The organism is Burkholderia sp. GW821-FHT14F03 (assembly GCF_058803765.1).
This window is the reverse complement of sequence record NZ_JBXAPG010000053.1, coordinates 1-48336: the sequence shown is the minus strand read 5'-3', so window position 1 is coordinate 48336 and position 48336 is coordinate 1. Positions and strand designations below refer to the sequence as shown.

Below are 48336 nucleotides of genomic sequence, written 5' to 3'. Positions count from 1 at the left end.
CGCCGCGCCGGCTCGCGCGCGCCGCGGCGCTGGCGCTGCTTGCCGCGACGGCGCTGGCCGCGCGGCCGGCGGGCGCCGTCTACGCGATCGCGCAGTACGGCGAGCCGAAATACCCGCCGGGCTTCACGCATTTCGACTACGTGAACCCCGATGCGCCCAAGGGCGGCACGCTGGTGCTCGCCAATCCGAACCGGCTCACCTCGTTCGACAAGTTCAATCCGTACACGATGCGCGGCAATCCGGCGCCCGGCATCGACATGCTGTTCGAGAGCCTCGTCACGGGCAGCAGCGACGAGCCCGCGAGCGCCTACGGATTGCTCGCCGACGACATCGCGATCGCGCCCGACGGGCTGTCCGTCACGTTCCACCTGAATCCGGCCGCGCGCTTCTCGAACGGCGACCCCGTCACGGCGGCGGACGTCGTGTATTCGTTCGACACGCTGAAGAGTCCGCAGGCCGCGCCGCAGTACCCGGCCTATCTGGCGGATCTGTCGCACGCGGTCGCGGTCGATGCGGCCACGGTGCGCTTCGCGTTCCGCCGCCGCGACCGCGAGCTGCCGCTGATCGCGGGCTCGCTGCCGGTGTTCTCGCGCAAGTGGGGGCTGCGGCCGGACGGCACGCGCGTGCCGTTCGACCAGCTCGCGTTCCAGCAGCCGATCGGCAGCGGGCCCTACGTGATCGACCAATACGACAGCGGCCGCACCATCCGCTACAAGCGCAGCCCGAACTACTGGGGCGCGCGGCTGCCGGTGCGGGTCGGCACCAACAACTTCGACCGGATCGTCTACAAGCTGTACGGCGATCCGGTCACGCGCCTCGAAGCCTTCAAGGCCGGCGAGTACGACGTGCTGGTCGAGAACATCGCGCGCAACTGGGTGCGGCGCGACGTCGGCAAGGCGTTCGACAGCGGCGAGCTGATCAAGCGCGAGTTCCGCCAGCACAACGGCGCGGGCATGCAGGGTTTCGTGATGAACCAGCGCCGGCCGATGTTCCGCGACGCGCGGGTGCGTCAGGCGCTCGATCTCGCGCTCGACTTCGAGTGGCTGAACCGGCAGCTGTTCTACGGCGGCTATACGCGCATCGACAGCTTCTTCGCCGACACCGACCTGCAGGCCACCGGCACGCCGGGGCCGGGCGAGCTGGCGATCCTGAATCCGCTGCGCGCGCAGCTGGATCCGGCCGTGTTCGGGCCGATGCCCGTGCAGCCGAACACCAACCCGCCCGGCTCGCTGCGCGCGAACCTGCTGAAGGCGCGCGCGCTGCTGGCGCAGGCCGGCTGGACCTATCGCGACGGCGCGCTGCGCAATGCGAAGGGCGAGCCGTTCGTGTTCGAGATCCTCGATGATTCGGGGTCCTCGGGGCCGGGCTCCACGATGGAAGCGGTGATCAACGCGTATATCCGCAATCTCGCGAAGCTCGGCATCGTCGCGAAGCTGCGGATCGCCGATTACGCGCTGCTGCAAAAGCGTTTCGACAGCTTCGATTTCGACATGACGACGCTGCGCTATCCGGCCGTGCAGGTGCCGGGCAGCGAACAGGCGCTGTATTTCGCGAGCCGCTACGCGGACCAGCCGGGGTCGAGCAACCTGATGGGCGTCAAGTCGCCCGCGCTCGACGCGATCGTGAAGACGCTGTTGCAGGCGCAGACGCGCGAGCAGCTGCTCGACGCGACGCATGCGCTCGACCGCGTGCTGATGCACGGCTATTACGTGGTGCCGCAGTGGTACAGCAACACCCACCGGATCGCTTACAAGCGCACGCTCGCCTATCCGGCGCGCCTGCCGCTGTACTATGCGGCGGAAGGCTGGGTGCCGTCGACCTGGTGGGCGCTGCCCGGCCGCTGATCCACCCGGCCCGTCGCGGGCCGACTATCTGGAACGCCTATGTGGAGCTACATCCTCAAACGCCTGTTGCTGATGATTCCGACGCTGCTCGGCGTGCTGACGATCACCTTCGTCGTGATCCAGTTCGTGCCGGGCGGGCCGGTCGAGCAGGCCGTGCAGGAATTGCGCAAGGGCGCGGAGCAGGGCGGCGCGCACTTCGGGATGCGCGCGTCGACGGGCGTCGACGCGCAGCAGGTCGCGCAGCTGAAGGCGCTCTACGGCTTCGACAAGCCGCCGCTCGAGCGCTACGGGCTGATGCTGTCGCGCTTCGCGCGCTTCGACCTCGGCCAGAGCTATTTCCATCACCAGAGCGTGTGGTCGCTCGTGGTGTCGAAGCTGCCGGTGTCGATCAGCATCGGCGTGTGGACCTTCCTGCTGACCTATCTGCTGTCGGTGCCGCTCGGCATCGCGAAGGCCGTGCGCAACGGTTCCACCTTCGATGTCGCGACGAGCCTCGTGGTGCTGGTCGGCTATGCGATCCCGGGCTTCGTGCTCGGCGTGCTGCTGCTCGTGCTGTTCGGCGGCGGCTCGTTCTGGCAGCTGTTCCCGCTGCGCGGGCTGACCTCGGACAACTTCGCGCAGCTGAGCCTGCTGGGCAAGGTCACCGATTATCTGTGGCACCTGGTGCTGCCGATCACCGCATCGGTGGTCGGCAGCTTCGCGGTGGTCACGATCCTGACCAAGAACGCGTTCCTCGACGAGATCCGCAAGCAATACGTGCTGACCGCGCGCGCGAAAGGGCTGCCCGAGCGCCGCGTGCTGTGGAAGCACGTGTTCCGCAACGCGCTGCTGCCCCTGATCGTCGGCTTTCCGGCCGCGTTCATCGGCGCGTTCTTCTCGGGCAGCCTGCTGATCGAGACGCTGTTCTCGCTCGACGGGCTCGGGCTGCTGTCGTATGAATCGGTGATCCGCCGCGACTATCCGGTCGTGCTGGGCACGCTGTATCTGTTTACGCTGATCGGGCTTGCCACCAAGCTGATTTCCGATCTCTGCTACGTGTGGGTCGACCCGCGCATTCAATTCGAACATCTGGAGCGTTGACTTGAACCGAGCCGCCGCCCCGTCCGCCCGCCTCGACGCCGCGCGCGCGCGGCTGTCGCCGTCGCCCGCCCGGCGCGTGTGGCTGCGTTTCACGCAGCAGCGCCTCGGCTACTGGAGCCTCGTGATCTTCGTCGTGGCGTTCGCGGCCAGCCTCGCCGCGCCGCTCTGGTCGAACGACAAGCCGCTCGTGGTCCGCTACGACGGCCACTATTATTTCCCGCTGCTCAAGGACTATCCGGAAACCGCATTCGGCGGCGATTTCCCGACGCCCGCCGACTATCTCGACCCCTATGTGCGGCGCAAGCTCGAGACGCCCGGCAACTTCGTGCTGTACCCGCCGAACCGCTACTACTACGACACGCTCAACTACTTCTCGACCGTGCCGAATCCGGCGCCGCCGTCGCGCGCCAATTGGCTCGGCACCGACGCGCAGGGCCGCGACCTGCTCGCGCGGCTCGTGTACGGGTTCCGCGTGTCGGTGCTGTTCGGGCTGGCGCTGACCTTCATCGGCACGCTGATCGGCATCGCGACGGGCGCGGTGCAGGGTTATTTCGGCGGCCGCATCGATATCGTCGGGCAGCGCCTGATCGAGATCTGGAGCGCGATGCCGGAGCTGTACCTGCTGATCATCTTCGCGTCGATCTTCGAGCCGAGCTTCCTGCTGCTGCTCGTGCTGCTGTCGCTGTTCGGCTGGATCGGGCTGTCCGACTACGTGCGCGCCGAATGCCTGCGCAACCGCGGCCAGGACTACGTGCGCGCCGCGCGCGCGCTGGGCCTGTCGAACTGGCAGATCATCTGGCGGCACGTGCTGCCGAACAGCATGACGCCCGTGATCACGTTCCTGCCGTTCCGCATGAGCGGCGCGATCCTCGCGCTGACGAGCCTCGATTTCCTCGGGCTCGGCGTGCCGCCGCCCACGCCGAGCCTCGGCGAGCTGCTCGCGCAGGGCAAGGGCAACCTCGACGCCTGGTGGATCTCGCTGTCGACCTTCTGCGTGCTGGTCGCGACGCTGCTGCTCCTGACCTTCATGGGCGACGCGCTGCGCAACGCGCTCGACACGCGCATCGCGGATTCGACGCGCGCGGCCGGAGGCGGGCGATGAGCGCGCGCGTGCGGGACGGCGACGCGACGCCGCTGCTGGCGCTCGAGCGGCTCAGCGTGCGCTTCGGCGACACGCTCGCGGTCGACGACGTGTCGCTCGCGATCGGGCGGGGCGAGCGGGTCGCGCTGGTCGGCGAGTCGGGCTCGGGCAAGAGCGTGACGGCGCTGTCGATCCTGCGGCTCGTGCGGGACGCGCAGACGAGCGGGACGATCCGCTTCGCGGGCGAGGATCTGGCGGACAAGAGCGAGCGGCAGATGCGCGGCCTGCGCGGCGCGGACGTCGCGATGATCTTCCAGGAGCCGATGAGCGCGCTCAATCCGCTGTTTACGATCGGCGAGCAGATCGGCGAGACGATCGAGCAGCACGACGGCGTGAGCCGCGTCGAGGCGCGGCGGCGCGCGGTCGCGCTGCTCGCGCGCACCGGCATCGCCGAGCCGGAGCGGCGCGTGGACAGCTATCCGCACCAGCTGTCGGGCGGCCAGCGCCAGCGCGCGATGATCGCGATGGCGCTCGCGTGCCGGCCGCGCCTCCTGCTCGCGGACGAGCCGACCACCGCGCTCGACGTGACGATCCGCGCGCAGATCGTCGAGCTGCTGCTCGACCTGCAGCGGGAGGCGGCCGAAGCGCGCGGCATGGCGATCCTGCTGATCACGCACGACCTGAACCTCGTGCGGCGCTTCGCGCAGCGGGTCGCGGTGATGGAGAAGGGCAAGCTGGTCGAGAGCGGGCCGGTCGACGCGATCTTCGACGCGCCCGAGCATCCCTATACGCGGCGCCTGCTCGCGAGCCGCCCGCAGCGCGCGGTGATGCCGGTGCTGCCGATCGCGCCGGTGATGCTCGACGCGCGCGAGGTGAGCGTGCGCTTCGCGCAGAAGCAGCCGGGCTTCGCCGGCTGGTTCCGCGCCGGGCGCTTCACGGCGGTCGACGGCGCGAGCGTGGCGGTGCGCCAGGGCGAGACGCTCGGCATCGTCGGCGAGTCGGGTTCCGGCAAGTCGACGCTCGCGATGGCGCTGCTCGGGTTGCAGGCGATCGCGCACGGCGAGATCGAATTCGAGGGGCGCGCGCTCGCGGCCTACCGGGGGCGCGAACAGACCGCGCTGCGGGCGGCGATGCAGGTGGTCTTTCAGGATCCATTCAGTTCGCTTTCGCCGCGACAGACGATCGAGCGGATCGTCGGCGAAGGGCTCGCGTTGCACCGCCCTGAATTGGATGCGGCGACGCGGCGCGAGCAGGTGATCGCGGTGCTGCGCGAAGTCGGGCTCGACCACACCGTGCTGACGCGCTATCCGCATGAGTTTTCGGGCGGCCAGCGGCAGCGCATCGCGATCGCGCGGGCCCTGGTGCTCAAGCCCCGCGTGCTGATCCTCGACGAGCCGACGAGCGCGCTCGACGTGTCGATCCAGCAGCAGGTGCTGAAGCTGCTGGCCGGGCTGCAGCAGAAATACAACCTCGGCTACGTGTTCATCAGCCATGACCTGGACGTGATCGGCGCGATGGCGCACCGGGTCGCGGTGATGCAGGGCGGGGTGATCGTGGAGGCCGGCGATGTGACACAAATATTCACAAAACCGTCGCATCCTTACACGCGAAAGCTGCTGAAAGCGGTGGCGCTCCCGCGGACGCCGCAGTGACGGGCGTGTCCCGGCTAAAAAAGTCCAAATGATTTTGACAAATCAATACTTTGTGGCTAGTATCGACCGAAATTTTCCGCCAATCAGCTGATTTTTAAGCGTAAATCCATCGACCAATGCAGCACCGATATCTGACCCAGGCTTGCACGCGCGTCGTCGCCGGGATGTTCATCGGCGTCCTGATCGCTGCAGCTCCCGGCGCGTTCGCCGACGATGTCAGCAGTTTTAGCCAGAATGCCGCATTCACGCCCCAGTCGGGCTCGGCTTCCTCTTCTTCCTCCCAGCAAAATGCCCAGGCCAGCGCGTCGTCGAGCGACGGCGGTGCGAAGTCGTTCCTGTCCGGCATGGCCGGCAAGGCCGGCGACGTGGTGGTCGGCGCGCTGAACATGATCGGCGTGCGCTACCGCTGGGGCGGCAATTCCCCGGATTCGGGGCTCGATTGCAGCGGCTTCGTGCGCTACGTGTTCCAGGACACGCTCGGCATGTCGCTGCCGCGTCGCGCGGAAGAGATGAGCCGCGTCGGCGAAAAGGTGCGGATGAGCGAGCTGAAGCCGGGCGACCTCGTGTTCTTCAACACGATGCGCCGCACCTTCTCGCACGTCGGCATCTATATCGGCGACAACAAGTTCGTGCACTCGCCGTCGACGGGCAGCACGATCCGCGTCGACGATCTCGACAGCACCTACTGGGAAAAGCGCTTCACGGGCGCGCGCCGGATCGAGACGCAGTTCTCGACCAAGCCCGAGGATCTGCGTCAGCGCGTGAGCGCGACGATCGGCGGCAACGGCGGCAACTGATACCGCCGTGCCCTGCGGTTAGCGCCGCGCTCGGCGCGCCGCTTCCTCGAACCCCGCCTCCGCAAGGACGCGGGGTTTTTGTTTGCGTGAAGCCGGCGCGCGCCTCAGACGCTCGCGCCGCGCGCGGCCGCGAGCTTGCGCTGCAGTTCCGGCATGATCCGGGCCACCGCCTCCTCGCCCGCGAGGATCGCCGCGTTGCGCTGGTTGAAGTCGCTGCCGCCCATCGCCGCGAGGTTCGGGCGGATCACGACGTCCGCATACTTGTCCAGCTCGTAGGTCTTGATCGTCTGGCCCATGATCGTGAAGGTCTGGAGCAGCATCTCGATCGGGTTCTGGGTGGGAGCACCCTCGGGGCGCGACGAGATGTCGACCGCGATCACGAAGTCGGCGCCCATCTTGCGCGCATACGACGCGGGCACCGGGCTCACGAGGCCGCCGTCGACATACTCGCGATCGCCGATCCGCACCGGTTCGAACACCGAGGGTACGCTGCACGACGCGCGCACCGCGAGCCCCGTGTTGCCGCGCTGGAACAGAATCGCCTGGCCGTTCTTGAGGTCGGTCGCGACGACGCCGAGCGGCTTGACCATCTTCTCGATCGGCCGGTTGTTGAGCGTCTTGTTCAGGAAATTCTGCAGCGCGACGCCTTGCAGCAGGCCGCGCGAACGGAACGGAGTGGCCCAGTCGCTGATCGACGATTCGTCCATCGTCAGCGCGAGCTTGTTGATCTGCAGCGCATTCATGCCCGATGCGTAGAGCGCGCCGACCACCGAGCCCGCGCTGGTGCCCGCCACGATCTCGACCGGGATGTTGCGGGCCTCGAGCGCCTTCAGCACGCCGATGTGCGCGAAGCCGCGCGCGGCGCCGCCGCCGAGCGCGATGCCGATCCGCAGCGGCTTCTCGCGCGGCTGCGCGGGCGGCGCGGACGCGGCGTTGTCCGCGGGGCGCTTGTCGCCGAACGAGGTGCAGGCGGCGAGGGTGGCGGACGCGCACGCAAGTGAGAAGGTGCGGCGGGACAGGCGAGGGGACGACATCGGGAAATCTCCGGCTACGCGGCGGGGCGCGGCCCCGCGTCAGGTGTGCGACGGCGCGCGAGGGCGCGGGCCAAGGCGCCGCGCCGGCGGTCGGCCGCGGCGCGCCCATCATAAAGCAAGCGGGCGGCCCCGCGCGAAACCCGCGACGCGTGCGCAACGGGGCCGGCAACGCGTGCGCGGCGGGTATAATTCGTCCTCTTTCCGTTCCGGCTTCGACGCGTGAGCCCGCCCGCACCGGCGGCTCGCGCGCCGATTCCGCGTCGTTTCATTTCACGCGCCGCCAAAAGGCCATCGAGTTACCAGTCATGACCCGTCCTGTACGCACCCGTTTCGCGCCGAGCCCGACCGGCTTCATCCATCTCGGCAACATCCGTTCCGCGCTGTATCCGTGGGCCTTCGCCCGCAAGATGAAGGGCGCCTTCGTGCTGCGGATCGAGGACACCGATCTCGAGCGTTCGAGCGAGGCGTCGGTCGACGCGATCCTCGAGGGCATGAAATGGCTCGAGCTCGATTTCGACGAAGGTCCGTTCTACCAGATGCAGCGGATGGACCGTTACCGCGCGGTGCTGGCCCAGATGCAGGAACAGGGGCTCGTCTATCCGTGCTACATGTCGACCGAGGAACTCGACGCGCTGCGCGAGCGCCAGCGCGAGGCGGGCGAGAAGCCGCGCTACGACGGCACCTGGCGGCCGGAGCCGGGCAAGGTGCTGCCGGCGCCGCCCGCGGGCGTGCAGCCCGTGCTGCGCTTCCGCAATCCGCTGACGGGCGCGGTCGCGTGGGACGACGCGGTGAAGGGGCATATCGAGATCTCCAACGAGGAACTTGACGATCTCGTGATCGCGCGCCCGGACGGCACGCCGACCTACAACTTCTGCGTCGTGGTCGACGACCTGGACATGGGCATCACGCACGTGATCCGCGGCGACGACCACGTGAACAACACGCCGCGCCAGATCAACATCCTGCGGGCGCTCGGCGGCGAGGTGCCGGTCTACGCGCATCTGCCGACCGTGCTGAACGAGCAGGGTGAGAAGATGAGCAAGCGGCACGGCGCGATGAGCGTGACGGGCTATCGCGACGACGGTTACCTGCCGGAAGCGGTGCTCAACTATCTCGCGCGGCTCGGCTGGTCGCACGGCGACGCGGAGATCTTCTCGCGCGAGCAGTTCGTGGAATGGTTCGATCTCGAGCATCTGGGCAAGTCGCCCGCGCAGTACGACCACAACAAGCTGAACTGGCTCAACAACCACTACATCAAGCAGGCCGACAACGGGCGGCTCGCGACGCTGGCGCAGCCGTTCCTCGCGGCGCTCGGCGTCGATGCGGCGACGGGCCCGGATCTCGTGGGCGTGGTCGGCTTGATGAAGGATCGCGCGTCGACGGTCAAGGAGATCGCGGAGGGCGCGGCGATGTTCTACCGCACGCCCGCGCCCGATGCGGAGGCGCTCGCGCAGCACGTGACGGACGCGGTGCGTCCGGCGCTGGCGGAGCTGGCCGGCGCGCTGAAGGGCGTCGAATGGACCAAGGAAGCGATCGCGGCCGCGTTGAAGGCGACGCTCGCCGCGCACGGGCTCAAGATGCCGCAGCTCGCGATGCCGGTGCGCCTGCTGGTGGCGGGCACCACGCATACGCCGTCGATCGACGCGGTGCTGATGCTGTTCGGCCGTGACGCGGTGGTCGCGCGTCTCGAGAACGGGGCCGCGTGAGTCCCGGATCCGGCGCCCGGAAGGGCGTCGGATCTTGCGTGAAACGAGCGCATGCAAAAAATGATGCTCGAATCACAAATAGGGTATTTACAAACCTCGAAACCGCCTCTACAATCTCGTTTCTGTTCTGCAAGGGGGTATAGCTCAGCTGGGAGAGCGCTTGCATGGCATGCAAGAGGTCAGCGGTTCGATCCCGCTTACCTCCACCACCAGAACAGAATGAAGTTTGCGAAGCAGAGTGTGAAAAATTGCTTCACAAATGATTTAAAAGAAGTTAGAATCTCGTTCTCTGCTGTTGACGAAAGTTAATGGCAAGAACCAAGCAGTAAGACAAATCTGTAAAGATTATGTCCCCTTCGTCTAGAGGCCTAGGACATCACCCTTTCACGGTGAGTACAGGGGTTCGAATCCCCTAGGGGACGCCAGGATACAGCGGCGTTTCATTCGAAGCGAAGCAAGCTTGCAGGAGCTTAACCAACGCCTGCGAGTAGTAGTAAAAAGCTGGAGCGGTAGTTCAGTTGGTTAGAATACCGGCCTGTCACGCCGGGGGTCGCGGGTTCGAGTCCCGTCCGCTCCGCCAGATCGAAGCCCGTTCAGGCTGCATATATGAACGGGCTTTTGCGTTAAAGGTGTAAGCAGTACGTTGTCCCCTTCGTCTAGAGGCCTAGGACATCACCCTTTCACGGTGAGTACAGGGGTTCGAATCCCCTAGGGGACGCCAGATACAGCGGCGTTTCGTCGGAAACGAAGCAAGCTTGCAGGAGCTTAACCAATGCCTGCGAGTAGTAGTGAAAAGCTGGAGCGGTAGTTCAGTTGGTTAGAATACCGGCCTGTCACGCCGGGGGTCGCGGGTTCGAGTCCCGTCCGCTCCGCCAGATCAAAGCCCGTTCAGGAATGCCTGAACGGGCTTTTTGTTTTTGCGGCGCGAAAAGCCCCTCCGTGCAAACCGGCATTGCATCGCGATCGGGCTGCGCTATCGTGGCGGTCATGATGTGTTTTCCGGCCTGTCATCCATGCTCGATCCGACCGATGTCCGCTTGTTGTATCAGCTGCGCCCCGCCGAGGCGGATGATTTTCCGTTTGCCGAGGCGCTCACGCACCGCAACATGGGCGCGTATTACCGGCGCCACGGTCTCGAATGGCGCACGGACCTCTTTTTCGCCAGTTGGCGCGATTCGGAGAATTTCATTCTCGAACTCGAGGGCGAGCGGATCGGGGTCCTGAGGGTGACCGAGGAGGGGGCGTCGCTGCATATCCGCGACGTGCAGATCGCGCAGGGCCACCGGCAGCACGGCGCGGGCACCTATCTGCTCGACGCCGCGCATCGCTGGGCGAAGGCGCGCGGGCTCAGCGAGACCCAGCTGCGGGTGTTCGTCGACAACCCGGCCGCGCGCCTCTATCTGCGCATGGGCTACCGGCTGGCCGGCTCGCGGCTCGCGCAGCTCGGCTCGATCCGCCACATGGTGCGGCCGGTCTAGGCGCGCGCGTCGCGCTCGACCTCGGCCTTGCCCGCGCGCGGATCGGCGCCGCGCTGCATGAAGGCGCGCGGGCTCGCTCCGAATGCGCGCCGGAACATCGCCGAGAACGCGCTCTGACTGCGATAGCCGAGTTCGCGCGCCACCTGCGACAGCGGGCGACCCTGGTTGAGCAGCGGAATCGCGCGCGCGAGCAGCGCCTGCTGGCGCCACTGCGAAAAGCTCACGCCCAACTCCTGACGGAACAGCCGCGCGATGGTGCGCGTGCTTGCGCCCACGCCGGCCGCCCAGTATTCGAGCGATTCGCCGTGCGCGGGCTGCGCGAGCACCGCCTCGCACAGCGCGCGCAGGCGTTTCTCGGTGGGCATCGGCACCGCGAGCGGCAGCGGTTCGGCCTGAGTCAGCTCGTCGAGCACGAGCGAAGACAGCAGCGTCTCGCGCGCGGCGCTCGCGGGCCGCGCCTCCAGCGCGCCGATCAACTCGCGCAGCAGCCCCGACACCTCGACCACCCGGCACGCATCGAGCCCGTCCGGCACCGCCGATTCGTCGATATAGAGCGTGCGCAGGTAGGCGTCCTCGACGATCACCACTTCGTGCGTGACGCGCGGCGGCACCCAGATCGCGCGCGAGGGCGGCACCATCCAGGTGGTGCTGGCCGTCGCGATCCGCAACACGCCGCGCGAGGCGTAGGCGACCTGCGCCCAGGCATGGGTATGCAGCGGAATGCGCACGCCCGCGGCCACCGGCCGCGCGCGTACGCACATCGGATGCGCAGGCGTGGGCGTGAACTCGGGAGGAATCTCGATGATGGTGGGCGCGGCGCTCGCGCGCGGGGGAACGGATGGGCTCATGGGCGATCGAAGTCGGTGCGGCATGCGACGGGTGTCTCACGCCTATTGTAGGGGCCCTGGACCTTGCGTTGCTGCGGGATTTTTTCGGCCGATAATGTCACGACCGGAATTGTTGACCCACCAGGACAGGAGACCCCGAGATGACGTTCGCCACCACCGATCTCTGCGACGCGCACGAGGACCGGCTCGCCGACGGCACGCTGCGCGTGCTCGAACCCGTATTCCGTCCGTTCGGCCGCGCCGCATCGTTCAGCGGCCCGGCCGCGACGCTCAAGCTGTTCGAGGACAACACGCTGGTGCGCAAGGCGCTGGAACAGGACGGCGGCGGGCGCGTGCTCGTCGTCGACGGCGGTGGCAGCACGCGCTGCGCGCTCGTGGGCGGCAACCTCGGCGTGCTGGCCGAGCGCAACCGCTGGGCCGGCGTGGTCGTATACGGTTGCGTGCGCGACACGCAGGAGTTGGCCGTGTGCAACGTCGGCATCGTCGCGCTGGCCGCGCATCCGCGCCGGAGCGACCGGCGCGGCGAGGGCGTGGCCGACGTGCCGGTCTCCGTGCTGGGCGCCCGCATCGCGCCCGGCGACTGGATTTACGCGGATGCCGACGGCGTGCTCGTCAGCGATGCGCCGTTGACCTGAGGCGGTGCGTCGCGTCAGGTCGTGTTTCACGTGATGAGGAAGGAGGGGCCATGCGCCATGTATTTGTCTACGGAACCCTGCGCGCGGGGGAGGTCAACGACATCAGCCGCGCCGCCGAGCGGCACGGGATCGCGGCGCCGCAGTTGCTGGGCGCCGCGGCGCTGGCGGGGCGGCTCTACGATCTCGGCCGCTATCCGGGGATGATCGCGACGGAAGGCGGCCCGGATCTCGTCTGGGGCGACGTCTACGCGATCGACGAACGGCTCGTGCCGGTGCTCGACGAGATCGAGCAGGTGTATCCGGGCGACGACGGCTTGTTCGCCGCGCGCGAGGCGTCGGTGCAACTGGGCGGCCGGTGCTACGCCTGCCTGTTCTATCCGGTGGCCGAGCGTGTGGCCGCGGACACGCTGCGCATTGCCTCGGGCGACTGGGTGCAGTATCGACGCGAGCGCGCCGCGGCCTGACGCGGCGCGCTCGCCGGACCATGAAAAAGGCGCCTTGCGGCGCCTTTTTCCGTGGCGGGCCGGGCGGCCCGCGCGATCCGTCAGATCGCTTCGTAGAGCGGCAGCGTCAGGAACTCGGTGAAGTTCTCCGACGTCGACATCTGCTCGAAGATCGCGGCCGCGCGCTCGTACGGCTGCGTGTCGCCCACGACGACCTGCTTCACGTTGCCGAGCTCGACCTTTGCGTACTCGCGCACGAGATCCGCGGTGACCTTGCGGCCGTCGTCGAGCACGCCCTTCGGCGAGCGGATCCATTGCCACACCTGCGAACGCGAGATCTCGGCCGTGGCCGCGTCCTCCATCAGGTTGTGGATCGGCACGCAGCCGTTGCCCGCAAGCCAGGAGCCGAGGTAGTGGATGCCGACGTTGATGTTGTTGCGCAGGCCGGCCTCGGTGATCGGCGCTTCCGGCTGGAAGTCGAGCAGGTTCTTGCCCTCGATCTTCACGTCGTCGCGCTGCTTGCCGATCTGGTTCGGCTTGTCGCCGAGCACCTTGACGAACTCCTCCATCGCGAGCGGCACGAGGCCCGGGTGCGCGACCCAGCCGCCGTCGTAGCCGTCGGTCGCGTCGCGCGCCTTGTCGGCGCGCACGCCGGCCATCGCCTTGTCGTTCGCTTCCGGATCGTTCTTGATCGGGATCAGTGCGCTCATGCCGCCGATCGCGGGCGCGTTGCGCTTGTGGCAGGTCTTGAGCAGCAGCAGCGCGTAGGCGCGCATGAACGGCACCGTCATCGTGATCTTCGCGCGGTCGGCGAGGCAGAAATCACGGTCGTTCCTGAACTTCTTGATCGCCGAGAAGATGTAGTCCCAGCGGCCCGCGTTCAGGCCCGAGCTGTGCTCGCGCAGTTCGTACAGGATTTCGTCCATCTCGAACGCGGCGAGGATCGTCTCGATCAGCACCGTCGCGCGGATCGTGCCGCGCGGGATCCCGACCGCTTCCTGCGCGGCGACGAAGATCTCGTTCCACAGGCGCGCCTCGAGGTGGCTTTCCATCTTCGGCAGATAGAAGTACGGGCCCGAGCCGCGCGCGATCAGTTCCTTCGCGTTGTGGAGCAGGTACAGCGCGAAGTCGAAGATGCCGCCCGACACGCGTTGGCCGTCGACCGTCACGTGCTTCTCGTCGAGATGCCAGCCGCGCGGGCGCACGATCAGCGTCGCGATCGTGTCGTTGAGCCGGTACGACTTGCCGTTCTGCTCGAGCGAGATCGTGCGGCGCACCGCGTCGCGCAGGTTGATCTGGCCGTCGATCTGGTTGGTCCAGCTCGGCGCGTTCGAATCCTCGAAGTCCGTCATGTACGAGTCCGCGCCCGAGTTCAGCGCGTTGATGATCATCTTGCGCTCGACCGGACCGGTGATTTCCACGCGGCGGCACTGCAGGTCGGCGGGCAGCGGCGCGACCTGCCAGTCGGCGTCGCGCACCGCCTGGGTGGCGGCGAGGAAGTCCGGACGTTCGCCCGCGTCGAGACGCTGGGTGCGTTCGGCGCGCGCCTTCAGGAGGGCCTGGCGGCGCGGCTCGAAGGCGCGGTGCAGCTGCGCGACGAGTTCGAGCGCCTCGGGCGTCAGGATCGCGTCGTAGCCGGGCTTCAGTTCGCCCGTGATCGCCATGCCTTGCGGCAGCTTCAGCGTAATGCTCATGTGTCTCTCCTTGGTCGGTCAGTTGCGGTTTGCGGTAAAGGGTTGGGAATGGGGGCAGTCCTGCCGGCTCACGCGCCCGGGCTGGGGCGCGGCCGGCCGGCCGGTCTGCCGGCGGGAGCCGGGGCGGCGAGGAAGGCGAGCAGGTCGGCCATGCCGGGGCCGCTGCCGTCGGGCGGCGCGTCGAGTTCCTCGAACGGCGCGCCCGCGCGATTGAGCCAGAACGTCGTATAGCCGAACCAGCCGGCGCCTGCGGCGTCCCAGCCGTTCGACGAGACGAACACGATCTCGCGCGGCGCGGCGTCGAAGGCCGCGGTGCCGAGCGCGTAGGCGAGCGGCGACGGCTTGTACGCGCGCACCGCGTCCACCGACAGCACACGGTCGAACAGGCCGTTCATGCCGGCGCTCTTCACCGCGATGTCGAGCATGCGCGGGTCGCCGTTCGACAGGATCGCGAGGCGCGGCTGCGCCGGCAGCGCGCGCAGCGCACGCAACGCGGGCACGGTGTCGGGATGGGTCGACAGGCACGCGTAGTCGTCGAGCAGGCGCTTTTCAGCCGCGCCCGACAGCGTGAGGCCGAGCGCGCGCGCGGCGAAGCGCAGCGCGTCGCGCGTGATGTCCCAGAACGGCCGGTAACGGGCGCCGCCCGGGTCGGCGAGCGTGCGCAGCTGGGTGTATTCGATCTGCTTGCGCCGCCACAGCTGCGACAGCCGCTCGCCGTGGCCGGGGTACAGCTGCTCCGCCGCGGCGACGACCGCGTGCACGTCGAACAGCGTGCCGTACGCGTCGAACAGGATGGCCTTCGGGGAGAGTGTCGTTGTGGCCGACATAGCCTTGCGCTCCGTGATCAGAGGTCAGGGTTGATTGTATTGGTGATGGACTGAGATAAAAAAGACGCTAATCATCACTTGATCTTTTACTTTCATATACCTAATCTAGCGCGTCATCGCTGACTTCTTCACGGACGGCGTATACCGTTCATTCGCCGCATGGATCGTTTCAAGCAAATCGAAACCTTCGCCGCCGTGGCCGCGAAGGGCAGCCTGTCGGCCGCCGCGCACGCCGAGGGCGTCGCGCCGGCGATCATCGGACGCCGGCTCGACGCGCTTGAAGAGCGGCTCGGCGTGAAGCTGCTGGTGCGCACGACCCGCAAGCTGACGCTGACCTTCGAAGGCTCGGCGTTCCTCGAGGATTGCCAGCGCATCATCCACGACATGCAGAACGCGGAGGCGAGCGTGTCGGCGGGCGGCGTCAAGGCGAGCGGGCATCTGCGGGTGTCGGCGCCGGCGGGGTTCGGGCGCCGGCACGTCGCGCCGCTCGCGCCCGATTTCACCGCCGCGCACCCGGACGTGTCGATCACGCTCGATCTGTCCGATCGCATGGTCGATCTCGTCAACGAAGGCTTCGACTGCGCGGTGCGGCTCGGCGAGCTGCCCGATTCGTCGCTCGTGTCGCTCAAGCTCGGCGAGAACCGCCGGGTCTGCGTCGGTTCGCCGGCGTACCTGGCGCGCACCGGCACCCCGGCGACGCTCGCGGAACTGCCGCGCCACAACTGCCTCGCGCTCGCCGCGAACGCGAACCAGCAGCGTGGCTGGACCTTTCAGGAGGACGGCAAGATCGTGTCGATCCGCGTGGCCGGCACCATGGAGTGCTCGGACGGCGCGGTGCTGCACGAATGGTGCCTCGACGGCCACGGCCTCGCGTGGCGCTCGTGGTGGGAAGTCGGCGCGGACATCGCCGCGGGCCGTCTCGTCACCGTGCTCGACGCCTTCGCGGCGCCGCCGATCGGCATACACGCGGTGTTCCCGCAGCGCCGCCATCTGCCGTTGAGGGTGCGGCTGTTCCTCGATTTTCTGAAGCATACGTACGAACAACCGGGCTATTGGGGTTGAGTCCGGCGCCGGCGCGCGTTTCCGATATGAGGGCGAACCCTCTGGCGCGGCCGACGGCCGGCTTTCGCGCACTACAATCAAGCTAGGCAGGGTGCCCGGCGGCGCGACGCGCGCGATTGCCGCGCGGGCGCTGTGTTGCCGCCGACGGAGGCCGCCATGTTCAAGCACATCCTGGTTCCGACCGATGGATCCGATCTGTCGAAGAAGGCGATCGACGGTGCGATCGATCTCGCGCGGACGGTCCGCGCGCGCGTGACCGCCTATGCGTGTCTGCCGCAATATCCGTACTCGCCGTTCTCCGAGGTGGTGATCGAGCCGCCCGCCGATTTTCGCGAACGCAGCGAACGCGAGGCGCGCACGCATCTCGACGAGGTCGAGGCCGCGGCGCGGCAGGCGGGGGTGGTGTTCGACAGCTGCACGAGCGTGCATCCGTCGCCTTACCTCGGCATCATCGAGGCGGCGGAGCGGGGCGGTTGCGACGTGATTTTCATGGCCTCGCACGGCCGGCGCGGGCTGGGCAGCCTGTTGATCGGCAGCGAGACGCAGCGGGTGCTGACCCATACGAAAATCCCGGTGATCGTCTATCGGTAGGGTGCGCGGGACGCGGGCCCGCGCACCAAGCGACGCGCGCCGGGCAAGCCGGCGCGCTGTCCTGCGCGGCGCTCGACGCCGCCGCGCGCGGCCTGCCTCGCGGTGCGCGGCAGGCCCATCTTCTCCCTGATCGCCAGTTTCGCGAGCGCGCCGCGCCGCGTTACGCGACCTTCTTGCCGTCGAAGAACTGTTCGTCTTCGGTCGAGCCGTGCAGCGCGGTGGTCGACGCGTCGCGCTCGACCGTCTGCGTGACGGCGTCGAAGTAGCCGGTGCCGACTTCGCGCTGGTGCTTGACCGCGGTGAAGCCCTTGTCGGCGGCGGCGAACTCGGCCTGCTGCAGTTCGACGAACGCGCTCATCTGGGTGCGGGCATAGCCGTGCGCGAGGTTGAACATCGAATAGTTCAGCGCATGGAAGCCGGCCAGCGTGATGAACTGGAACTTGTAGCCCATCGCGCCGAGTTCCTTCTGGAACTTCGCGATCGTCGCGTCGTCGAGGTTCTTCTTCCAGTTGAACGACGGCGAGCAGTTGTAGGACAGCAGCTTGCCCGGGAACTGCTTGTGGATCGCCTCGGCGAACTGCTTCGCGTACTCGAGGTCCGGCTTGCCGGTTTCGCACCAGATCAGGTCGGCGTACGGCGCGTACGCGAGGCCGCGCGAGATCGCCTGGCCGAGGCCCGGCTGGGTGCGGAAGAAGCCTTCGACGGTGCGCTCGCCGGTCAGGAACGGCTTGTCGTTGTCGTCGATGTCCGAGGTGATCAGGTCGGCCGCTTCGGCGTCGGTGCGCGCGACCAGCACGGTCGGCGTGCCCGACACGTCGGCCGCGAGACGCGCCGCGGTCAGTTTGGCGACGGCTTCGCGGGTCGGCACGAGCACTTTGCCGCCCATGTGGCCGCACTTCTTCACGGAGGCGAGCTGGTCTTCGAAGTGGACGCCCGACGCGCCGGCCTCGATCATCGCCTTCATCAGTTCGAACGCATTCAGCACGCCGCCGAAGCCGGCCTCGGCGTCCGCGACGATCGGCGCGAAGAAGTCGACGTAGCCCTCGTCGCCCGGGTTCTTGCCTTCCGACCACTGGATCTGGTCGGCGCGGGTCAGCGTGTTGTTGATGCGCTTGACGACCTGCGGCACCGAGTTCGCCGGATAGAGCGACTGGTCCGGATACATTTCTCCGGCGAGATTCGCGTCGCCCGCGACTTGCCAGCCCGACAGGTAGATCGCCTTGAGCCCGGCCTTGACCTGCTGCATGGCCTGGTTGCCGGTCAAGGCGCCGAGCGCGTTGACGAACGGCTCGCTATTGATTTGCGCCCACAGCTTTTCCGCGCCGCGCTTGGCGAGCGTGTGCTCGATCGGGGTGGAGCCGCGCAGGCGCACCACGTCCTCGGCGCTGTAGTTGCGGGTGACGCCCTTCCAGCGCGGGTCGGTGTCCCATTGCTGTTGCAGTTCCTGAACCTGTTGTTGACGCGACATGGTGTGCTCCTTGTGTGGTCGTTGCCTGAAGAAGGGGGGTGCGAATCCGGTGGCCACGAAGCGGCGGGTGGGGCGGAGGCATTCCGTTTCGTGAACTCTTGTATAAGAGTCTAGGCAAATCGACGGAGCGAAGACAGGGCTTGAAGGTGGAACTTCAGAAAAATATAGATGAGTTAAAACAAAGGCTTATATATTGCATTTCATGATGAGGAACGGCCTTTCCCATCCTGCAATCCACATGGTTGTGCCACGCAGCATGCTTTTTACGACACAAAAGATTTTTTCACATCGTGATATTTCGGGCGCGGGCAAAAAAAACCGGCGCCTGGGCGCCGGTTCGGGGAGGGGCGATGCGGGCGCGTGGCCCGCATGCGAGGCTTACGACGCGTTGCCGCGACGCGGGCCGCTGCTGCGGTAACCGCCGCCGCTGCCTTCACGGCGTGCGCCGCCGTAGCCTTCGCGGCTGCCGCCGGCAGGCTTGCCGCCGCCATTGCCCGGCTTGCCGCTCCAGCCGCCGCCGTTGCCGCCGCCGTTGCCGCCGCCATAACCCTGGCCTTGGCGTGCGCCGTAGCCTTCACGGCTGCCGCCCGGCTTGCCGCCGAAGCGTCGACCGCCGTTGCCGCCGCCCGGACGGCCGCGGCTCGGGCCGCGATCGTTGCGCGGGGGCGCCTTGCGCGGCTCGAAACCCTCGACCACGTTGACCGGCAGCGGCGTGCGCACGAAGCGCTCGATGCGCTTGAGCGCGCCCTGTTCGGCGTGGTGCACGAGGCTCACCGCGATGCCCGAGCGCCCGGCGCGGCCGGTACGGCCGATCCGGTGCACGTAGTCTTCCGCGAACTTCGGCAGGTCGTAGTTGAACACGTGCGTGATGCCGGGGATGTCGATCCCGCGCGCCGCGACGTCGGTCGCGACGAGCACGCGCACACGGCGCTCGCGCAGCGCACGGATCGTGCGGTTGCGCGCGCCCTGCGGCAGGTCGCCGTGCAGCGCGGCCGACTCGAAGCCCGCGTCCGCGAGGCGGCCGGCCAGCTGGTCGGCGTCGATCTTGGTCGCCGTGAAGATGATCGCCTGGTCGAGCGCGTCGTCGCGCAGCAGGTGATCGAGCAGGCGATCCTTGTGGTCGCGGTCGTCGACGTAGTGGACGGTCTGCGCGATGTTCGTGCGCGATTCCAGGCGCTGGACGATCTCGATCCGCTCCGGATCCTTGAGCAGGCGGCCCGTCAGCGAACCGATCTTGCCGTCGAGCGTGGCCGAGAACAGCATGGTCTGACGGGTGGCCGGCGTAGCGGCGACGATCGTCTCGATGTCGTCGATGAAGCCCATGTCGAGCATCCGGTCGGCTTCGTCGAGCACCAGCATCTTCAGTTCGGACAGGTCGATACGGCCGCGCTCGAGGTGGTCGAGCAGGCGGCCCGGCGTCGCGACCAGGATTTCCGGGTTCTTCGCGAGCAGCATCAGCTGCTGGCCGTAGGCGACGCCGCCGAGGATGCTGACCGTGCGCAGGCGGCGCAGATGGCGGCCATAGGTCGACGCGGCCGTCGTCACCTGCATCGCGAGTTCGCGGGTCGGCGTCAGCACGAGCAGGCCCGGGCGGGCGACCGGCTGCGGCCGGCGCGCACCACGCGCAGCGCCTTGCGGCTCGCGCGGGGCGCGCGGCTGTTGCGCCAGCTGGGCGAAGCGCTCGATTGCCGGCAGCATGAATGCAGCGGTCTTGCCCGAGCCGGTCGGGCTCGATACCAGCAGGTCGCGGCCGGCGATCCCGGCCGGAATCGCGCGCTCCTGCACGGGCGTCGGCTTGGCGTAGCCGGCGGCTTCCAGTGCCGACACGATTTCCGGCGAAAGGCCGAGCGACGCGAAGGTCGGGCCGCTCGTGTCCGGCGCGGCGTCGGCCGGCGCGGCCTCGACGGGCGCTGCCACGGCGGGCGCGGCGGAGTCGAGGGCAAGCACGTCGTCGACGATCGCGTTCAGCGGGCTGGAGAGGTTGCTCGAAGTCATTAACAATCCTTGATACACACACAGTGGGTGAAACGTCGGCGCCAATCGCGCATACCCAAGTCGTCGGATTGATCGAGCAAATCGGGAAACGAGACATCGTCCGCATGCGGACTGCCATGCGGGCTTTTCGTTAGAAGCTGTTTCGGATGCGGCGCGCCTCCTTGGGCGCTGCCGCCAGCCTGATACAAGACGGCCCGTGGGGCCTAGGCAGGAGGGGACAGGTTCTAAACTGGATTGGAGCTAAACGCTACGGGACGTCAGACAGAAAGGGGCGGTTTCGGGCCGCTTAAGGTGTGACGCAGCGCGCATTATAAGGATTTTTGCTGCGCTGCGCCAGTCCTTTGTTGTGCCGATCGCACCACTTACCAGGGATTTGACTGCGGATAAGGGCAGGTTTCCGGTGCGATCGGTGTGGCTCAGGAGGCCGTGCCGTTCTTCAGCGACTCGACCAGCTCGACGTATTGCTGCTTCGCGGCGTCCTGCGAGGTGCCCTTGAGCGCCTCCCAAGCGTCGTACTTGTACTTGCCGACGATGTCGGTGAAGCCGGGCTTGTCGCCGTGCACGTCGCCGTCGGTGGCCTGCTTGAAGAGCGCATAGAGGCGCAGCAGCGTCAGGTTGCCGGGGCGCTCGGACAGTTGCTTGACGTCTTCCTGGGCCTGGTTGAATTGAACGGTGATGTCGCTCATCGGGTGTCTCCGTAAGGTTTCAAGGTGGGGCGATCTTAGCAAGCGGGGCGCGATGGCGGGTCGAGCGTTTCTTCCAAACCGCGGCGCGCGCGCCGCGCGCCGCGAATCGGGACGGAACGCCTGTGCGGGCGGGGCCTCGCATTACAATGTCGGCCATGACACAAACAGTGCTTCTTGCCATCGACACGTCGACCGAGTTTTGTTCGGTCGCGTTGCTGAGCGCGGCCGCGACGGCCGACGGCTCGTTTTCCTTCCAGACCTGGGTGCGCCACGACGAAACCGGGGCGGTCTCGAGCACGCGGGTGCTGCCCGCCGTGCGCGAGCTGCTCGACGAGGCCGGGCTCACGCTCGCGGCCTGCGCGGCGATCGCGTTCGGCGCGGGGCCGGGTTCGTTTACGGGCTTGCGCACCGCCACGGGCGTCGCGCAGGGGCTCGCGTTCGGGTGTGCGCTGCCGGTCGTGCCGGTCGGCACGCTGCTCGCGTGCGCCGAGCATGCGCGCCTGAACGCGCCGGCGGGCGCCGCGCCCGCACGCGTGCTGGCCGCGCTCGACGCGCGCATGGACGAGGTCTACTGGGCCGATTACGCCTGGGACGAGGCGCGCCAGGATTGGCGCACCGAACACCCGGCGTCGCTCGACGCGCCGTCGGCCGTGCCCGCGCCCGACGCGCCGTTCACGCTGGCCGGCAATGCCGCCGCGGCGTTCGGCGCGCGTCTGCCGGCCGCGTCGCGCGCGCAGGCGATCGATGCGCGCGCGCTGCCGCACGCGCTGCCGATCGCGCATCTCGCCTGGCGCGCGTATCGCGCCGGCCGGGTCGTGCCCGCCGACCAGGCGGCGCCCGACTATGTGCGCGACAAGGTCGCGCAGACCACCGCGGAACGGCTCGCGGCGCGCGCGGGCGGAGGCGGCCGATGAGCGGCGTGTTGCTCGCCGACCGCTACTTGTCGCCGATGACCGACGCCGATCTCGACGAAGTGGTCGCGATCGAACGCGTCGCGTACGAATTTCCGTGGACCCGCGGCAACTTCGAGGATTCGTTGCGCAACGGCTATTTCGGTGTGTGCATGCGGCATGTGACGGGCACGCTCGTCGGCTATTGCGTGCTGATGCCGGTCGTCGACGAGATGCATCTGCTCAATCTGTGCGTCGCGCCTTCGGTGCAGCGCTCGGGCGCGGGTCTCGCGCTGCTGCGCGAAGTGGTGCGGATTTCGCGCGCCGAGCGTCTCGACGGTGTGTTGCTGGAAGTGCGGCCGTCGAATCCGCGCGCGCTGCAGCTGTATGAGCGCTTCGGCTTCGCGACGGTCGGCCGGCGCAAGAATTATTATCCGGCCCGGCTTCACGGCCGGGAGGACGCGATCGTGATGCGTCTTACCTTGACGAACGAAGGAGGCGCGCATGGCGTGGGTTGAGTCGGCACTCGAGGAACTGGGGCTCGCGCCCAGGTGGGTGAGGCGCGGTGCGCGCGCGGAAGGCGACGCGACGACGGCGCAGGCCGCTGTCGCGTCGCCCGGCGCGATCGAGATCGATGCGCGCGCATCGTCCGCGCTCGATGCGGCGCAAGCGCCGCCGCCCGCGCGCAGCGCTTCGCCGGACGCGGACCGGGCGCGCAACGAGGCCGCGCCGCGCGCGGCGCCGGCCGTCGCGCAGGTGTCACCCGACGCGCCCGATGAAGACATGTCGTGGTTCGATCTCGAACCGGGGTTCGAGCCGTCCCTGCCGGGCGCGCCGTCCGACGCCGCCGCGCCGGTCGTGTCCGCGTCGTCGGTGGCGGCGCTCGACTGGGACGCGCTCAGTGCGCGCGTCGCGACCTGCCGGGACTGCAAGCTGTGCGAGAAGCGCACCAACACGGTGTTCGGGGTCGGCGATCGCGAAGCGGACTGGATGCTGGTCGGCGAGGCGCCGGGCGAGAACGAGGACAAGCAGGGCGAGCCGTTCGTCGGCCAGGCGGGCAAGCTGCTCGACAACATGCTGCAGGCGCTGGCGCTCAAGCGGGGCGAGAACGTTTACATCGCGAACGTGATCAAGTGCCGGCCGCCCGGCAATCGCAACCCGGAGCCGGACGAGGTCGCGCGCTGCGAGCCGTACCTGCAGCGTCAGGTCGCGCTCGTGAAGCCGAAGCTGATCGTCGCGCTCGGCCGCTTCGCCGCGCAGACGCTGCTGAAGAGCGACGCGAGCATCGCCTCGCTGCGCGGCCGCGTGCATACGTACGAGGGCGTGCCGGTGATCGTCACCTACCATCCGGCCTATTTGTTGCGCAGCCTGCAGGACAAGTCCAAGGCCTGGGCCGACCTGTGCCTCGCGCGCGACACCTACCAGCGCGCGCCGGCGCCCGCCGGCGACCGATGAGCGCGGCCGCGCCCGCGGGCTGGCGCACGTTGCGCGACCCGGCGGTGCGCGATCTCGGCTGGTTGCTGGAAAGCGCGCCGCTCTTCGCCGCGACGCCGGACGTGCCGCTCGCGCAACCGGCCGCGCCGTCCGCCGGTCCGGCTGCGCTCGGCGCATGGCTCGCGGCGCTCGATCGGCAGCCCGACGCGCTGCATCGAGCGCTCGCGCACGCGCGTCCGACCCGGCTCGGGCGCTACGCGGAAGAACTGATCGGTTTCTTCGCCGCGCATGCGCCCGGCTGGCGTCTGGTCGCGGCGAACCTGCCGCTGCGCAGCCACGGGCGCACGCTCGGCGAATGCGATTTCCTGCTCGAAACGATGGACGGCGCGCGCCTGCACTGGGAACTCGCGGTCAAATGCTATCTGTGCGCGGCGGAGGCGGGGACGGCGGCGCTCGCGGACTTCGTCGGTCCGAATCTCGCCGACCGGTTCGACCTGAAGCGGCGCAAGCTGGTCGAGCACCAGCTGCGGCTGACGCATCTCGCCGCATTCGCCGCGCTGGGCCACGCGGGACCCTGGCAGGCGCAGATGCTGGTGAAGGGCTGGTTGTTCTACCGCGCCGCGCGGGTGGGGCTGGCGTCGCCGGTGAACGACCCGCCGGTGCTGCACGCGGGGCATCCGCGCGGATTCTGGATCACGCACGCCGATTGGCGCGCGTCGCTTCAAGCCGAGGCGCGCGACGCGTCGCGCTGGATCGTGCTGCCGCGTCTTGCATGGCTCGCGCCGCGCCGGATCGAGGCGGCGCAGGCGGAGGCGGAAGGGATGCACGCGTCCGCGTTGCTCGAGCGCGTGAGCGGGCAGGCCGCGCCGTCGCTCGTGGCCGTGCTCGGGCCTGACGCCGAGGGCGCCTGGGTCGAACGCGCGCGCGGCTTCATCGTGCCGGACGCGTGGCCCGGGCAGGCAACGGCATTCGCGGCGGCCGTGCTTTAACGCGCGTCACCACCACGCGTGGAAGTGATGCACCGGGCCGACGCCGTGGCCGATGTCGAGCTGCCCGCTCGCGGCGATCGCCGCGGTCAGGTACTGCTTCGCGTCGCGGATCGCCGGGGCGAGCCCGTCGCGTTGCGGCAGCAGGGCGGCGATCGCCGACGACAGCGTGCAGCCGGTGCCGTGCGTGTTGGCGACGGCCAGGCGCGGGCCGTCGAAGCGCCGCGTGTCGACGGCCCGCACGAGCCAGTCGGGGCTGTCCTGCGTCGCCGGCAGATGGCCGCCTTTCATCAGCACCGCCCGCGCGCCGCGCGCGACGAGCGCCTCGCCCTGGCGCACCATCTCCGCTTCGTCGTGCGCGGGCGCGACGCCGAGCAGCACGGCGGCTTCCGGCAGATTCGGCGTGACCAGGTCCGAGAGCGGCAGCAGCCGGTCGCGCAGCGCCTCCACGGCGTCGGGCGCGAGCAGCGCATGGTTGCTCTTCGAGATCATCACGGTGTCGAGCACCACGTGGCGCGGCCGATAGCGCTCGAGCGCGTCGGCGACCGCGCACGTGATCGCGGCGTTCGCGAGCATGCCGATCTTCACCGTGTCGATGCGGATGTCGCTGAACACCGCGTCGAGCTGGGCGGTGACGAAGCCCGCGTCAGGCGCGTGGACCGCGGTCACGCCGCGGGTGTTCTGCGCGGTGAGCGCGGTGATCACGCTCGCGCCATAGGCGCCGAGCGCCGAGAAGGTCTTGAGGTCGGCCTGGATGCCGGCCCCGCCGCCGGAATCGGAACCGGCGATGGTCAGCGCATGGGGAATGGATCGGGTCATGGATGGGGCGCGCCGGCGCGGGGGCGCGCGGCGCGGTAAAAAGGAACGGGGCGCGCCGAGTGCAGCGGGGGCGCGCGGCGCGGCCTCAGTGTTTCGATTCGCCGATCAGCGCGACCGAGTCGAACTGGCGCTGGTTCGCGACATGGCGGCGCATCACGAGCCACATCGTCAGGCACACGAAGGTGCCGAACAGCACGATCACGATGCCGACCGGCACGTCGAGCCAGACCAGCACCGCATACAGGCACAGCATCACGAGCACCGAGAGGTTCTCGTTGAAGTTCTGCACCGCGATCGAGTGGCCGGCGGACAGCAGCACGTGGCCGCGATGCTGGAGCAGCGCGTTCATCGGCACGACGAAGAAGCCCGACAGCGCGCCCACCACCATCAGGAACACATAGGCGACGATCAGGTGGACGGGCACCCGCAGGTGGCCGAGATGGACGACCCAGTTCGACGGGAACAGGTCGCGCGTGTAGAACGCCATCATCATCACCGCGACGCCCATCATGATGCCGACGGGCAGCACGCTCAGCGACTTGCGCAGCGGGATCCGGCTCGCGGCGACCATCGCGCCGGCCGCCACGCCGATCGCGACCACCGCCTGCAGGATCGCGCCCTCGGACAGCGACATGCCGAGCGACACCTCGGCCCACTTCAGCACGATGAACTGCAGCGTCGCGCCCGCGCCCCAGAACAGCGTCGTGACGGCGAGCGAGATCTGGCCGAGCTTGTCGCGCCAGAGCGTCATGAAACAATCGGCGAAATCGGTGATGAGCTTGATCGGCCCGTGCTCCTGCCGCGGGTAGCGCGCGCCGGTGTCGGGGATCCGCAGATTGAACAGCGCGGCGATCACGTAGATGGCCATGATCACGAGCATCGCCGCCTCGGCGGGCGTGTTGATCGACGGCGGCGTGTGCGCGATCACATGCGCGGCGATGTGCGGGCTGATCAGCGCGCCGCCGAGCACGGTGCCGAGGATGATCGAGCCGACCGTGGTGCCCTCGATCCAGCCGTTGGCGGCGACGAGGCGGTCAGGCGGCAGCAGTTCGGTCAGGATGCCGTACTTGGCGGGCGAGTAGGCGGCCGCGCCGAAGCCGACGATGCCGTACGCGATCAGCGGATGCGCGCCGAACAGCATCACGAGGCAGCCGACCACCTTGATCGAGTTGGTGATGAACATCACGCGCCCCTTCGGACGCGAATCGGCGAACGCGCCGACGAAGGCAGCCAGCACGACGTAGGACAGGACGAAGAACAGCTTGAGCAGCGGTATCATCCAGTTCGGCGCGTGGAGGTCTTTCAGCAGGGCGATTGCGGCGATGAGAAGCGCACTGTCGGCCAGCGACGAGAAAAACTGCGCGGCCATGATGGAGTAAAAACCTTTTTTCATCTGTAGCGATGCTTTCCTCGCTGCGGCTCGGCCGTGGTGGCCGCGCAATCGGACTTATTCCGTTCAAAATGGGTTGTGCGCACGGCTTTATATCATGAAAATACGTCAATTCGGACTAGCAAGATCCCCCGATCGTTCCGTGAATGATCGGACCCGCGTCCACGAGACGCGTTAAGCTGATGATTCGCAAGCGTCTTTACGAAAATTTCCTATGCCGCGCCCGATTTCCGCCACGATTCACACCGCCGCCCTCGCGAACAATCTCTCCGTCGTCCGCCGCTACGCCGCCCGCTCGAAGGTGTGGACCGTCGTCAAGGCCAATGCCTACGGCCACGGTCTCGCCCGGGTCTTCCCGGGCCTGCGCGGCACCGACGGCTTCGGCCTGCTCGACCTCGACGAGGCCGTCAAGCTGCGCGAACTGGGCTGGGCGGGTCCGATCCTGTTGCTCGAAGGCTTCTTCCGTTCGACCGACATCGATGTGATCGACCGCTACAGCCTGACCACCTCGGTGCACAACGACGAGCAGATGCGCATGCTCGAGACCGCGCGCCTGTCGAAGCCCGTCAACATCCAGCTCAAGATGAACAGCGGGATGAACCGGCTCGGCTACACGCCGGAGAAATACCGCGCCGCCTGGGAGCGCGCGCGCGCCTGCCCGGGGATCGGCCAGATCACGTTGATGACCCATTTCTCCGATGCCGACGGCGAGCGCGGCGTGGCCGAGCAGGTCGCGACCTTCGAGCGCGGCGCGGAAGGGATCGCCGGCGCGCGCAGCCTCGCCAATTCGGCGGCCGTGCTGTGGCATCCGTCGACCCACTTCGATTGGGTGCGGCCCGGCATCATCCTGTACGGCGCCGCGCCGTCCGGGCAGTCCGCGGACCTCGCGGGCACCGGGCTGCAGCCCGCGATGACGCTGTCGTCCGAATTGATCGCCGTGCAGATGCTTGGAAAGGGCCAGACAGTGGGATACGGCTCGATTTTTTCGGCGCATGAAACGATGCGCATCGGCGTGGTCGCCTGCGGCTATGCCGACGGCTATCCGCGCGTCGCGCCGGAAGGCACGCCGGTGATCGTCGACGGCGTGCGCACGCGGATCGTCGGGCGGGTGTCGATGGACATGCTGACGGTCGACCTGACGCCGGTGCCGCAGGCGGGCGTGGGTTCGCGCGTCGAGCTGTGGGGGCCGGCGCTGCCGATCGACGACGTCGCCGCGAAGTGCGGCACGGTCGGCTACGAGCTGATGTGCGCGGTCGCGCAGCGCGTGCCGGTGCGCGCGGAATAAGGGCGCGCGCGTGGCGAAACAGAAAACCGTCTACGTCTGCACGGAGTGCGGCGGGCAGTCGCTGAAATGGCAGGGGCAGTGCCCGTCGTGCCAGGCGTGGAACACGCTCGTCGAGAGCGTGCCCGAAGCGCCGTCCTCGCATCGTTTCCAGGCGCTCGCGAAGAGCGCGCCCGTGCAGCGGCTGTCGGACATCGAGGCGGCCGACGTGCCGCGCTTCTCGACCGGCATCGGCGAATTCGACCGCGTGCTGGGCGGCGGCTTGGTGCCGGGCGGGGTCGTGCTGATCGGCGGCGATCCCGGGATCGGCAAGTCGACGCTGCTGCTGCAATCGCTCGCGCAGATCGCGAGCGAGCGGCGCACGCTTTATATCAGCGGCGAGGAGTCGGCCGCGCAGATTGCATTGCGCGCGCAGCGGCTCGCGCTGCTCGACGGCGGCGCGGATGCGGCGGACCTGAAACTGCTCGCCGAGATCCAGCTCGAGAAGATCCAGGCGACGATCGACGCGGAGCGTCCCGACGTCGCGGTGATCGACTCGATCCAGACCGTCTATTCCGAGGCGCTGACCTCGGCGCCGGGCTCGGTCGCGCAGGTGCGCGAATGCGCGGCGCAATTGACGCGCATCGCGAAACAGTCCGGCACCGCGATCATCATGGTGGGCCACGTGACCAAGGAAGGCGCGCTGGCCGGCCCGCGCGTGCTCGAACACATCGTCGATACGGTGCTGTACTTCGAGGGCGACACGCACTCGTCGTTCCGGCTGGTGCGCGCGTTCAAGAACCGCTTCGGCGCGGTCAACGAGCTGGGCGTGTTCGCGATGACCGAGCGCGGCCTGCGCGGTGTCGCGAATCCGTCCGCGCTGTTCCTGTCGCAGCACGAGCAGGTGGTGCCGGGCTCGTGCGTGCTGGTCACGCAGGAAGGGTCGCGGCCGCTGCTGGTCGAGGTGCAGGCGCTCGTCGACACCGCGAACGTGCCGAATCCGCGCCGGCTCGCGGTCGGCCTCGAACAGAACCGGCTCGCGATGCTGCTCGCGGTGCTGCACCGGCACGCGGGCATCGCGTGCTTCGACCAGGACGTGTTCCTGAACGCGGTCGGCGGCGTGAAGATCACCGAGCCGGCGGCCGACCTCGCGGTGCTGCTCGCGATCCATTCGTCGCTGCGCAACAAGCCGCTGCCGAAGGGTTTGATCGTGTTCGGCGAAGTGGGGCTCGCGGGCGAGATCCGGCCGTCGCCGCGCGGCCAGGAGCGTTTGCGCGAGGCGGCCAAGCTGGGCTTCACGGCGGCGCTGATCCCGAAGGCCAATGCGCCGAAGCAGCCGATCGAGGGGTTGCGGGTGCTCGCGGTCGAGCGGATCGAGCAGGCGATCGAGCAGGTGCGCACGCTCGAATGACGCGCGCCCGCTTCCGGACGTAATCCTGCGTAACCATTCTGACGGCGGCCGTAACCCGGCCGCCGTTGCTTTTCCCTATGCTGATTTCGATGATCGGCCGCATCGTGCGGCGAAGGGAACTGCGTTGAAACGGACTGAACAAGCGGGATTGCAGCCGCATCGCTACAACGTGCGCGGCTGCCGGGTGTCCGAGCCGATCCGCCCGCCATGGGGCGGCGGCTGCCGGATCATCGAATGGGTCGACGAAGAGGGACGGATCGCGCGCCGCGTGGTCGCCGAGAACGTCACCGAGGCGGAGGTCGCCGCGACGATGCGTCAGCCGGTGGAAGGGCGGCGCTATCTGATGCCCGACGACGAGCAGATGCCGCGCGAGACCCTGCCGCGCCGCTGATGCCGGCGCGGTGCGCCGCGCGCATCGATCAACCGATCTGTTCCAGTTCCTCGTGGGCCATGAGCCATTCGGCTTCGAGCGTTTCGAGCCGGCTGCCGAGGTCGCCGAGCGTCCGGATCGCCTCGGTCAGGCGCGTTTTCTGCTCGGCCGCGTAGCTCGCCGGATCGGCGACGTAGGCGTCGAGCGTCGCCTTCTCCGCGTTGAGCTTTTCCATTTCCTTCTCGAGCTTCGTGATCCGCGTCTGCAACGGTTTCTTCAGATGTGACAGGCGCTGGCGCGTTTCCGCTTCGAGGCGCTTCTGGTCCTTGCGGTTGATCCCGGGCGTCGCGTTGTCCGATGCGGCGTCGTTGCGCGCGGCCGCGCGCTGCTCGGCCGCATGCTGGAGCAGCCAGTCGCGGTAGTCGTCGAGGTCGCCGTCGAACGGTTGCAGCCGGTGCTGCGCGACCAGCATGAACTGGTCGGTCGTCGCGCGCAGCAGGTGACGATCGTGCGAGACCAGGATCAGCGTGCCCTCGAATTGCGCGAGCGCCATCGTCAGCGCGTGGCGCGTTTCGAGATCCAGGTGGTTGGTCGGTTCGTCGAGCAGCAGCAGGTTCGGCTTTTGCCAGATGATCAGCGCGAGCGCGAGCCGCGCCTTCTCGCCGCCGGAGAACGGCGCGATCGACGCGGTCGCCATCTCGCCCGAGAAATTGAAACTGCCGAGGAAGTCGCGCAATTCCTGTTCGCGGGTATCCGGCGCGAGCCGCGCGAGATGCGCGAGCGGCGAATCGTCGGGGCGCAGCGTTTCGAGCTGGTGCTGCGCGAAATAGCCGATCGTCAAACCCTTGCCCTCGCGCACCAGGCCGCCGAGCGGCGCGAGCGTGCCGGCGAGGGTCTTGATCAGCGTCGACTTGCCCTGGCCGTTCGCGCCGAGCAGCCCGATGCGCTGGCCGTTCTGGATCGACAGCGCGACGCGCTCCACGATCGGGATCTCGGCGCCGTCGTCGGCGTGATAGCCGCAGCGCACGTCCTCCATCACCATCATCGGATTCGGCGCGGCGTTCGGCGTGCGGAATTCGAACGTGAACTGCGACGCGATATGCGCGGGCGCGATCAGCTCCATCTTCTCGAGCGCCTTGACCCGGCTCTGCGCCTGCTTGGCCTTGCTCGCCTTCGCCTTGAAGCGGTCGACGAAGCTCTGCAGATGCGCGATGGTCTTCTGCTGCTTCTCGTAGGCGCTTTGCTGCAGCGTCAGCTGCTGCATGCGCAGCACCTCGAACTGCGAGTAGTTGCCGCCGTAGCGCTTCACCTGGCGGTTCTCGAGGTGCAGCGTGACGTTGCAGATCGCGTCGAGGAACTCGCGGTCGTGCGAGATCACGACGAGCGTGCCCGCGTAGCGGTGCAGCCAGTCTTCGAGCCAGACGATTGCGTCGAGATCCAGGTGATTGGTCGGTTCGTCGAGCAGCAGGAGATCCGAGCGGCACATCAGCGCCTGCGCGAGATTGAGACGCATCCGCCAGCCGCCCGAGAAGCTCGCGACCGGCTCGCGGGTTTGCGCGAGCGTGAAGCCGAGCCCGAGCAGCAGGGCCTCGGCGCGCGCCGGCGCGGTGTAGCCGTCGGCATCGGCGAACGCCGCGTGCGCCTCGGCCTCGGCCGCGCCGTCGTGCGCGGCCGAGGCCTGCGCGATGCGCGCCTCGATCGCGCGCAGCGCGGCGTCGCCGTCGAGCGTGTAGTCGAGGGCGCTGCGATCGACGGCGGGGGTTTCCTGCGACACGTGCGCGATCCGCCACGACGGCGGCAGCGACAGATCGCCGCCGTCCGGATGCAACTCGCCGCGCAACACGGCGAACAAGGTCGACTTGCCCGCGCCGTTGGCGCCGATCAGGCCGGCTTTTTCACCCGGGTTGAGGGTGAAGGTGGTGGCGTCGAAGAGCGGCTTGGTGCCGCGGGCGAGGCTGAACTGGCTGAAACGGATCACGGCGGAACAGGCTGGAGGAAAACCGCTATTCTAGACTGCGTGGCGCGCGCCCGGGCTCCGACGAGCCGGCGCGCGGGAATCCGGATCATCGAGAAAGGAAATCAGGACGATGTCGAAACTCTATTCGTTCAGCGCCGAGGCGCTCGGCGGCGGCGACGTGTCGCTCGACCAATACCGCGGCCAGGTGCTGCTGATCGTCAACACGGCGAGCGAATGCGGGTTCACGCCGCAGTACGCGGGATTGCAGGCGTTGTACGAACGCTATCGCGCGCGCGGCTTCGCGGTGCTCGGCTTTCCATGCAACCAGTTCGGCAAGCAGGAGCCGGGCGACGCCGCCCAGATCGGCGCGTTCTGCGAGCAGCGCTTCGGCGTGACCTTCCCGTTGTTCGCGAAGATCGACGTGAAAGGGCCGCAGGCGCATCCGCTGTATCGCTACCTGACCGACGAGGCGCCCGGCCTGCTCGGGCTCAAGGCGATCAAGTGGAACTTCACCAAGTTCCTGATCAACCGCGAGGGCGAGGTGGTGCGGCGCTACGCGCCGTCCGCGAAACCGGCCGAACTGGCCGCGGACCTCGAACCGCTGCTGTGACGGCCGCGAGCGCGGCGCGCCTACAGGATCGGCGCGAACAGCCGCGCGACGTGCATCGCGACGCGGCGCCACGCGCTCGCGCGCCGGTATTCGCCGGCGTCGACCTCGAAGGCTTCGGCGAAGTCGCGTGAGAGCATCGCGTCGACCTCGGCCGCGAAGCCGGCGTCGACCGTCAGCACCATGATCTCGAAATTGAGGCGGAACGAGCGGTTGTCGAGATTGGCGCTGCCGATCGCGGCGGCCGCGCGGTCGACCAGCACCACCTTCTGGTGCAGGAAGCCCGGACGGTAGCGGAAGATCCGCACGCCGGCCGCGATCAGGTCGCGCGCGTACAGCTTCGAGGCCTCGAACACCACGTAGTGATCGCGCCGGCTCGGGATCAGGATCCGCACGTCGACGCCGCGCATCACCGCGAGCTTCAGCGCGGCGATCACCGCCTCGTCGGGCACCAGGTAGGGCGTGGTGATCCATACCCGCTCGCGCGCCGCGTTGATGGCCGCGACGAAGAACAGCGAACCGGTTTCCTGCGGATCGGCCGGCCCCATCGGCACGACGAGGCAATGCATGTCCGAGTCGGGGCGCGGCGCGGGCGGCGGCGCGTCGGGTGGCAGCGTCTGGGTGGCCCAGTGCCAGTCCTCGGCGAACACGTCCTGGATCCGCGCGACGGCGGGCCCGCGCACCTCGATGTGGGTGTCGCGCCACGGCGACAGGCGCGGGTTCGCGCCCAGGTATTCGACGCCGACGTTATGCCCGCCGACGAACGCCACCTCGCCGTCGACCACGACGATCTTGCGGTGGTTGCGGAAATTGAGCTGGAACCGGTTGACGAACTGCCTATGGGTGGCGAACGGATGCACCTCGACGCCGCCCGCGCGCAGCGCGCCCACGTAGCGCTGCGGCAGATCGAAGCTGCCGATGCTGTCGTACAGCAGGTAGCAGCGCACGCCGCGCGCGGCGCAGGCGAGCAGCGCGTCGCGCAGCATGTCGCCGAGCGCGTCGTCGCGCACGATGAAGAACTGCACGATCACGTAGCGGCGCGCGCGCTCGATCGCGGCGAGGATCGCGGAGAAGGTCGCGTCGCCGTTGACGAGCGTGCGCACCGCGTTGCCGGCCAGGAACGGCGTGCCGGCCAGCCGCGTGAGCGCGCGCACCGCGGCTTCGCCGGGCGCGCCGGCCGGCAGGCCGCGCGGCGCGGAGGCGTCGGCGGGCGGGGTCGCGCGCGTGCGGGTGCGCAGCGCGGCGGTCTCGTGGCGGCGCGCGTCGACATAGCCCGAGAACTTGCTGCGGCCGAGGAACAGGTAGGGGATCAGCGTCAGATACGGCATCGCGGTGAGCGACACCGCCCAGGCGATCGCGCCTTGCGAGGTGCGGGTGTTGAGGATCGCGTGGCAGGCGGCGATCACGCCCAGCGCGTGGGCGATCGCGATCAGGGTGCCGAGATGGAGCCAGTCGAGTTGCATGGGCGCGCAGGGGTCCGGAATGGGCGGCGCGCGCCACGTTTTGACGGGACGCGCTGACACGCATCTTACCGAACCGCGCGCCCGGGCGGGCAATGCGCCGCCCGGGGCCGGTCAGCCTTCGGCCGTTCAGGCCACGGCGGGCAGGTCAGCCGCGTGGATCAGGAACACGTTGTCGTCGCCCGCGCTGGTCGGCAGCCAGATCAGGTCGAGCCCGCCGAACGCGGCCTCGACGTGGGAGCGCTCGTTGCCGATCTCGACGACGAGCACGCCGTCGTCCTTGAGCCAGCGGCGCGCGTCGCGCACGATGCGGCGCACGATGTCCATGCCGTCCTCGCCGCCCGCGAGCGCCATCTCCGGCTCGTGCCGGTACTCGGGCGGCAGCGCGGCCATCGACGCGGCGTTCACGTAGGGCGGATTGGTCAGGATCACGTCGTAGCGCGCATCCGCGTCGTCGCGTCGCGCGGCGGGCAGCGGCGCGTACAGGTCGCCGTGGTGGAGCGCGATGCGCGCGTCGAGCCCGTAGTCGCGGCGGTTGATCTCCGCGACTTCCAGCGCGCCCGCGGACAGGTCGACCGCGTCGATGTCGGCGTTCGGGAACGCGCCCGCCGCGAGGATCGCGAGGCAGCCGGAACCCGTGCACAGCTCCAGCACCGCGCCGACCTGTTCCGGGTCCGCCACGTACGGCTGCAGCCCGTCGTCGAGCAGCTCGCCGATGAACGAACGCGGCACGATCACGCGCTCGTCGACGTGGAAGCGGTGGCCGTGCATCCAGGCCTCGTGGGTCAGGTAGGCGGCCGGCACGCGCTCGGCGGCGCGGCGCTCGATGATCGCGAGCACGTCGCCGATCTCGGCGGCCGTGAGGCGCGCGTCGTAGAACGGCTCCAGCGTGTCGAGCGGCAGGTGCAGCGTGTGCAGCACCAGGTAGGCGGCCTCGTCGTAGGCGTTGTCGGAACCGTGGCCGAACGCGAGTTGCGCCTGCGAGAAGCGCGACACCGCGTAGCGCACCAGGTCGCGCACGGTGTGGAACGGATGGTCGGTAGGGGTCGTCATGGGGTGGTCCTTGGTCAGGCGATCAGGTGTTCGAGCACCCGGCGGTACACGTTCTTGAGCGGGTCGATGAAGCGCACCTCGATGTGCTCGTCGATCTTGTGGATGCTGCCGTTCGGCGGCCCGAATTCGATCACCTGCGGGCAGATGCGCGCGATGAAGCGGCCGTCGGAGGTGCCGCCCGTGGTCGACAGCTCGGTCGTCACGCCGGTTTCCGCGAGGATCGCCTGCTCGAGCGCGTTCGACAGCTCGCCGCGCGGCGTGAGGAACGGCAGCCCGCTGACCGACCAGCGCAGCGTGTAGTCGAGCTGGTGCTTGTCGAGGATCGCATGCACGCGCTGCTGCAGGCCCTCGACCGTGCTCGCGGTCGAGAAGCGGAAATTGAAGTGCAGGTCCGCGTGGCCGGGGATCACGTTGGTCGCGCCGGTGCCTGCATGCAGGTTCGAGACCTGCCAGGTGGTCGGCGGGAAGTATTCGTTGCCGTCGTCCCAGCGCTCGGCCGCGAGTTCGGCCAGCGCGGGCGCGAGCAGGTGAATCGGATTCTTCGCGAGATGCGGGTAGGCGATGTGGCCCTGCACGCCCTTGACGACGAGTTCGCCCGACATCGAGCCGCGCCGGCCGTTCTTCACGACGTCGCCGAGCGTGGCGCTCGAGGTCGGTTCGCCGACGATGCAGTAGTCGAGGCGTTCGCCGCGCGCCTGCAGCGCCTCGACGACCTTCACGGTGCCGTCGGTGGCCGGGCCTTCCTCGTCGCTCGTGATCAGGAACGCGATCGTGCCGCGATGGCCGGGATGGGCGGCGACGAATTCCTCCGATGCGACCACGAAGCCGGCGAGCGAGGTCTTCATGTCGGCCGCGCCGCGGCCGTAGAGCTTGCCGTCGCGGTGCGCGGGCACGAAGGGCGGCGACGACCATTGTTCGAGCGGGCCGGTCGGCACGACGTCGGTATGGCCCGCGAACGCGAGCAGCTTGCCGTCGCGGCCGTCGGCGCCGCGCTTCACGGCCCACAGGTTGGTCACGCCGTGCGACGCGAGGGTTTCGCATTCGAAGCCGAGCGCGGCGAGGCGCTCGGTCAGGAGCTGCTGGCAGTGCTGGTCGTCCGGCGTGACGGAGGCGCGGGCGATCAGCTGTTCGGTAAGGGCTAGGGTGGCGGACATGGTTCGGACCACTTTCGATAAAAAATGCCGGCGCGGGGCCGGCAGGGTGCGGCGAGGACGGCCCGACGCGCGGGCCGGACCTCAGGCTGCGCCGGCGAACAGCCCGGCGTACTGCTCGGCGCTGAAGCCGAGCGCTTTCACGCGGCCGTCGACGACGAGCACCGGGCGCTTGATCACCGAGGGCTTGTCGATCATCAACGCGATCGCGCCGTCCTCGCGCTCGGCGGCGGCCTTCTGCGCGTCGGCCAGGCCGCGCCAGGTGGTGCCGCGCCGGTTCACGAGCGCGTCGAGCGGCACGTCCTTCAGCCAGCCCGCGACGAGCGGCGCGGTGACGCCGGCTTTCTTGAAGTCGTGGAACGCGAATTCGACGCCGTGCGCTTCAAGCCACACGCGGGCCTTCTTCACGGTGTCGCAGTTCGGGATTCCATACACGACGGTGCGCATCAGTCGCCTCGCAGCAGCTCGTTCAGGCCGACCTTCGCGCGCGTCTTCGCGTCGACCTTCTTGACGATCACGGCGCAGTACAGGCTGTGCGAGCCGTCCTTCGACGGCAGGTTGCCCGCCACCACGACCGAGCCGGCCGGGATCCGGCCGTAGCTGACTTCGCCCGTCTCGCGATCGTAGATCTTGGTGCTCTGGCCGAGATACACGCCCATCGAGATCACCGAGTTCTCCTCGACAATCACGCCTTCGACCACTTCCGAGCGCGCGCCGATGAAGCAGTTGTCCTCGATGATCACCGGGTTCGCCTGCAGCGGTTCCAGCACGCCGCCGATCCCGACGCCGCCCGACAGGTGGACGTTCTTGCCGATCTGCGCGCACGAGCCGACGGTCGCCCAGGTGTCGACCATCGTGCCTTCGTCGACATACGCGCCGATGTTCGTGTACGACGGCATCAGCACGACGTTCTTCGCGATGAACGAGCCGCGGCGCGCGATCGCGGGCGGCACCACGCGGAAGCCGCCCGCGGCGAAATCCTCGGCGGTGTAGTTCGCGAACTTCGACGGCACCTTGTCGTAGAACTGCGAGTAGCCGCCTGCCGGCATCGGCGCGTTGTCCTCGAGGCGGAACGACAGCAGCACCGCCTTTTTCAGCCACTGGTGCACGATCCATTCGCCGTCGCGCTTCTCGGCGACGCGCAGCTGACCGCGGTCGAGCTGTTCGAGCGCGTGCGCGACGGCGTCGCGCACCTCGGCGGGGGCGGCCTTCGGCGACAGCTCCGCGCGGTTGTCCCAGGCGTTATCGATGATTTGCTGAAGTTGTTGCGACATGTTCGTGGCTTGGTGGACGTGGATGATGGATGAAACGGGATCGGCCGGGCCGGCTCAGGCGCCGAGGCCGCGGCAGAATGCGACGATGCGTTCGGCGCCCTCGACGCACTCGGCCGTGCCGGCGACGAGGGCGATCCGGATGAAATCGCGGCCCGGATTCGCGCCATGCGCGTCGCGGGCGAGATAGGAGCCGGGCAGGACCGTGACATTATAGTCGGCGTACAGGCGCCGGGCGAATTCGGTGTCCGACAGGCCGGTGCGCGCGACGTTCGCCCACAGGTAGAACGCGGCGTCCGGCAGGCGGACGTCGACGACCTCGGCGAGCATCGGCGTCACGGTGCTGAACTTCTGCAGGTACTGCGCGCGGTTGTCGCGCACGTGCGCCTCGTCGCCCCACGCGGCGATGCTCGCCTGCTGGTAGACGGGCGACAGCGCCGCGCCATGGTAGGTGCGGTACAACAGGAAGCGCTTGAGCAGCGCGGCGTCGCCCGCGACGAAGCCCGAGCGCATGCCGGGCACGTTCGAGCGCTTCGACAGGCTCGACAGCATGACGAGCCGCTCGAAGCCCCGGCCCAGCCGCTGCGCGGCCTCGAGCCCGCCGAGCGGCGGCGCCGCCTCGTCGAAGTAGATCTCGGAGTAGCACTCGTCGGACGCGATCACGAAACCGTGGCGATCCGACAGGGCGAACAATTCCCGCCAGTCGTCGAGCGTGAGCACCGCGCCCGTCGGGTTGCCGGGCGAGCACACGTAGAGCAGCTGGGTGCGCGCCCAGACCTCGTCGGGCACGGCGGCATAGTCGGGCGCGTAGTTGCGCGCGGGATCGCTGTTGACGAAATACGGCTCGGCGCCCGCGAGCAGCGCCGCGCCTTCGTAGATTTGATAGAACGGATTCGGACAGAGTACGATCGCCTTCTTGCCGTCCGCGCGCGGGGCCGGGTCGATCACCGCCTGCGCGAGCGAGAACAGCGCCTCGCGCGAACCCGAGGCGGGCAGCACCTGCGTCGCGGCATCGACGGCGGGCAGCTGGTAGCGGCGTTCGAGCCAGCGCGCGATCGCCGCGCGCAGCGCGTCGGAGCCCGCCGTGGCGGGGTAGGACGCGAGGCCGTCGAGCGCGGCGGCGGCCGCGTCGCGGATCAGCGCCGGGGTCGGGTGTTTCGGCTCGCCGATGCCGAAGCTGATCGGGCGCAGGCCGGCGCGCGGCGTCAGGTCCTTGAAAAGCGCGCGGAGCTTTTCGAACGGATAGGGTTGAAGCGTATCGAGTCGTGGATTCACGGGCTGGGCGGCGCTCGGCGCCGATAGGTGGACCGCTGGCGCGGGCCGGTTTAAGCGAGGGCGGACACCGCCGGGCGCGCGGGTGCCGCGGCGCAGGACGGCGCCGCCGGTCGGGTCGACCGGCGGCGGTTTTCGATTATAGCGTGAGGGATCGCCGCCACGCCGCGCGGCGAGCACGGAACGGATGGAAAGAGGGGAAGGGAATGAGTCGTGACGAGGTGCGCGCCGGCTGGCCGACGCTGGCGATCCTGATCGGCGCGTCGGTATGGGGCCTGACCTGGTATCCGCTGCGCATCCTGGCGTCGCTCGGCGTGACGGGCACGGCGGCGAGCGCGCTGACCTGCATGGTCGCGTGCGGCTTCGTGCTGGTGGTGCGCCGCCGGTCGATCGCGACGCTGCGCTGGCACTGGCTGCTGCCGGCGCTCGGCGTCGCCGCGGGGATCACCAACCTCGGCTTCGTCTGGGGCACGATCCACGGCGAGGTGCTGCGGGTCATGCTGCTGTTCTACCTGACGCCCGCCTGGACCGCGCTGTACGCGCACTTCCTGCTCGGCGAGCGGCTCAGCTGGGCGGGCGCGGGGCTCGCGCTGCTGTCGATCGGCGGCGCGGCGCTGATGCTGTGGTCGCCGCGCCTCGGCCTGCCGTTGCCGGCCAGTCCGGCCGAGTGGGCCGGGCTCGCGGCCGGCATGGGCTTCGCGATGAGCAACGTGCTGATCGTCAGGATCAGCCGCGAGCTGCCGCAGATGAAGGCGGAAATGCGCACCGCGACGCTGTTCGGCGGCGCGGCCGTGCTGGGCCTCGCGGCGGCCTTCGCCGAAGGCCTGCCGCCCGTGCCGGCGGCCCCCCAGCTGGGCTTCGCCGCGCTCCTCGTGGCGGGCATCGGAGTGGTCGTCGCGTCGACCAACATGCTGGTCCAGTACGGCCTCACGCGGGTGCCGGCGAGCCGGGCCTCGATCCTCATGCTGTTCGAGATCGTGATCACGGCTTTGTCCGCGTGGCTGTTCGCGGGCGAGGTGCCCGGCGCGCGCGAATGGGCGGGCGGCGCGTGCATCGTGGCGGCGACCCTGCTGTCGAGCCGCGTCCATCGCCCGCCGGCAACTAACGGCGAGGCGCGGGACGGCGCGCGCGCGATGGTATGATTGCCCCCAGTACGCGGGGCCGCATGCTTGACAGCACGGCCCCGTTTTTCGAATCCTGGGGGCGTGCGCCGCGCGCCGGCCGGCTCGCCGGCGGGTCCGCGAGGCCGGGCGCCACCCTTCGTTTGACTCTATTACTACCGATACCGCCGTGCGTCTGAGCTCGATCAAACTGGCTGGCTTCAAATCATTCGTCGATCCCACGCACTTCCAGGTTCCGGGCCAGCTCGTCGGCGTGGTCGGCCCGAACGGGTGCGGCAAATCCAACATCATCGACGCCGTGCGCTGGGTGCTCGGCGAGTCGCGCGCCTCGGAGCTGCGCGGCGAATCGATGCAGGACGTGATCTTCAACGGCTCGACCGCCCGCAAGCCCGGCAGCCGGGCGAGCGTCGAGCTGATCTTCGACAACTCCGACGGCCGCGCGGCCGGCCAGTGGGGCCAGTACGGCGAGATCGCCGTGAAGCGCGTGCTGACGCGCGACGGCACCTCCAGCTACTACATCAACAACCTGCCCGCGCGGCGCCGCGACATCCAGGACATCTTCCTCGGCACCGGCCTGGGCCCGCGCGCGTACGCGATCATCGGGCAGGGCATGATCGCGCGCATCATCGAGGCGAAGCCCGAGGAACTGCGGGTGTTCCTCGAGGAAGCCGCGGGCGTGTCGAAGTACAAGGAACGCCGCCGCGAGACCGAGAACCGCCTGCACGACACCCGCGAGAACCTGACCCGGGTCGAGGACATCGTCCGCGAGCTGGGCGCGAACCTCGAGAAGCTCGAAGGGCAGGCGGTGGTCGCGACCCGCTACAAGGAACTCGTCGCCGACGGCGAGGAGAAGCAGCGGCTCCTGTGGCTGCTGCGCAAGAACGAGGCGGCCGCCGAGCAGGCGAAGCAGCAGCGCGCGATCGAGCAGGCGCAGATCGACCTCGAGGCGCAGACCGCGAAGCTGCGCGAGGTGGAAGCCCAGCTCGAGACGCTGCGCGTCGCGCACTACGCGGCGAGCGATGCGATGCAGGGCGCGCAGGGCTCGCTGTACGAGGCCAACGCCGAGGTGAGCCGGCTCGAGGCCGAGATCAAGTTCATCGTCGAATCGCGCAATCGTGTGCAGGCCCAGATCGCGGCGCTGACCGCGCAGCGCGAGCAATGGCACGCGCAGGCGGAGAAGGCGCAGGGCGACCTCGAGGAAGCCGAGGAAGCGCGCGCGGTCGCGGATGAAAAGGCCGCGCTCGCGGAAGACGACGCGGCCGCGAAGCACGACGCGCTGCCCGCGCTCGAAGCCGGCTGGCGCGACGCGCAGGCGCAGCTCAACGACGAGCGCGGCCGGATCGCGCAGACCGAGCAGGCGCTGAAGCTCGAGGCCGCGCACCAGCGCAATGCCGACCAGCAACTGCAGCAGCTGCAGCAGCGCCACGAACGCCTGAAGTCGGAGGCGGGCGGGCTCGACGCGCCGGACGAGGCGCAGCTCGAGGAGCTGCGGATGCAGCTGGCCGAGCACGAGGAAATCCTCGCCGACGCGCAGGCGCGCGTCGGCGACGCCCAGGATGCGCAGCCGCGCCTCGACGCGGAGCGCCGCGCCGCGCAGGAGCGGGTGCAGGCCGAGAGCGCGCAGATCCACCAGCTCGAAGCGCGCCTCGGCGCGCTGCGCCAGCTGCAGGAGAACGTGCAGACGGAAGGCAAGATCCAGCCGTGGCTCGACAAGCACGAGCTGGGCTCGCTGCCGCGCCTCTGGAAGAAGCTGCACGTCGAGCCGGGCTGGGAAACCGCGCTCGAGGCGGTGCTGCGCGAGCGCCTCGCGGCGCTCGAGGTGTCGAATCTCGACTGGGTGAAGGCGTTCGCGACCGATGCGCCGCCCGCCAAGCTCGCGTTCTACGCACCGCCGCCCGCGGGCGAGCCGCTCGCCGCGCCGGCCGCGCTGCGCCCGGTGCTGTCGCTCGTGCGGATCGACGACGCGGGCCTGCGCGCGGTGCTCAACGACTGGCTGGGCGCGGTGTTCATCGCCGACGATCTCGCGCAGGCGCTGGCCGCGCGCGCGCAGCTGCCGCAGGGCGGCGCGTTCGTGGTGAAGGCGGGGCATCTGGTCACGCGCGCGGGGGTCCAGCTGTACGCGGCGGATTCCGAGCAGGCGGGCATGCTCGCGCGCCAGCAGGAAATCGAAAACCTGGGCCGCCAGGTGCGCGCGCAGGCGCTGCTCGCCGACGAGGCGAAGGCGGCCGCGATCCGCGCGGAGGCGGCGCACACGCAGGCCGCGCAGGCGCAGACCGAATTGCGCGCGCAGGCCGAACGCGCGACGCAGCGCGTGCACGCGCTGCAACTCGACGTGCTGAAGCTCGCGCAGGCGCACGAGCGCTACACGCAGCGCAGCACGCAGATCCGTGAGGAGTTGGAGGAAATCGGCGCGCAGATCGACGAGCAGCGTGCGCTGCGCGCCGAATCGGAGGCGAACTTCGAGCGCCACGACGGCGAGCTGGCCGAGCTGCAGGCGCGCTTCGAGGACAACCAGCTGGCGTTCGAAGCGCGCGACGAAACCCTGACGGCCGCCCGCCAGCAGGCGCGCGACCTCGAACGCGCGGCCAACGACGCGCGTTTCGCCGCGCGCAATTCCGCGAACCGGATCGACGAGCTGAAGCGCAGCATCCAGATCGCGCACGAGCAGCGCGAACGCGTGCTCGCGTCGCTCGAGGACGCGCGCGTGGAACTCGAGGCGATCAACGAGCAGACCGCGCATACCGGGCTGCAGGATGCGCTCGAGGTGCGCGCCGCGAAGGAGCAGGCGCTGTCGGCCGCGCGCATCGAGCTGGACGACCTGACCGCGAAACTGCGCGCGTCGGACGAGACGCGGCTCGCGGCCGAGCGCTCGCTGCAGCCGTTGCGCGACCGGATCACCGAATTGCAGTTGAAGGAGCAGGCGGCGCGCCTGTCCGGCGAGCAGTTCACCGAGCAGCTCGCGGCGGCCGAGGTCGACGAGGCCGCGCTGCAGACGAAGCTGACGCCGGACCTGAAGCCGTCCTACCTGCAGGGCGAGGTGACGCGCATCAACAACGCGGTCGCGGCGCTCGGGCCCGTCAACATGGCGGCGCTCGAGGAACTGGCGGCGGCGAGCGAGCGCAAGGTGTTCCTCGACGCGCAGTCGGCCGACCTGAACAATGCGATCGAGACCCTCGAGGACGCGATCCAGAAGATCGACCAGGAAACCCGCACGCTGCTGCAGGGCACCTTCGACGAGGTGAACCGGCACTTCAGCGACCTGTTCCCGCGCCTGTTCGGCGGCGGCCAGGCGAAGCTCATCATGACCGGCGACGAGATCCTCGATGCCGGCGTGCAGGTGATGGCGCAGCCGCCCGGCAAGAAGAACGCGACGATCCACCTGCTGTCGGGCGGCGAGAAGGCGCTGACCGCGACCGCGCTCGTGTTCGCGATGTTCCAGCTGAATCCGGCGCCGTTCTGTCTGCTGGACGAGGTCGACGCGCCGCTCGACGATGCGAACACCGAACGCTTCGCCAACCTGGTTCGCGCGATGTCGGACAAGACGCAGTTCCTCTTCATCTCGCACAACAAGATCGCGATGGAGATGGCGCAGCAGCTGATCGGCGTGACGATGCAGGAGCAGGGTGTGTCGCGGATCGTGGCGGTCGACATGGAAACGGCTGCCGGGTTTGCCCAGAATATCGTTTGACGGGAGGCGGACGAGCGCGCGGCGCATGGCGCCCGCTGGTCCGCCGGATGACAAGAATTGCTGATGGAGCATGCATGGACGAGTTGACACTCGGGTTGATCGGCGCGGGCGCCGTCGTGGTCGGGGGCGTGGTGGTCTATAACGCGTGGCAGGGCGCCAAGGTGCGCCGCAAGATGCCGCGCCCGATGCCGGCCGAGGCCGCGGAGGGTCTGGCGCGCCAGGAGCGCGACGACGAGGCGCCGTTCATCGAGCCGGTGCGCCAGCCGACCCGGCGCGCCGAGGCCGCCGAGCCGGCGCCCGCGGCCTCGGCCTCGGCCGACGAGAGCGCGCGCGTCGAGCCGACGTTCGGCGCCGCCGGCGCGGAAGGGACCGCGCCCGACGCCGCGCCGCACGCGGAGGCCGAGGCGGCCGCGCCGGCGGGCACGACCGAGGCGGCCGTCGCGAGCGAACCGGTCGAGCCGGTGCTGCCGGCCGCGACCACGATCTCGGCCGCGCCGCCGGCGGTGGTCGACCGCCGCATCGACTGCATCGTGCCGATCCGGCTCGCGGGCCCGCTCGCGGGCGAGAAGATCCTGCCCGCCGCGCAGCGGCTGCGGCGCGCGGGCAGCAAGCCGGTGCACATCGAGGGCAAGCCGGAAGGCGGCGCGGCCTGGGAGTTGCTGCAGAACGGCGTGCGCTACGAGGAATTGCGCGCGGCGGCCCAGCTCGCGAACCGCAGCGGCCCGCTCAACGAACTGGAGTTTTCCGAATTCGTGACGGGCACCCAGCAGTTCGCCGACGCGCTCGACGGCGCGCCGGAGTTCCCGGACATGCTGGAGACGGTGTCGATGGCGCGCGAGCTGGACGGCTTCGCCGCGCAGTGCGACGCGCAGCTGTCGATCAACGTGATGTCGGACGGCGCGCCGTGGTCCGCGAACTATGTGCAGGCGGTCGCGTCGCAGGACGGCTTGCTGCTGTCGCGCGACGGCACCCGCTTCGTCAAGCTCGACGCCAAGCAGAACCCGGTGTTCATGCTGCAGTTCGGCGACACCAATTTCCTGCGCGACGACCTGACGTACAAGGGCGGCAACATGATCACGCTGGTGCTCGACGTGCCGGTCGCCGAGGAGGACATCCTGCCGTTCCGGCTCATGTGCGACTACGCGAAATCGCTGTCCGAGCGGATCGGCGCGCGGGTGGTCGACGACCAGCGCCGGCCGCTGCCGGAATCGACCCTGCTCGCGATCGAGCAGCAGCTGATGAAGCTGTACGCGAAGCTGGAGGAAGCGGGCATTCCGGCCGGCTCGCCGGTCACGCGACGCCTGTTCAGTCAGTAACGCGGCGGGCGGCGTCCGCCGTCCGCGAACCCTCGTTCGGACAATGCTCAAGCGGGCGCCGACCTGAGATAATCTTGGCTTGATTGTCTTGATGAGAAAGTGCCGCCAGCATGGCCCGATCCCCCGTTGAACCGCCAGCCAGCCAGCCGCCCGCCCGGGCCGCGTGGCTGCGCGCCGAACTCGAACGCGCGAATTACGCGTACTACGTGCTCGACGAGCCGGACCTGCCGGACGCCGAATACGATCGCCTGTTCCGCGAATTGCAGCAGATCGAGGCGGACCACCCGGACCTGATCGTCCCCGAGTCGCCCACCCAGCGGGTCGGCGGCGAAGTCGCGAACGGTTTCACGCCGGTCGTGCACGCCGCGCCGATGCTGTCGCTGAACAACGGTTTCGCCGACGAGGACATCGCCGCGTTCGACAAGCGCGTGTCCGATGCGCTCGGCAAGGCGCCGCCCGATCTCGCGGGCACCGCGACGGAGCCGGTCGAATACGCGTGCGAGCTGAAGTTCGACGGGCTCGCGATCTCGCTGCGCTATGAAGACGGCCGCTTCGTGCAGGCGGCGACGCGCGGCGACGGCACCACCGGCGAGGACGTCACCGAGAACATCCGGACGATCCGCTCGATTCCGCTGCAGCTCAAGGGCGGCCAGTGGCCGGCCGTGCTCGACGTGCGCGGCGAGGTGCTGATGTTCAAGCGCGATTTCGCGCGCCTGAACGAACGGCAGCGGGCCGCGGAGCAGCGCGAATTCGCGAATCCGCGCAATGCGGCGGCCGGCAGCCTGCGCCAGCTCGATCCGAAGATCACCGCGCAGCGGCCGCTGTCGTTTTTCGCCTACGGGATCGGCGTCCTCGAAGGGGCCGAGATGCCGGCCACCCACGGCGGGCTGCTCGACTGGTACGAGATCCTCGGCCTGCCGGTGAACCGCGAACGCGCGGTGGTGCACGGCGCGGACGGCCTGCTCGGCTTCTTCCGCGCGGTCGGCGCGAAGCGCGAGGGCTTGCCGTACGACATCGACGGCGTCGTCTACAAGGTCAACCGGCGCGACGAGCAGGAGCGGCTCGGCTTCGTGTCGCGCGCGCCGCGCTTCGCGCTCGCCCACAAGTTCCCGGCCCAGGAGGCGCTCACGCGGCTCGTCGCGATCGATGTGCAGGTGGGCCGCACCGGGGCGATCACGCCGGTCGCGCGGCTCGAACCCGTGTTCGTCGGCGGCGCGACCGTCACGAACGCGACGCTGCACAACGAGGACGAGGTGCGGCGCAAGGACATCCGGATTGGCGACACGGTGATCGTGCGGCGCGCGGGCGACGTGATTCCCGAAGTGGTGTCGGCGCTGCCCGAACGGCGGCCCGCCGACGCGGCCGAGTTCGTGATGCCGACCGCCTGCCCGGTGTGCGGCTCGCGCATCGAGCGCCTGCCGGACGAGGCGATCGCGCGCTGCACGGGCGGACTGTTCTGCCCGGCGCAGCGCAAGCAGGCGCTGTGGCACTTCGCGCAGCGCCGCGCGCTCGACATCGACGGGCTCGGCGAGAAGATCATCGATCAGCTGGTCGACATGAATCTCGTGCGCACGCCGGCCGATCTGTTCAACCTCGGTTTCTCGACGCTCGCCGAACTCGACCGCTTCGCCGAGAAATCCGCGCAGAACCTGATCGACTCGCTCGAGAAGGCCAAGCACACGACGCTCGCGCGCTTCATCTACGCCCTCGGCATCCGCCATGTGGGCGAATCGACCGCGAAGGATCTCGCGAAGCATTTCGGCTCGCTCGATCCGATCATGGACGCCTCGCTCGAGGCGCTGCTCGAAGTCAACGACGTGGGGCCGGTGGTCGCCGAGTCGCTCCACCAGTTCTTCGCGGAGGCGCACAACCGCACGGTGATCGAGCAGCTGCGCGCGCCGGGCAAGGTCAGCTGGCCCGAGGGGCCGCCCGCGCCGAAGGCGCCGCAGGGCCTCCTGGCGGGCAAGACCGTGGTGCTGACGGGCACGCTGCCGACCCTCACGCGCGAGTCCGCGAAGGAGATGCTGGAGGCGGCGGGCGCGAAGGTGGCGGGTTCGGTGTCGAAGAAGACCGACTACGTGGTGGCGGGAGAAGAGGCGGGCAGCAAGCTCGCGAAGGCCGAGTCGCTCGGCATCCCGGTGCTGGACGAGGACGGATTACACAAACTGCTGGAGGAGGGTTCTGCGTCATGATTCGCGAGATTTTGAAGATGGGCGATCCACGCCTGCTGGAAATCGCCCGGCCGGTCGAGACCTTCGACACGCCGGAATTGCACCAGCTGGTCGCGGACATGTTCGAGACGATGCACCACGCGAACGGCGCGGGGCTGGCCGCGCCGCAGATCGGCGTCGGCCTGCAGGTGATCATCTTCGGCTTCGGCAGCAACGCCCGCTACCCGGAGGCGCCGGCCGTGCCGGAGACCGTGCTCGTCAATCCGACCATCGAGTACCTGCCGCCCGACATGGAGGAGGGCTGGGAAGGCTGTCTGTCGGTGCCGGGGATGCGCGGCGTGGTGAGCCGCTACGTGAAGGTGCGCTACAGCGGCTTCGACCAGTACGGCGAGCGGATCGAGCGGGTGGCGGAGGATTTCCACGCGCGCGTCGTCCAGCACGAGTACGACCACCTGATCGGCAAGCTGTACCCGATGCGGATCACCGATTTCTCGAAGTTCGGCTTCACCGAGGTGCTGTTCCCCGGGCTCGACGCGCAAGCGGACGATTGAGCCGCGCGGCGACGCGCCGCCGGAAAAGCAAAACGCCCGCGGATGCGGGCGTTTTGCATGAGGGCGGACGGTTCAGAACGATTCGTCGGGCGACAGGTAGCGCCACTGGCCCTGCGGCAGCGCACCGAGCATCACGCGGCCCATCCGCACGCGCTTCAGGCCGATCACGTCGAGGCCGACCAGCTCGCACATCCGGCGGATCTGCCGCTTCTTGCCTTCGCGCAGCACGAAGCGCAGCTGTTCGCCGTTCTGCCAGCTGACCATCGCGGGCTTGAGCGGCGCGCCGTCGAGTTCGAGGCCGTGGCGCAGCTGCGCGAGCGACTCGGCCGGGAAATGCTGGTCGATGTCGGTCAGGCGCTCGCCGAAGCGCACGCGCACCAGGTATTCCTTGTCGATGTCGGACTGCTCGCCGATCAGCTGCTTCGCGATGCGGCCGTTCTGGGTCAGCACGAGCAGGCCGGTCGAATCGATGTCGAGGCGGCCGGCCGGCGCGAGCGTGCGCAGGTGCTGCGGCGAGAAGCGCAGCCCCGAACGGTCGGCGTCCCAGTGATTGTCGCGCGTGATCAGCGTCGCGGCGGGCGCGTAGCCGTCCTCGGCCTGCCCGGACACATAGCCGACCGGCTTGTGCAGCAGGATCGTCACCTGCGCGTCCTGGGCGGCGCGGGCGTTCGCGTCGATCTCGATGCGCTGGTCCGGCCGCACCTTGGTGCCGAGCGTGTCGATGCGCTCGCCGTCGACGAGCACCCAGCCTTTCTCGATCCATTCGTCGGCTTCGCGGCGCGAGCACAGACCCAGTTCGGACATGCGCTTCGACAGGCGCACGAGGCCGGTTTCGTCGCCGTGATCGACGGGCTCGGCATACGCCTTGACCGGCTTCGCGACCTTCAGGCCGCCGGCCTCGCCGCGTGCGCCGCGCGGCTTGGCGCTGGCGGGGCCGTCGTCGCGCCACCAGGTGGGTTTCGCATCGGTGCGGCGCTCGGGCCGGGCGCTGTCGCGCGGGCCGGTCCGGTCATCGGCGGAGCGGAACGGGCGGCCTTCGCCGCGCGGTGCGCGCGGCTTGTCGTCGCCGGGGCGGTCGTCGCGTTTCCAGACGGGTTTCGAATCGACTCGACGGTCCGGACGTGCGCTGTCGCGCGGGCCGGTCCGGTCATCGGCGGAACGGAACGGGCGGCCTTCGCCGCGCGGTGCGCGCGGCTTGGCATCGCCGGCGCGGTCGTCGCGTTTCCAGGCGGGTTT

41 protein-coding genes and 5 tRNA genes are annotated in these 48336 nt (G+C 69.0%); 29 read left to right on the top strand and 17 right to left on the bottom strand.

Going from position 1 to position 48336, the window contains the following annotated elements; genetic code table 11:
• The 5 genes from AC1RQF_RS28135 to AC1RQF_RS28115 all read left to right on the top strand — a co-directional run.
• Positions 1 to 1844, top strand: a 1844-nt coding sequence (locus AC1RQF_RS28135; RefSeq protein ID WP_492873437.1) for an extracellular solute-binding protein, incomplete at its 5' end; no start/stop codon positions are given.
• A gap of 39 nt (positions 1845 to 1883) precedes the next feature.
• Positions 1884 to 2924 carry a microcin C ABC transporter permease YejB gene (locus AC1RQF_RS28130; RefSeq protein WP_274002435.1) on the top strand — a complete coding sequence of 347 codons (1041 nt, stop codon included), beginning with the start codon at positions 1884 to 1886 and terminating at the stop codon, positions 2922 to 2924.
• A 1-nt stretch (position 2925) separates the two neighbouring features.
• Positions 2926 to 4026 (top strand): ABC transporter permease, encoded by a 1101-nt coding sequence (locus AC1RQF_RS28125; protein ID WP_274002437.1) that lies wholly within the window; start codon positions 2926 to 2928, stop codon positions 4024 to 4026.
• Positions 4023 to 5657: an ABC transporter ATP-binding protein gene (locus tag AC1RQF_RS28120; protein WP_274002439.1), complete on the top strand. Its 1635-nt coding sequence runs from the start codon at positions 4023 to 4025 to the stop codon at positions 5655 to 5657. Before AC1RQF_RS28125 ends, AC1RQF_RS28120 begins: the two co-directional genes overlap by 4 nt.
• Positions 5658 to 5773: 116 nt before the next feature.
• Positions 5774 to 6454 (top strand): C40 family peptidase, encoded by a 681-nt coding sequence (locus AC1RQF_RS28115; protein ID WP_274002440.1) that lies wholly within the window; start codon positions 5774 to 5776, stop codon positions 6452 to 6454.
• Between the two features lie 104 nt (positions 6455 to 6558).
• Here the strand turns inward: AC1RQF_RS28115 and AC1RQF_RS28110 are convergent, their stop codons facing one another.
• Complete coding sequence (locus tag AC1RQF_RS28110) at positions 6559 to 7488, bottom strand: patatin-like phospholipase family protein (RefSeq protein ID WP_274002441.1); 930 nt, start codon at positions 7486 to 7488, stop codon at positions 6559 to 6561.
• A gap of 305 nt (positions 7489 to 7793) precedes the next feature.
• On the opposite strand from AC1RQF_RS28110, the gene gltX reads away from it, so the two are divergent.
• The 7 genes from gltX (at position 7794) to AC1RQF_RS28075 (ending at position 10672) form a co-directional block, all read left to right on the top strand.
• On the top strand, positions 7794 to 9194 hold the full coding sequence (gene gltX, locus AC1RQF_RS28105; protein ID WP_492873436.1) for a glutamate--tRNA ligase: 1401 nt from the start codon (positions 7794 to 7796) through the stop codon (positions 9192 to 9194).
• Between the two features lie 133 nt (positions 9195 to 9327).
• Positions 9328 to 9403, top strand: a tRNA-Ala gene (locus AC1RQF_RS28100).
• Positions 9404 to 9543: 140 nt separating this feature from the next.
• Positions 9544 to 9619: transfer RNA gene (locus AC1RQF_RS28095), tRNA-Glu, on the top strand.
• 78 nt (positions 9620 to 9697) lie between these two features.
• Positions 9698 to 9774, top strand: a tRNA-Asp gene (locus AC1RQF_RS28090).
• 65 nt (positions 9775 to 9839) lie between these two features.
• A tRNA-Glu gene (locus tag AC1RQF_RS28085) sits at positions 9840 to 9915 on the top strand.
• A gap of 77 nt (positions 9916 to 9992) precedes the next feature.
• Positions 9993 to 10069, top strand: a tRNA-Asp gene (locus AC1RQF_RS28080).
• A gap of 138 nt (positions 10070 to 10207) precedes the next feature.
• Entirely contained in the window at positions 10208 to 10672 is a 465-nt protein-coding gene (locus AC1RQF_RS28075; protein ID WP_274002444.1) for a GNAT family N-acetyltransferase, read from the top strand.
• On the opposite strand, the gene AC1RQF_RS28070 is transcribed toward AC1RQF_RS28075, so the two are convergent.
• Positions 10669 to 11520, bottom strand: a complete 852-nt coding sequence (locus AC1RQF_RS28070) for an AraC family transcriptional regulator (RefSeq protein WP_274002445.1) — start codon at positions 11518 to 11520, stop codon at positions 10669 to 10671. The genes AC1RQF_RS28075 and AC1RQF_RS28070 overlap by 4 nt on opposite strands.
• Before the next feature lie 140 nt (positions 11521 to 11660).
• Between AC1RQF_RS28070 and rraA the strand changes: the two genes are divergently transcribed.
• Both rraA and AC1RQF_RS28060 read left to right on the top strand, forming a co-directional pair.
• Positions 11661 to 12155, top strand: coding sequence for a ribonuclease E activity regulator RraA (gene rraA, locus AC1RQF_RS28065; RefSeq protein WP_274002447.1), 495 nt, complete (start codon positions 11661 to 11663; stop codon positions 12153 to 12155).
• 50 nt (positions 12156 to 12205) lie between these two features.
• Positions 12206 to 12619 carry a gamma-glutamylcyclotransferase family protein gene (locus tag AC1RQF_RS28060; protein ID WP_274002448.1) on the top strand — a complete coding sequence of 138 codons (414 nt, stop codon included), beginning with the start codon at positions 12206 to 12208 and terminating at the stop codon, positions 12617 to 12619.
• An 80-nt stretch (positions 12620 to 12699) separates the two neighbouring features.
• Here the strand turns inward: AC1RQF_RS28060 and aceB are convergent, their stop codons facing one another.
• Both aceB and AC1RQF_RS28050 read right to left on the bottom strand, forming a co-directional pair.
• Positions 12700 to 14292: a malate synthase A gene (gene aceB, locus AC1RQF_RS28055; protein WP_274002449.1), complete on the bottom strand. Its 1593-nt coding sequence runs from the start codon at positions 14290 to 14292 to the stop codon at positions 12700 to 12702.
• Positions 14293 to 14360: 68 nt separating this feature from the next.
• Positions 14361 to 15119, bottom strand: a complete 759-nt coding sequence (locus AC1RQF_RS28050; protein WP_274002451.1) for a haloacid dehalogenase type II — start codon at positions 15117 to 15119, stop codon at positions 14361 to 14363.
• A 159-nt stretch (positions 15120 to 15278) separates the two neighbouring features.
• Between AC1RQF_RS28050 and AC1RQF_RS28045 the strand changes: the two genes are divergently transcribed.
• Positions 15279 to 16181 (top strand): LysR family transcriptional regulator, encoded by a 903-nt coding sequence (locus tag AC1RQF_RS28045; RefSeq protein WP_492873435.1) that lies wholly within the window; start codon positions 15279 to 15281, stop codon positions 16179 to 16181.
• A gap of 156 nt (positions 16182 to 16337) precedes the next feature.
• Positions 16338 to 16772 carry a universal stress protein gene (locus AC1RQF_RS28040; protein WP_274002454.1) on the top strand — a complete coding sequence of 145 codons (435 nt, stop codon included), beginning with the start codon at positions 16338 to 16340 and terminating at the stop codon, positions 16770 to 16772.
• Between the two features lie 160 nt (positions 16773 to 16932).
• Here AC1RQF_RS28040 and aceA read toward each other — a convergent pair whose 3' ends face one another.
• From aceA to AC1RQF_RS28025, 3 genes are all read right to left on the bottom strand, one after another.
• Positions 16933 to 18240, bottom strand: coding sequence for an isocitrate lyase (aceA, locus tag AC1RQF_RS28035; RefSeq protein WP_274002455.1), 1308 nt, complete (start codon positions 18238 to 18240; stop codon positions 16933 to 16935).
• Between the two features lie 378 nt (positions 18241 to 18618).
• Complete coding sequence (locus tag AC1RQF_RS28030; protein ID WP_274002456.1) at positions 18619 to 20235, bottom strand: DEAD/DEAH box helicase; 1617 nt, start codon at positions 20233 to 20235, stop codon at positions 18619 to 18621.
• 416 nt (positions 20236 to 20651) lie between these two features.
• Positions 20652 to 20921 carry an acyl-CoA-binding protein gene (locus AC1RQF_RS28025; RefSeq protein ID WP_274002457.1) on the bottom strand — a complete coding sequence of 90 codons (270 nt, stop codon included), beginning with the start codon at positions 20919 to 20921 and terminating at the stop codon, positions 20652 to 20654.
• Positions 20922 to 21067: 146 nt separating this feature from the next.
• Between AC1RQF_RS28025 and tsaB the strand changes: the two genes are divergently transcribed.
• From tsaB to AC1RQF_RS28005, 4 genes are read left to right on the top strand one after another with little or no spacing between them, the layout of a single operon-like run.
• On the top strand, positions 21068 to 21835 hold the full coding sequence (gene tsaB, locus AC1RQF_RS28020) for a tRNA (adenosine(37)-N6)-threonylcarbamoyltransferase complex dimerization subunit type 1 TsaB (RefSeq protein ID WP_492873434.1): 768 nt from the start codon (positions 21068 to 21070) through the stop codon (positions 21833 to 21835).
• The gene (gene rimI / locus AC1RQF_RS28015) at positions 21832 to 22329 is read left to right on the top strand and encodes a ribosomal protein S18-alanine N-acetyltransferase (protein ID WP_274002459.1); all 498 of its coding nucleotides are present in this window, start codon (positions 21832 to 21834) and stop codon (positions 22327 to 22329) included. The genes tsaB and rimI overlap by 4 nt, the downstream gene beginning before the upstream one ends.
• Entirely contained in the window at positions 22316 to 23266 is a 951-nt protein-coding gene (locus AC1RQF_RS28010) for a uracil-DNA glycosylase (protein WP_274002460.1), read from the top strand. Before rimI ends, AC1RQF_RS28010 begins: the two co-directional genes overlap by 14 nt.
• Entirely contained in the window at positions 23263 to 24234 is a 972-nt protein-coding gene (locus tag AC1RQF_RS28005) for a DUF1853 family protein (protein WP_274002461.1), read from the top strand. Before AC1RQF_RS28010 ends, AC1RQF_RS28005 begins: the two co-directional genes overlap by 4 nt.
• Positions 24235 to 24240: 6 nt before the next feature.
• On the opposite strand, the gene thiD is transcribed toward AC1RQF_RS28005, so the two are convergent.
• Positions 24241 to 25050, bottom strand: coding sequence for a bifunctional hydroxymethylpyrimidine kinase/phosphomethylpyrimidine kinase (thiD, locus tag AC1RQF_RS28000; protein ID WP_492873433.1), 810 nt, complete (start codon positions 25048 to 25050; stop codon positions 24241 to 24243).
• Positions 25051 to 25135: 85 nt separating this feature from the next.
• Positions 25136 to 26443, bottom strand: a complete 1308-nt coding sequence (gene lplT, locus AC1RQF_RS27995; RefSeq protein WP_492873432.1) for a lysophospholipid transporter LplT — start codon at positions 26441 to 26443, stop codon at positions 25136 to 25138.
• A 211-nt stretch (positions 26444 to 26654) separates the two neighbouring features.
• On the opposite strand from lplT, the gene alr reads away from it, so the two are divergent.
• The 3 genes from alr to AC1RQF_RS27980 all read left to right on the top strand — a co-directional run bounded on the left by alr (position 26655) and on the right by AC1RQF_RS27980 (position 29503).
• Positions 26655 to 27725: an alanine racemase gene (gene alr, locus AC1RQF_RS27990; protein ID WP_274002464.1), complete on the top strand. Its 1071-nt coding sequence runs from the start codon at positions 26655 to 26657 to the stop codon at positions 27723 to 27725.
• Between the two features lie 10 nt (positions 27726 to 27735).
• A complete protein-coding gene (gene radA / locus AC1RQF_RS27985) occupies positions 27736 to 29112 on the top strand; it encodes a DNA repair protein RadA (RefSeq protein ID WP_274002465.1) in 1377 nt (458 codons plus the stop codon).
• A gap of 124 nt (positions 29113 to 29236) precedes the next feature.
• A complete protein-coding gene (locus AC1RQF_RS27980) occupies positions 29237 to 29503 on the top strand; it encodes a DUF2866 domain-containing protein (RefSeq protein WP_274002466.1) in 267 nt (88 codons plus the stop codon).
• A 28-nt stretch (positions 29504 to 29531) separates the two neighbouring features.
• On the opposite strand, the gene AC1RQF_RS27975 is transcribed toward AC1RQF_RS27980, so the two are convergent.
• A complete protein-coding gene (locus AC1RQF_RS27975; protein WP_274002468.1) occupies positions 29532 to 31460 on the bottom strand; it encodes an ATP-binding cassette domain-containing protein in 1929 nt (642 codons plus the stop codon).
• 109 nt (positions 31461 to 31569) lie between these two features.
• Between AC1RQF_RS27975 and AC1RQF_RS27970 the strand changes: the two genes are divergently transcribed.
• Complete coding sequence (locus AC1RQF_RS27970) at positions 31570 to 32049, top strand: glutathione peroxidase (protein WP_274002470.1); 480 nt, start codon at positions 31570 to 31572, stop codon at positions 32047 to 32049.
• Between the two features lie 20 nt (positions 32050 to 32069).
• Here AC1RQF_RS27970 and cls read toward each other — a convergent pair whose 3' ends face one another.
• From cls to dapC, 6 genes are all read right to left on the bottom strand, one after another.
• Positions 32070 to 33509: a cardiolipin synthase gene (cls, locus tag AC1RQF_RS27965; RefSeq protein ID WP_274002471.1), complete on the bottom strand. Its 1440-nt coding sequence runs from the start codon at positions 33507 to 33509 to the stop codon at positions 32070 to 32072.
• 126 nt (positions 33510 to 33635) lie between these two features.
• On the bottom strand, positions 33636 to 34559 hold the full coding sequence (prmB, locus tag AC1RQF_RS27960) for a 50S ribosomal protein L3 N(5)-glutamine methyltransferase (protein WP_274002472.1): 924 nt from the start codon (positions 34557 to 34559) through the stop codon (positions 33636 to 33638).
• Positions 34560 to 34573: 14 nt separating this feature from the next.
• Complete coding sequence (dapE, locus tag AC1RQF_RS27955; protein ID WP_274002473.1) at positions 34574 to 35713, bottom strand: succinyl-diaminopimelate desuccinylase; 1140 nt, start codon at positions 35711 to 35713, stop codon at positions 34574 to 34576.
• 81 nt (positions 35714 to 35794) lie between these two features.
• A complete protein-coding gene (locus AC1RQF_RS27950) occupies positions 35795 to 36157 on the bottom strand; it encodes an ArsC family reductase (protein ID WP_274002474.1) in 363 nt (120 codons plus the stop codon).
• Positions 36157 to 36984, bottom strand: coding sequence for a 2,3,4,5-tetrahydropyridine-2,6-dicarboxylate N-succinyltransferase (dapD, locus tag AC1RQF_RS27945; RefSeq protein ID WP_252986066.1), 828 nt, complete (start codon positions 36982 to 36984; stop codon positions 36157 to 36159). The genes AC1RQF_RS27950 and dapD overlap by 1 nt, the downstream gene beginning before the upstream one ends.
• Positions 36985 to 37038: 54 nt before the next feature.
• The gene (dapC, locus tag AC1RQF_RS27940; protein WP_492873431.1) at positions 37039 to 38256 is read right to left on the bottom strand and encodes a succinyldiaminopimelate transaminase; all 1218 of its coding nucleotides are present in this window, start codon (positions 38254 to 38256) and stop codon (positions 37039 to 37041) included.
• A gap of 203 nt (positions 38257 to 38459) precedes the next feature.
• On the opposite strand from dapC, the gene AC1RQF_RS27935 reads away from it, so the two are divergent.
• The 5 genes from AC1RQF_RS27935 to def all read left to right on the top strand — a co-directional run bounded on the left by AC1RQF_RS27935 (position 38460) and on the right by def (position 47100).
• Positions 38460 to 39395: a DMT family transporter gene (locus tag AC1RQF_RS27935; RefSeq protein ID WP_274002477.1), complete on the top strand. Its 936-nt coding sequence runs from the start codon at positions 38460 to 38462 to the stop codon at positions 39393 to 39395.
• A gap of 148 nt (positions 39396 to 39543) precedes the next feature.
• On the top strand, positions 39544 to 43062 hold the full coding sequence (gene smc, locus AC1RQF_RS27930) for a chromosome segregation protein SMC (protein ID WP_492873430.1): 3519 nt from the start codon (positions 39544 to 39546) through the stop codon (positions 43060 to 43062).
• Positions 43063 to 43136: 74 nt separating this feature from the next.
• Positions 43137 to 44378, top strand: coding sequence for a cell division protein ZipA C-terminal FtsZ-binding domain-containing protein (locus AC1RQF_RS27925; protein ID WP_492873429.1), 1242 nt, complete (start codon positions 43137 to 43139; stop codon positions 44376 to 44378).
• Positions 44379 to 44488: 110 nt separating this feature from the next.
• On the top strand, positions 44489 to 46570 hold the full coding sequence (gene ligA, locus AC1RQF_RS27920; protein WP_274002481.1) for an NAD-dependent DNA ligase LigA: 2082 nt from the start codon (positions 44489 to 44491) through the stop codon (positions 46568 to 46570).
• Positions 46567 to 47100, top strand: a complete 534-nt coding sequence (gene def / locus AC1RQF_RS27915) for a peptide deformylase (RefSeq protein ID WP_274002483.1) — start codon at positions 46567 to 46569, stop codon at positions 47098 to 47100. Before ligA ends, def begins: the two co-directional genes overlap by 4 nt.
• Positions 47101 to 47172: 72 nt before the next feature.
• On the opposite strand, the gene AC1RQF_RS27910 is transcribed toward def, so the two are convergent.
• Positions 47173 to 48336: pseudouridine synthase (locus AC1RQF_RS27910; RefSeq protein ID WP_492873428.1), on the bottom strand; the 1164-nt coding region annotated here is incomplete at its 5' end.

Bases quoted from the DNA above. Each gene is read 5' to 3' on its own strand.
- AC1RQF_RS28130 (WP_274002435.1), top strand. From the start codon at position 1,884: ATGTGGAGCTACATCCTCAAACGCCTGTTGCTGATGATTCCGACGCTG.
- AC1RQF_RS28120 (WP_274002439.1), top strand. From the start codon at position 4,023: ATGAGCGCGCGCGTGCGGGACGGCGACGCGACGCCGCTGCTGGCGCTC.
- AC1RQF_RS28115 (WP_274002440.1), top strand. From the start codon at position 5,774: ATGCAGCACCGATATCTGACCCAGGCTTGCACGCGCGTCGTCGCCGGG.
- AC1RQF_RS28110 (WP_274002441.1), bottom strand. From the start codon at position 7,488: ATGTCGTCCCCTCGCCTGTCCCGCCGCACCTTCTCACTTGCGTGCGCG.
- gltX (WP_492873436.1), top strand. From the start codon at position 7,794: ATGACCCGTCCTGTACGCACCCGTTTCGCGCCGAGCCCGACCGGCTTC.
- AC1RQF_RS28075 (WP_274002444.1), top strand. From the start codon at position 10,208: ATGCTCGATCCGACCGATGTCCGCTTGTTGTATCAGCTGCGCCCCGCC.
- AC1RQF_RS28070 (WP_274002445.1), bottom strand. From the start codon at position 11,520: ATGAGCCCATCCGTTCCCCCGCGCGCGAGCGCCGCGCCCACCATCATC.
- rraA (WP_274002447.1), top strand. From the start codon at position 11,661: ATGACGTTCGCCACCACCGATCTCTGCGACGCGCACGAGGACCGGCTC.
- AC1RQF_RS28060 (WP_274002448.1), top strand. From the start codon at position 12,206: ATGCGCCATGTATTTGTCTACGGAACCCTGCGCGCGGGGGAGGTCAAC.
- aceB (WP_274002449.1), bottom strand. From the start codon at position 14,292: ATGAGCATTACGCTGAAGCTGCCGCAAGGCATGGCGATCACGGGCGAA.
- AC1RQF_RS28050 (WP_274002451.1), bottom strand. From the start codon at position 15,119: ATGTCGGCCACAACGACACTCTCCCCGAAGGCCATCCTGTTCGACGCG.
- AC1RQF_RS28045 (WP_492873435.1), top strand. From the start codon at position 15,279: ATGGATCGTTTCAAGCAAATCGAAACCTTCGCCGCCGTGGCCGCGAAG.
- AC1RQF_RS28040 (WP_274002454.1), top strand. From the start codon at position 16,338: ATGTTCAAGCACATCCTGGTTCCGACCGATGGATCCGATCTGTCGAAG.
- aceA (WP_274002455.1), bottom strand. From the start codon at position 18,240: ATGTCGCGTCAACAACAGGTTCAGGAACTGCAACAGCAATGGGACACC.
- AC1RQF_RS28030 (WP_274002456.1), bottom strand. From the start codon at position 20,235: ATGACTTCGAGCAACCTCTCCAGCCCGCTGAACGCGATCGTCGACGAC.
- AC1RQF_RS28025 (WP_274002457.1), bottom strand. From the start codon at position 20,921: ATGAGCGACATCACCGTTCAATTCAACCAGGCCCAGGAAGACGTCAAG.
- tsaB (WP_492873434.1), top strand. From the start codon at position 21,068: ATGTCGGCCATGACACAAACAGTGCTTCTTGCCATCGACACGTCGACC.
- rimI (WP_274002459.1), top strand. From the start codon at position 21,832: ATGAGCGGCGTGTTGCTCGCCGACCGCTACTTGTCGCCGATGACCGAC.
- AC1RQF_RS28010 (WP_274002460.1), top strand. From the start codon at position 22,316: ATGGCGTGGGTTGAGTCGGCACTCGAGGAACTGGGGCTCGCGCCCAGG.
- AC1RQF_RS28005 (WP_274002461.1), top strand. From the start codon at position 23,263: ATGAGCGCGGCCGCGCCCGCGGGCTGGCGCACGTTGCGCGACCCGGCG.
- thiD (WP_492873433.1), bottom strand. From the start codon at position 25,050: ATGACCCGATCCATTCCCCATGCGCTGACCATCGCCGGTTCCGATTCC.
- lplT (WP_492873432.1), bottom strand. From the start codon at position 26,443: ATGAAAAAAGGTTTTTACTCCATCATGGCCGCGCAGTTTTTCTCGTCG.
- alr (WP_274002464.1), top strand. From the start codon at position 26,655: ATGCCGCGCCCGATTTCCGCCACGATTCACACCGCCGCCCTCGCGAAC.
- AC1RQF_RS27970 (WP_274002470.1), top strand. From the start codon at position 31,570: ATGTCGAAACTCTATTCGTTCAGCGCCGAGGCGCTCGGCGGCGGCGAC.
- cls (WP_274002471.1), bottom strand. From the start codon at position 33,509: ATGCAACTCGACTGGCTCCATCTCGGCACCCTGATCGCGATCGCCCAC.
- prmB (WP_274002472.1), bottom strand. From the start codon at position 34,559: ATGACGACCCCTACCGACCATCCGTTCCACACCGTGCGCGACCTGGTG.
- dapE (WP_274002473.1), bottom strand. From the start codon at position 35,713: ATGTCCGCCACCCTAGCCCTTACCGAACAGCTGATCGCCCGCGCCTCC.
- AC1RQF_RS27950 (WP_274002474.1), bottom strand. From the start codon at position 36,157: ATGCGCACCGTCGTGTATGGAATCCCGAACTGCGACACCGTGAAGAAG.
- dapD (WP_252986066.1), bottom strand. From the start codon at position 36,984: ATGTCGCAACAACTTCAGCAAATCATCGATAACGCCTGGGACAACCGC.
- AC1RQF_RS27935 (WP_274002477.1), top strand. From the start codon at position 38,460: ATGAGTCGTGACGAGGTGCGCGCCGGCTGGCCGACGCTGGCGATCCTG.
- AC1RQF_RS27925 (WP_492873429.1), top strand. From the start codon at position 43,137: ATGGACGAGTTGACACTCGGGTTGATCGGCGCGGGCGCCGTCGTGGTC.
- ligA (WP_274002481.1), top strand. From the start codon at position 44,489: ATGGCCCGATCCCCCGTTGAACCGCCAGCCAGCCAGCCGCCCGCCCGG.
- def (WP_274002483.1), top strand. From the start codon at position 46,567: ATGATTCGCGAGATTTTGAAGATGGGCGATCCACGCCTGCTGGAAATC.